38 protein-coding genes and 3 pseudogenes are annotated in these 44,109 nt (G+C 67.3%); 19 read left to right on the forward strand and 22 right to left on the reverse strand.

The genetic code is table 11. The features are described from left to right. Positions 1-364 precede the first annotated feature (364 nt). The 7 genes from CLG85_RS02180 to CLG85_RS02210 all read right to left on the reverse strand — a co-directional run bounded on the left by CLG85_RS02180 (position 365) and on the right by CLG85_RS02210 (position 6,128). Positions 365-1,342, reverse strand: coding sequence for a zinc-binding dehydrogenase (locus CLG85_RS02180; RefSeq protein WP_311734945.1), 978 nt, complete (start codon positions 1,340-1,342; stop codon positions 365-367). A 33-nt stretch (positions 1,343-1,375) separates the two neighbouring features. After that, on the reverse strand, positions 1,376-1,888 hold the full coding sequence (locus tag CLG85_RS02185; RefSeq protein ID WP_311734946.1) for a TetR/AcrR family transcriptional regulator: 513 nt from the start codon (positions 1,886-1,888) through the stop codon (positions 1,376-1,378). Positions 1,889-2,114: 226 nt separating this feature from the next. Continuing rightward, complete coding sequence (locus CLG85_RS02190) at positions 2,115-2,657, reverse strand: NADPH-dependent FMN reductase (protein ID WP_095881986.1); 543 nt, start codon at positions 2,655-2,657, stop codon at positions 2,115-2,117. A gap of 86 nt (positions 2,658-2,743) precedes the next feature. Beyond that, the gene (locus CLG85_RS02195) at positions 2,744-3,187 is read right to left on the reverse strand and encodes a MaoC family dehydratase (RefSeq protein ID WP_095881988.1); all 444 of its coding nucleotides are present in this window, start codon (positions 3,185-3,187) and stop codon (positions 2,744-2,746) included. 109 nt (positions 3,188-3,296) lie between these two features. Then, positions 3,297-4,169, reverse strand: coding sequence for a TIGR01459 family HAD-type hydrolase (locus CLG85_RS02200; RefSeq protein WP_095881987.1), 873 nt, complete (start codon positions 4,167-4,169; stop codon positions 3,297-3,299). Between the two features lie 79 nt (positions 4,170-4,248). Beyond that, complete coding sequence (locus tag CLG85_RS02205) at positions 4,249-5,115, reverse strand: aldose 1-epimerase family protein (RefSeq protein WP_260348366.1); 867 nt, start codon at positions 5,113-5,115, stop codon at positions 4,249-4,251. Between the two features lie 92 nt (positions 5,116-5,207). Further along, on the reverse strand, positions 5,208-6,128 hold the full coding sequence (locus tag CLG85_RS02210; RefSeq protein ID WP_095883404.1) for a manganese-dependent inorganic pyrophosphatase: 921 nt from the start codon (positions 6,126-6,128) through the stop codon (positions 5,208-5,210). A gap of 237 nt (positions 6,129-6,365) precedes the next feature. On the opposite strand from CLG85_RS02210, the gene CLG85_RS02215 reads away from it, so the two are divergent. After that, positions 6,366-6,578: a DUF3072 domain-containing protein gene (locus tag CLG85_RS02215; protein WP_095883403.1), complete on the forward strand. Its 213-nt coding sequence runs from the start codon at positions 6,366-6,368 to the stop codon at positions 6,576-6,578. A gap of 175 nt (positions 6,579-6,753) precedes the next feature. Further along, positions 6,754-9,033, forward strand: coding sequence for an NADP-dependent malic enzyme (locus CLG85_RS02220; RefSeq protein ID WP_095883402.1), 2,280 nt, complete (start codon positions 6,754-6,756; stop codon positions 9,031-9,033). A gap of 130 nt (positions 9,034-9,163) precedes the next feature. Here CLG85_RS02220 and CLG85_RS02225 read toward each other — a convergent pair whose 3' ends face one another. Further along, positions 9,164-9,400: a hypothetical protein gene (locus tag CLG85_RS02225; protein WP_260348367.1), complete on the reverse strand. Its 237-nt coding sequence runs from the start codon at positions 9,398-9,400 to the stop codon at positions 9,164-9,166. A gap of 110 nt (positions 9,401-9,510) precedes the next feature. On the opposite strand from CLG85_RS02225, the gene prpE reads away from it, so the two are divergent. Beyond that, positions 9,511-11,409 carry a propionate-CoA ligase PrpE gene (gene prpE, locus CLG85_RS02230; protein ID WP_095883217.1) on the forward strand — a complete coding sequence of 633 codons (1,899 nt, stop codon included), beginning with the start codon at positions 9,511-9,513 and terminating at the stop codon, positions 11,407-11,409. 103 nt (positions 11,410-11,512) lie between these two features. Next, a pseudogene (gene yghX, locus CLG85_RS02235) lies at positions 11,513-12,407 on the forward strand (YghX family hydrolase). An 18-nt stretch (positions 12,408-12,425) separates the two neighbouring features. Here the strand turns inward: yghX and CLG85_RS02240 are convergent. Beyond that, positions 12,426-13,454: a GlxA family transcriptional regulator gene (locus CLG85_RS02240; RefSeq protein WP_095883215.1), complete on the reverse strand. Its 1,029-nt coding sequence runs from the start codon at positions 13,452-13,454 to the stop codon at positions 12,426-12,428. A gap of 224 nt (positions 13,455-13,678) precedes the next feature. Here CLG85_RS02240 and CLG85_RS02245 point away from each other — a divergent pair, with 224 nt between their 5' ends. From CLG85_RS02245 to purU, 5 genes and pseudogenes are all read left to right on the forward strand, one after another. Continuing rightward, the gene (locus CLG85_RS02245) at positions 13,679-14,932 is read left to right on the forward strand and encodes a sarcosine oxidase subunit beta family protein (protein WP_260348371.1); all 1,254 of its coding nucleotides are present in this window, start codon (positions 13,679-13,681) and stop codon (positions 14,930-14,932) included. Between the two features lie 11 nt (positions 14,933-14,943). Next, positions 14,944-15,246, forward strand: coding sequence for a sarcosine oxidase subunit delta (locus tag CLG85_RS02250; RefSeq protein ID WP_095882167.1), 303 nt, complete (start codon positions 14,944-14,946; stop codon positions 15,244-15,246). Next, positions 15,243-18,232 (forward strand): annotated as a pseudogene (locus CLG85_RS02255) (sarcosine oxidase subunit alpha). Before CLG85_RS02250 ends, CLG85_RS02255 begins: the two are co-directional and overlap by 4 nt. A gap of 10 nt (positions 18,233-18,242) precedes the next feature. Then, on the forward strand, positions 18,243-18,788 hold the full coding sequence (locus tag CLG85_RS02260) for a sarcosine oxidase subunit gamma (RefSeq protein ID WP_095882169.1): 546 nt from the start codon (positions 18,243-18,245) through the stop codon (positions 18,786-18,788). A 55-nt stretch (positions 18,789-18,843) separates the two neighbouring features. Beyond that, positions 18,844-19,737 carry a formyltetrahydrofolate deformylase gene (purU, locus tag CLG85_RS02265; RefSeq protein ID WP_235865385.1) on the forward strand — a complete coding sequence of 298 codons (894 nt, stop codon included), beginning with the start codon at positions 18,844-18,846 and terminating at the stop codon, positions 19,735-19,737. 97 nt (positions 19,738-19,834) lie between these two features. On the opposite strand, the gene CLG85_RS02270 is transcribed toward purU, so the two are convergent. The 7 genes from CLG85_RS02270 to betI form a co-directional block, all read right to left on the reverse strand. Continuing rightward, entirely contained in the window at positions 19,835-20,611 is a 777-nt protein-coding gene (locus CLG85_RS02270; protein ID WP_095882171.1) for a MetQ/NlpA family ABC transporter substrate-binding protein, read from the reverse strand. 36 nt (positions 20,612-20,647) lie between these two features. Further along, the gene (locus CLG85_RS02275) at positions 20,648-21,322 is read right to left on the reverse strand and encodes a methionine ABC transporter permease (RefSeq protein WP_095882172.1); all 675 of its coding nucleotides are present in this window, start codon (positions 21,320-21,322) and stop codon (positions 20,648-20,650) included. Further along, on the reverse strand, positions 21,312-22,373 hold the full coding sequence (locus CLG85_RS02280) for a methionine ABC transporter ATP-binding protein (RefSeq protein WP_095882173.1): 1,062 nt from the start codon (positions 22,371-22,373) through the stop codon (positions 21,312-21,314). Before CLG85_RS02280 ends, CLG85_RS02275 begins: the two co-directional genes overlap by 11 nt. Positions 22,374-22,655: 282 nt before the next feature. Next, positions 22,656-23,507, reverse strand: a complete 852-nt coding sequence (locus CLG85_RS02285; protein ID WP_095882174.1) for a glycoside hydrolase family 25 protein — start codon at positions 23,505-23,507, stop codon at positions 22,656-22,658. Positions 23,508-23,636: 129 nt separating this feature from the next. Continuing rightward, entirely contained in the window at positions 23,637-25,295 is a 1,659-nt protein-coding gene (gene betA / locus CLG85_RS02290; protein WP_095882175.1) for a choline dehydrogenase, read from the reverse strand. Positions 25,296-25,306: 11 nt separating this feature from the next. Beyond that, positions 25,307-26,767 carry a betaine-aldehyde dehydrogenase gene (betB, locus tag CLG85_RS02295; RefSeq protein ID WP_095882176.1) on the reverse strand — a complete coding sequence of 487 codons (1,461 nt, stop codon included), beginning with the start codon at positions 26,765-26,767 and terminating at the stop codon, positions 25,307-25,309. 2 nt (positions 26,768-26,769) lie between these two features. After that, positions 26,770-27,447 carry a transcriptional regulator BetI gene (gene betI, locus CLG85_RS02300; protein ID WP_095882177.1) on the reverse strand — a complete coding sequence of 226 codons (678 nt, stop codon included), beginning with the start codon at positions 27,445-27,447 and terminating at the stop codon, positions 26,770-26,772. 106 nt (positions 27,448-27,553) lie between these two features. Between betI and choX the strand changes: the two genes are divergently transcribed. The 3 genes and pseudogenes from choX (at position 27,554) to choV (ending at position 30,415) form a co-directional block, all read left to right on the forward strand. Next, positions 27,554-28,474 (forward strand): choline ABC transporter substrate-binding protein, encoded by a 921-nt coding sequence (gene choX, locus CLG85_RS02305; protein WP_095882178.1) that lies wholly within the window; start codon positions 27,554-27,556, stop codon positions 28,472-28,474. A gap of 86 nt (positions 28,475-28,560) precedes the next feature. Continuing rightward, a complete protein-coding gene (choW, locus tag CLG85_RS02310) occupies positions 28,561-29,400 on the forward strand; it encodes a choline ABC transporter permease subunit (RefSeq protein ID WP_095882179.1) in 840 nt (279 codons plus the stop codon). Next, positions 29,397-30,415, forward strand: a pseudogene (gene choV, locus CLG85_RS02315) (choline ABC transporter ATP-binding protein). Before choW ends, choV begins: the two are co-directional and overlap by 4 nt. Positions 30,416-30,502: 87 nt before the next feature. On the opposite strand, the gene CLG85_RS02320 reads toward choV, so the two are convergent. The 5 genes from CLG85_RS02320 to CLG85_RS02340 all read right to left on the reverse strand — a co-directional run bounded on the left by CLG85_RS02320 (position 30,503) and on the right by CLG85_RS02340 (position 35,166). Next, positions 30,503-30,787 carry a hypothetical protein gene (locus tag CLG85_RS02320; RefSeq protein ID WP_095882181.1) on the reverse strand — a complete coding sequence of 95 codons (285 nt, stop codon included), beginning with the start codon at positions 30,785-30,787 and terminating at the stop codon, positions 30,503-30,505. Positions 30,788-30,901: 114 nt separating this feature from the next. Then, positions 30,902-31,516, reverse strand: a complete 615-nt coding sequence (locus CLG85_RS02325; RefSeq protein WP_095882182.1) for an ABC-type transport auxiliary lipoprotein family protein — start codon at positions 31,514-31,516, stop codon at positions 30,902-30,904. A gap of 4 nt (positions 31,517-31,520) precedes the next feature. After that, on the reverse strand, positions 31,521-33,239 hold the full coding sequence (locus tag CLG85_RS02330) for an MlaD family protein (RefSeq protein WP_260348372.1): 1,719 nt from the start codon (positions 33,237-33,239) through the stop codon (positions 31,521-31,523). A gap of 2 nt (positions 33,240-33,241) precedes the next feature. Continuing rightward, the gene (locus CLG85_RS02335) at positions 33,242-34,048 is read right to left on the reverse strand and encodes an ABC transporter ATP-binding protein (protein ID WP_224843632.1); all 807 of its coding nucleotides are present in this window, start codon (positions 34,046-34,048) and stop codon (positions 33,242-33,244) included. Next, entirely contained in the window at positions 34,045-35,166 is a 1,122-nt protein-coding gene (locus tag CLG85_RS02340) for an ABC transporter permease (protein ID WP_260348373.1), read from the reverse strand. Before CLG85_RS02340 ends, CLG85_RS02335 begins: the two co-directional genes overlap by 4 nt. A 294-nt stretch (positions 35,167-35,460) precedes the next feature. On the opposite strand from CLG85_RS02340, the gene CLG85_RS02345 reads away from it, so the two are divergent. The 7 genes from CLG85_RS02345 (at position 35,461) to CLG85_RS02375 (ending at position 42,924) form a co-directional block, all read left to right on the forward strand. After that, positions 35,461-36,447, forward strand: a complete 987-nt coding sequence (locus CLG85_RS02345; protein WP_260348374.1) for a LacI family DNA-binding transcriptional regulator — start codon at positions 35,461-35,463, stop codon at positions 36,445-36,447. Beyond that, complete coding sequence (locus CLG85_RS02350) at positions 36,444-37,460, forward strand: ABC transporter substrate-binding protein (RefSeq protein ID WP_095883547.1); 1,017 nt, start codon at positions 36,444-36,446, stop codon at positions 37,458-37,460. The genes CLG85_RS02345 and CLG85_RS02350 overlap by 4 nt, the downstream gene beginning before the upstream one ends. Positions 37,461-37,656: 196 nt before the next feature. Continuing rightward, positions 37,657-38,478 (forward strand): ABC transporter permease, encoded by an 822-nt coding sequence (locus tag CLG85_RS02355; protein ID WP_095883546.1) that lies wholly within the window; start codon positions 37,657-37,659, stop codon positions 38,476-38,478. 4 nt (positions 38,479-38,482) lie between these two features. Then, complete coding sequence (locus CLG85_RS02360) at positions 38,483-39,259, forward strand: ABC transporter permease (protein WP_095883545.1); 777 nt, start codon at positions 38,483-38,485, stop codon at positions 39,257-39,259. Further along, positions 39,252-40,265, forward strand: a complete 1,014-nt coding sequence (locus CLG85_RS02365; protein ID WP_095883544.1) for an ABC transporter ATP-binding protein — start codon at positions 39,252-39,254, stop codon at positions 40,263-40,265. Before CLG85_RS02360 ends, CLG85_RS02365 begins: the two co-directional genes overlap by 8 nt. Then, the gene (locus CLG85_RS02370; protein WP_095883543.1) at positions 40,262-41,149 is read left to right on the forward strand and encodes a nucleoside hydrolase; all 888 of its coding nucleotides are present in this window, start codon (positions 40,262-40,264) and stop codon (positions 41,147-41,149) included. The genes CLG85_RS02365 and CLG85_RS02370 overlap by 4 nt, the downstream gene beginning before the upstream one ends. Beyond that, entirely contained in the window at positions 41,146-42,924 is a 1,779-nt protein-coding gene (locus CLG85_RS02375) for an adenine deaminase (protein WP_260348375.1), read from the forward strand. The genes CLG85_RS02370 and CLG85_RS02375 overlap by 4 nt, the downstream gene beginning before the upstream one ends. Positions 42,925-43,087: 163 nt before the next feature. On the opposite strand, the gene CLG85_RS02380 is transcribed toward CLG85_RS02375, so the two are convergent. After that, on the reverse strand, positions 43,088-44,109 hold a 1,022-nt coding region (locus CLG85_RS02380; RefSeq protein ID WP_311734950.1), incomplete at its 5' end, for a peroxidase family protein.

Below are 44,109 nucleotides of genomic sequence, written 5' to 3' on the forward strand. Positions count from 1 at the left end.
CGCGGAGCACCGCACCTCGGAAGTCATCGCCCCGCTGCTCTCCAGCTGGGGCGCGGTGGCGCAGATGGGGTAGGGCGCGCCGGTCATCCTCAAGGCAATGGGGGCGCAAGGTGGCGTCCGAGGACTTTGGCTTCATGCTGAACAAGCTGCCCTGCGCATAGCTCTGGCTGGACTTCGCGCGCGCGGGCAAAATCCGGCGCTAAATTCGGCGAAGTTCGACTTCAGCGACGCGGTGCTGCCGATCGGCGCGGATTTCCGGCTGCTGCTCACCTGCCGCGCGATGCAGTGCTGAGGCGGCGCATCATGGGAAAAGACCCCCGCCATTCCGGGCGGGGGGGCCATGTCTTGGGGCGAGACTCGCGCGTCAGGCCCGCAGCATGATCTTGCCGCTGCGCGCCGGGGTCTGCGCCGCCTGCATCGCCTCGGTGACCTGCTCCAGATCGAAGATGCCGCCCACGTCGAGGACCAGCTTACCCTGCGCCGCAAGCGTCACCAGCTCGGTCAGCAGGCGCTTCTGCGTCTCACCATCCATCTCGCCGAACACGCGCGAGGCCCAGAAGCCGCGCACCGCGAGGTGCTTGGTGATCATCTCGCCGCTTGGCAGCTGCAGTGGCGCGCCGGTGGCGGTGCCGAAGACCACGTATTCCCCGTCCTTGCCCAGCAGCGCGGCCAGCGCCATGCCCAGCTCGGCGCCGACGGAGTCGATGGCCGAGACCGCGCCCGCCGGGCCGACGAGTGCCTTGGCGGCGTCGAGCCAGCCTTCGTCGGCAGTGCAGAGGACGTGCTCGGCGCCGAGCGCCTTCATCTCCTCGACCGCCTCGCCGCGGCGCACGAGGTTCAGCAGCTTGAGGCCGCGCGCCTTGGCAAGGCTCACCATGATCTTTCCGACGGCGCCATTGGCGGCGGTCTGCACCAGCCATTCACCTTCACCGACCTTCAGCGAGTCGAGCAGGGCGATTGCGCTGAACGGCATGGCGATGAGTTGGGCTGCGTCCTCGTCCTTGATGCTTTCCGGCAGCGGCACAATGGTTGCGGCCTTGGCGATGAAGAACTCTGCCCAGCTACCGTGGACACCGCCCACCGAGATGCGCTGGCCAAGCAGCGCCTTGTCAACGCCCTCGCCGAGGCCGGCGACCATGCCGACAGCCTCGGAGCCGCCGATTTCGCCGGGCAGCTCGGGAACGTAGCCGTATTGGCCGCGGATGGTCCAGAGGTCGTGGTTGTGGATCGGCGACAGGAGGGTCTTGATCAGCACCTCGCCCGGGCCGGGTTTGGGGGCTTCCATCTCACCAAAGAGCATCACCTCGGCGGGATCGCCAAAAAACGTCATGATATGCAGCACGCATGTCGGGGTCCTTCGTGTCAAAAAACGGGGTCAGTGGGTGTCGGGAAAGAGGCGGCGCGCGGTGTCGGCGCGGGCCTGCCGCAGCGGCAGATCGCTCTGCGAAAGCTTGGCCAGGATCGCCGCCCCGAGCCATTGGGCATAGAGGGCCGCTGCCGCACCCGCGGGGTCAGGCAGCGGGTGCAACGAGCCATCCTCGGCGCCCTCGGTCAGCAGCGCGGCGAGCCGTGCGACAAGGTCCGAAACGCCCTCGTCGAGCACCCGGCGCATGTCATCCGAGAGATCGGCGATCTCGGCGGCGAGCTTCACCACGAGGCAGCGGCCGGCGATGCCCTCCGAGGCATCCACGCCCAGCCAGCCGTCCCAATAGGCGGCAAGCCGATCTCCGGCGCTGCCCGAGGTCTCGGCAAGCGCATCGAAGCTTTCGAGGTACTCGGCAACGTAGTCCTCGAGCAGGGCGCAGCCGAAGGCCTCCTTGGACGAGAAGTAATAGTAGAACGATCCCTTGGGCACGCCGCTCTCCTTGAGGATCTGCGACAGGCCCACGCCGCTGAAGCCCCCCCCTCAGGACGAGGTCGCGCCCGGTGGTCAGAATCTTCTTGCGGGTGGCTTCGGATTTGCTCGGTTCGGTCATGCGGGGCTACATAGTTAAAATAGACCGGTCGTCTAGGTGTTGCGGCACGCATTTTCCGAATGACGTCGCGCAAGCAAGGGACCATGTATTCGCCAGAGGTCGGGCAGACAGGATCCCTCTGGGAAAGTCGTGCGGCGACTAGCCTAGGCTCGCGGCGAAGCCCGCGAGATAGGCCCGCAACTGCTCTCGCACCGCGCCGTCAGTCAGGGTGCCCTCGGCATCGAAGGATTTTCCCGCGCGCGAGACCATCAGCTTTGCGCCGAACCAAGGGTGCGCGCCAAGCGCCCGCAGCACGGGCAGCCAATGGGTCTGCGACAGTATCGTTCCGAACCCGCCAGGGGAGGCGCCGATGATCGCCACCGGCTTGCCCTTGAACGCCTTGCCGCCCTCGCCACGGGACATCCAGTCGATGGCGTTCTTGAAGACACCGGGGATGCCGCCGTTGTATTCGGGCGTGACCATGAGCACCCCGTCGGCTTCCGCCAACTGCGCCTGCAGGGTCTTCACTGCAACGGGCAACCCTTCGGCGGCCTCCGCATCGGCACTGAACAGCGGCACTTCGTGAATGGAGCCGGGCAGAACCGGGCAGCCTTCGGGCGCCAGCTCCATGGCAGCACGCAGCAGGCCGGCATTGTAGGAGGCGGCGCGCAAGCTGCCGCTGAGGCCGAGAATCCGGGGCATGGGCTCATCCTTACGCTAGGTTAGTCGCAGCATGGCCTGCGTCGCTGTCCCCGGCAAGACCTTGATAGGGCGGAAAAAGCGACCGGTCAGTCGAACTTGCGCGAAGGGGCGAGCACCTTGGCCTCGCCGACCAGCACCGGCTTTCCATCGACCGAGCACTTGCAGTCCAGCATGACCCGTCGTTTCGAGAAGTCGATCTCGGTGACGGTGACCTCGGCCAGCACCGTGTCGCCGGGGCGCACGGGGGCGATGAACTTCAGAGTCTGGCCGAGGTAGACCGTGCCGTGCCCGGGCAGCTGCTCGCCGATCACCGCCGAGATCAACCCGGCGGTGAGCATGCCGTGGGCAATCCGCCCCTCGAAGATCGTGTCCTGCGCATAGGCATCGTCGAGATGCACCGGGTTGTGGTCGGTCGAGACCTCGGCAAAAAGCGCGATGTCGCGGTCGGTCACCTCTTTGCGCAGGTGCCGCGACATGCCCATCTCGATGTCTTCGATGCAGATCGTCCCGCGGGGCAGGTTGTCGAGCATCTTCTCCTCCATGATCTGCGGCCCGGTAATAAAGAAACTACTGAATGGGATCAGTTGGTAATTTTATTACTTCGCGGCCGCAGAAAATCAAGAGGAGAATTTGTATCTTTCAGCGCAGGAAGCCGATCGAGTAGGTCGGCGCCATCTGCTGTTCGGCGAGGTAGCGCTCGAGCGCCTCGGCCTCGGGCTGTCCGGCGGTCTTCGTCTCCTTGGCCGCGAGCCCGCCGGTGATGAACAGCGAGTCGATGTCCTCGCCCACCGCGCCGAGGATGTCTGTGCGGATGCCATCGCCGATGCAGAGGATCGCGCTATCGGGCACGCTGCGGTCGATCTCGGCGAGCCGGCGGCGTGCCAGATCATAGACCGGCGGATGCGGCTTGCCGAAGTAGAGGCTCTCGCCGCCCATCTCGGTGTAGAGCTGCGCAACCGCACCGGCGCACCATTCGCGGGTCTCGCCGCGGTCCACCACGATGTCGGGGTTGGCGCAAAGCAGCTTCATGCCCTTCTGCTTGGCGTAGAGCAGCTGCGGGCGCAGCTCGGAGGGATCCTCATGGGGATCGAATGGGCCGCAGCAGACGATGCCCTCGGCCTCTTCCAGCGCCACGCGCTCGATCGGCAGCGGGTTCTCTAGCAGCTTGATCGGCTCGAAGAAGGGCTCATCGAAGGGCGTGCCCATGAAATAGACCTTCTGGCCCACCTCGCCGCGGAACATCGCGACGCGGGCGCTGTCGCCGGAGGTCGCGATATTGTCCCAGGCGTCCTCGGGCACCCCGAAGACCTCGAGCTGCTTGACCACCTCGTGACGCGAACGCGGGGCATTGGTCAGGAGCACCACGGTGCCGCCCTGCGCGCGGAAGCGGCGCAGTGCCTCGATGGCGGCGGGGAAGGCCGTCACGCCGTCATGCACGCAGCCCCAGAGGTCGACGAAGGCCGCCTCGTAATTCTGCGAGATCTCGGAAAGCGACTGGATGATGCGGGTCATGGGAAGCCTTTGTCGGACTTGAGTGAGAGGGGTGCGCCCTTGATAGGGCAGCGCGGGCGATGAGGCCAGCGCCGAGGGGTCAGAGATGCGGGGTGACGGTATAGCCGAAGCTTGCGCATGCGCCGGGGGCGAAGCTGAGCGCGCCGGGGCGTTCCGAGAACTGCGCCGAGGCGCCTTCGGGCGCGTGCATCCCGTGCCAGGGCTCGACGCAGAGGAAGGGCGCGCCGGGCTTTTGCCAGAGCGCGAGGAAGGGCAGGTTCCGGAAGGTGAAATCGAGCCGGGGACCGCTGTCCGTGCCGTAGCTGAGCGCCGTCCCTGCACCTTCCGGGAAGATCATCGCGTCGGCCTCGAACTGGTCGTGGGCAAGGGTGAGCCTGCCCCTGGCGAAGGGCGAGGGCAGGCGGGTCGCGGGGAGCCGGCCACCGTCGAGCCGGGCCAGCGCGGGCTCGGCCGCATCGGCGAGGGTCACCCCATGCGGCTGCCCCTCGGCACCCGGCAGCGGCCAGGCAAAGGCGGGGTGGAAGCCAAGGCAGAATGGCAGCGGTGCGTCGCCGGTGTTGGTGACCTCGGCGGCGACCTTGAGAGTGCCGTCCTCAAGCGCGTGGGTCAGCGCCAAACGGAAGGCGAAAGGATATTGAGCGCGCGTATCCTCGCTGTCGGTCAGCACGTGGCGGCAGGAGGTTGCGGACCGTTCTTCAAGGTCGAAGGCGCTACGCCGGGCAAAGCCGTGCTGACCCATCTCGGTCTCGAAATCGCCGATGCGGATCCGGCCCTCGGGCGCCGAGCCCACGATGGGAAAGAGGATCGGCGCGCGACCGGACCACCAGGCGGGATCGCCCTGCCAGAGCAGCTCCTTGCCGCCCTTGGTAAAGCTCTGCATCTCGGCACCGAGTGCAGCGATGGTGACGGTGAGGTCGGCGTCGGAGAGGGTGACGAGATCGGTCATGGGAAGGCTCCGGGCAGGCTGGTCGCAGGACGAAGGACATGAAAAAGGGCACCCACCGGGGTGCCCTTCGAAACAAGGCGCGGCGCGGCGGCTCAGACCTTCAGGTTGGGGATGATCTGCTTCTTGCGCGACATGATGCCCGGCAGCACGACGGTGTCGCCCTCGACGGTCGCGCCGAAGCTCTTCTCTGCCACGGCCTTCACCAGATCGTTGGGCACCAGCAGCGTCGCCTCTTCCTTGAGGATGTCCACAACGAAGAGCAGCACCTCGTCGACGCCATCCTCGGCGGCCACGGTCTTGAAGCTCTGCATCAGGCTGTCCTTGCGGCCGAGCGGGATCTCGGGCGCGGTGGTTTCCAGTACCGAGACGCGGAACTTGGTGCCGCCGACCTCGTATTCCTTGCTGTCCATGCGGATCAGCTCGGCGTCGGAGAAGTCCGACACGTCCGACTTGGCGGCGAACATTTCCACGGCGAAGTCGGGGATGTCGACGCCGAGATCGGCGGCCAGCGTTTCGGCGACCGCGCGGTCGTGCGGTGTGGTGGTCGGCGAGCGGAAGGCCAGCGTGTCCGACAGGATGCAGGTCAGCGCCGCGCCCTTGATCGCCTCGGGCATCTTGACGAAGTCCTTGCCCATCAGGTCGATCATGACGGTGGCGGTGCAGGCCAGCGGGCGAACGGTGATGTCGATCGGTCCCTTGGTTTCCAGCCCGCCGACCAGCTTGTGGTGATCGATGATGGCGCGGATGTCAGCGCTGTTGATCGAAGCCGGAAGCTCGGCGGGGTTGTTGGTGTCGACGATGACCACGGGCGCATCCGCTTCGACATCACCGATGATCTCGGGCTTTTCGAGGCCCCAGTGCTCGAGCATGAAGGCGGCCTCGGTGTTGGGCTCGCCCAGCAGCACGGGCTTGGCTGCCACGCCCTTCACCTCGGTAAGGTACCACGCCCAGATGATCGGGCTGCCGGTGGAGTCGGTGTCGGGGGACTTGTGGCCAAAAACCAGGGTGGTCATTCGGGAAACTCCTCGGGTCTCATAGGGAGGTGCATTGGGGGTACAGCGCGTTGCCTTGCGGCTTTCGCGTGGGCTTATAGGGATTTGGCCGAGGCTTGTCACGCCGCCAAATGCCGGCGCTGCAGGCGCATTTGCGCCAAGTCCGCCACGTTCCCGCAGTGTTTCCGCCACGTTTCCGCGGTGTCATGGAACCGCGCCCGCCTGATTGCGTTGAGTGCCCCATAAGGAGGAACCAGAATGAGTTTCATGACCAGCCCGCGCCCGATCGATGCCGCCATGGATGTGCCGCCCGATCCGCGCCAGCCAATGACTGCCGAACAGGCGCAGCGCCTGCGCGATCTTTCCGAGCGTGCCGGGGAGCCCTTCGACGCCGAACTGACGCTTTGGCAGGCCGAACGCCGCATCGCCGAACTCGACGATCTCGCTGGAACGACCCCGCCGGCGGCTTGAAACCAGCGCCGCCCGATCGCGGCGGGGCGGGCAGGACTCCGCCCTTCCAAACAGAGCCGTGATGCGCTGGCCGGTGTTTTTCGTTTACCGGCTTCGCAAATCCTGATACCCGGCCCCCAAGCCCGCATGGGCAGATTGTTCAACGTTGAACCATCTTCGTTGGGAGGCCTACGACATGACCGATACCGCTCAGGAAAGCCTGCGTCAGGCGGCGCTTTTCTACCATGAAAACCCCAAGCCCGGCAAACTCGAGATCCGCGCCACCAAGCCCTTGGCGAACGGACGGGATCTGAGCCGTGCCTATTCCCCCGGCGTTGCCGAGGCCTGCCTCGAGATCAAGGCGGACCCCGCCAACGCCGCGCGCTACACCTCGCGCGGCAACCTTGTCGCGGTGGTCTCCAACGGCACCGCGGTGCTTGGCCTCGGCAACATCGGCCCACTGGCGTCGAAGCCGGTGATGGAGGGCAAGGCGGTCCTTTTCAAGAAATTCGCCAACATCGACTGCTTCGATCTCGAGCTCAACGAGCCCGACCCCGAGAAGCTGGCCGAGATCGTCTGCGCGCTCGAGCCGACCTTCGGTGCGATCAACCTCGAGGACATCAAGGCCCCCGATTGCTTCATCGTCGAGAAGATCTGCCGCGAGCGGATGAACATTCCCGTTTTCCACGATGACCAGCATGGCACCGCCATCGTGGTGGGCGCCGCGGCGACCAACGCGCTGCACGTGGCGGGCAAGTCTTTCGAGGACATCAAGATCGTCTCGACCGGCGGCGGCGCGGCCGGCATCGCCTGCCTCAACATGCTGGTGAAGCTCGGCGTCAAGCGCGAGAACATCTGGCTCTGCGATATCCACGGTCTCGTCTACGAGGGCCGCGAGGAAGACATGAACCCGCAGAAGGCCGCCTTTGCCCAGGCCACCGACAAGCGCACACTGGACGATGTGATCGAGGGCGCGGACCTCTTCCTCGGCCTGTCGGGCCCTGGTGTCCTGAAGCCCGAGCAGGTGGCCAAGATGGCGGCGCGCCCGATCATCTTCGCGCTGGCCAACCCGACGCCCGAGATCATGCCCGACCTCGCGCGCAGCGTGGCGCCCGACGCGATCATCGCCACCGGCCGCAGCGACTTCCCGAACCAGGTCAACAACGTCCTGTGCTTCCCCTTCATCTTCCGGGGCGCGCTCGACGTCGGCGCGACCGAGATCAACGATGCCATGCAGGTCGCCTGCGTCGAGGGGATCGCGGCGCTGGCCCGCGCCACCACCTCGGCCGAGGCCGCCGCCGCCTACCATGGCGAGCAGCTGACCTTTGGCGCAGACTACCTGATCCCCAAGCCCTTCGACCCGCGGCTTTCCGCCGTGGTCTCGTCGGCCGTGGCCAAGGCGGCGATGGAGACCGGCGTGGCGCAGCGCCCGGTGGCGGATCTCAAGGCTTACAAGGACTCGCTCAACGCCTCGGTGTTCAAATCGGCGCTGCTGATGCGGCCGGTCTTCGATGCGGCAGCGACCGCCGCGCGCAAGATCGTCTTCGCCGAGGGCGAGGACGAGCGCGTGCTGCGCGCCGCGCAGGCAATCCTCGAGGAAACCACCGAGACCCCGATCCTCATCGGCCGTCCCGAAGTGCTGGAGATGCGCTGCGAGCGCCTCGGCCTCACCGTGCGCCCCGGCCGTGACTTCCACGTGGTGAACCCCGAGAACGACCCGCGCTACCGCGACTACTGGGAAACCTACCACGGCATCATGGCGCGCCGCGGCGTGACGCCCGATCTGGCGCGCGCGGTAATGCGCACCAACCTGACCGCCATCGGCGCTGTCATGGTGCATCGCGGCGAGGCCGACGCGCTGATCTGCGGCACCTTCGGCGAATACCGCTGGCACCTCAACTACGTCACGCAAGTGCTTGGCAGCGCACGGGCGCAGCCGCATGGCGCACTCTCGATGATGATCCTTGAAGACGGCCCGCTGTTCATTTCGGACACGCAGATCTGGATCGAGCCGACGCCCGAGCAGATCGCCCTGACCGCCATCGGTGCGGCGCGCCACGTGCGGCGCTTCGGGCTAGAGCCCAAGGTCGCGCTCTGCTCGCGCTCGCAGTTCGGCAATCAGGCCGACGGTTCGGGCCCGCGCATCCGCAAGGCGCTCGAGATCCTCGACAGCGCGCCGCGTGACTTCGTCTACGAGGGCGAGATGCATGTCGACAGCGCGCTCGATCCCGAGCTGCGCGAGCGCCTGCTGCCGAACGGTCGGATGAAGGGTGCGGCCAACGTGCTGGTCTTTGCCGAGGCCGACGCCGCCTCGGGCGTGCGCAACATCCTCAAGGTGAAGGCGGGCGGTCTGGAAGTCGGGCCGATCCTCATGGGTATGGGCAACCGCGCGCATATCGTGACCCCGTCGATCACCGCGCGCGGGCTCCTCAATATGGCCGCCGTCGCCGGCACGCCCGTCGCGCATTACGGCTGACGCCTCCGCTTTGCGGAATGCGGGCCGCGGCAGGGGGGGAGCCTTGCCGCGGCCCGGTCCGCCCGGCAGGGGATGCCGGGCGAGGGGGCGCAGCTGCTGGCACGCTGCCGAGTGCCCCTCCGATCGAGGTTCATCCGGAACGCGTGACGTCAGGGATGGTTCCCGCGGTGAAGGAAAATCTCGATCGCTCGCAGGAGCCGGTATAGCGGTACCTTCCGGCCAAGCTGTCTGCGGCCCAGCTGGCGGGGGCGACCACCGCCGGTAAAATCGCCAAGAGTTTGCAAAAAAACCACGCGATTTGCAGAAGAATTTGCATCACGCCGGGCTTTGCAAAGTTTTCCGCAAGATGCTTCGCAAAAAACAGCAAACTTCTGCGTCCTTCTGTCCCTGTGCGCGGTAACAGGCTTGCCGGGGGATGGCTCCGAGCCGTATCAAAATTGCGCACCGCTGTGGAGACGGGCGCAAGGAGGAGGCACCATGGGCTACAAGGACATCTACGCCGACTGGGCATCGAACCCCGAGGGATTCTGGATGCAGGCCGCCGAGGCGATCGACTGGGACAAGGCCCCCTCGAAGGCGCTCTTCGACAAGGGCGAAGGCATGTTCGAATGGTTCGCCGACGGGCTCACCAACACCTGCTGGAACGCCGTCGACCGCCATGTCGAGAACGGCCGGGGCGAGCAGGTGGCGATCATCTGGGACAGCCCGATCACCCACACCAAGCGCGAGATCACCTATGTCGAGCTGCGCAACCGCGTCGCCACGCTGGCCGGCGCGCTGCGCGCCAAGGGCGTCGAGAAGGGCGACCGGGTGATCATCTATATGCCGATGATCCCCGAGGCGCTCGAGGCGATGCTCGCCTGCGCCCGGCTCGGCGCGATCCACTCGGTGGTCTTCGGCGGCTTTGCCGCGCATGAGCTGGCGGTGCGCATCGACGATGCCAAGCCCAAGTGCATCATCGCCGCCTCCTGCGGGCTCGAGCCGAACCGCGTGGTGCACTACAAGCCGCTGCTCGACGGCGCCATCGACGCTGCAACCCACAAGCCCGACTTCTGCGTGATCTTCCAGCGCGAGCAGGAAGTGGCGACGCTGACCCCGGGCCGCGACGTGAACTGGCACGGCTTCCAGTACGGCGTCGAGCCGGCCGAATGCGTGCCGGTCGAGGGCAACCACCCGGCCTACATCCTCTACACCTCGGGCACCACCGGCCAGCCCAAGGGCGTCGTGCGCCACACCGGCGGGCACCTCGTGGCGCTGAACTGGACGATGAAGAACATCTACAATGTCGAGCCCGGCGACCGCTTCTGGGCCGCTTCGGACGTCGGCTGGGTCGTCGGTCACAGCTACATCTGCTATGCGCCGCTGATCCACGGCAACACCACCATCGTCTTCGAGGGCAAGCCTGTCGGGACCCCCGACGCGGGCACCTTCTGGCGGGTGATCTCCGAGCACAAGGTGAAGAGCTTCTTCACCGCGCCGACCGCTTTCAGGGCCGTGAAACGCGAGGATCCCAAGGGCGAGTGCGTTCGCAAATACGACCTGAGCTGCCTTCAGGCGGTCTACCTCGCCGGTGAGCGCGCCGATCCGGACACCATCCAGTGGGCGCAGACCCAGCTGGGCGTGCCGGTGATCGACCACTGGTGGCAGACCGAGACCGGCTTTGCCATCGCCGCCAACCCGCTGGGGATCGAGCAGCTGCCGGTCAAGCTGGGCAGCCCTTCGGTGCCGATGCCGGGCTACGACGTGCGCATCCTCGACGAGGGTGGCCACGAGGTGAAGGACGGCGAGCTGGGCGCCATCGCCATCAAGCTGCCGCTGCCGCCGGGCACGCTGCCGACGCTGTGGAATGCCGAGGACCGCTTCAAGTCGGCCTATCTCACCCATTTCCCCGGCTATTACGAGACCGGCGACGCGGGAATGAAGGACGCGGACGGCTATCTCTACATCATGTCCCGCACCGACGACGTGATCAATGTGGCCGGCCACCGTCTCTCGACCGGCGCGATGGAGGAGGTGCTGTCGAACCACCCCGATGTCGCCGAATGCGCGGTGATCGGGGTGAGCGACGCGCTCAAGGGGCAGCTGCCCATGGGGTTCCTGTGCCTCAACGCCGGCTGCGACCGCCCGCACGACGAGGTGGTCAGGGAGGCGGTGAAGCTGGTGCGCGACCAGATCGGCCCGGTGGCGGCCTTCAAGCTCTGCACCGTGGTCGACCGGCTGCCGAAGACCCGCTCGGGCAAGATCCTGCGCGCCACCATGGTCAAGATCGCCGATGGCGCCGAGTTCAAGACCCCCGCGACGATCGACGATCCCGCCATCCTCGGCGAGATCCGCGAGGCGGTGACGCCGCTGGGATACGCCAAGGAGAACGCCTGACCGGGCTGACCGGGCGCCACTTCGGTGCCCCGCGCACACGCCTGTGTGACCGCAGGCGTCTCTGGACGTGTTATCCTGCGGGCGTGAGCAGAGGAGGCCCCCGATGACCGAACAGACCCGGATGACCGCAACGGACTTCAGCCCGGAGCTGCTGGAGCTCTACGATTTCTACGCCCACGGCATGATCACCAAGCGCGAGTTTCTCGATCGCGCCGGCACGTTTGCCGTGGGCGGGCTGACCGCCGCCGCGATCCTGTCGATGATGAGCCCGGATTACGCGTTGGCCGAACAGGTCAGCTTCAACGATCCAAACATTCTCGCCGAGTGGATCACCTATCCCTCGCCCAACGGCCATGGCGAGATGCGCGCCTACCTCGTGCGCCCAACCGGACGCGGGGCCGCGCCGGGCGTCGTGGTGGTGCACGAGAACCGCGGCCTCAACCCCTATATCCAGGACGTCGCGCGGCGGCTCGCCAAGGCCGGGTTCATCGCCATGGCTCCGGACGGGCTGACGCCGCTGGGGGGGCTATCCCGGAAACGACGAGGAAGGCCGGGCGCTGCAACAGCAGGTCGATGGCGAGAAGCTGATGAACGATTTCTTCGCCGCCGTCGAATTCCTCATGGCCCATGACGCGGTGACCGGCAAGGTCGGCATCACCGGTTTCTGCTACGGCGGCGGCGTAGCCAATGCCGCGGCGGTGGCCTATCCCGAGCTGGGTGCCGCGGTGCCTTTCTACGGGCGCCAGCCCGACGCCGCCGACGTGCCACGGATTAGGGCGCCGATCCTGCTGCATTACGGCGCGCTCGACGAGCGGGTCAATGCCGGCTGGCCCGCCTACAAGGAGGCTCTGGAGGCCAACGGCAAGACCTTCGAGGCATATATCTACGAGGGTGCCAACCACGGCTTCCACAACGACTCCACGCCGCGCTACGACGCCGAGGCGGCGGAGCTTGCGTGGTCGCGCACCCTCGACTGGTTCAACAGGTATCTCGGCTGAGCGGGCCCGCGCGCCCGGCTAGTCGGATCGGGGCAGCAGCACCCCCACGGCAAGCTCCGGCTCGGCACCGCCGCCCTGCGCCTTGCGATATTCGGCGGGTGTGATGCCACGCTCGGCCTTCAGCGTGCGCGACAGGTGCGGCCCGTCGCAGAAGCCGCAGGCCAGCGCCACCTCGGTGACCGAGGCATCGGTGCCGCGCAGCCGGATCAGCGCCCGCTCGAGCCGCAGCTCCATGTAGGCCTTGAGCGGGGTCTGCTTGAGGTCCGCGAGGAAGCGCCGTTCCAGCGTCCGGCGCGAGGTGCCGAGCTCGCGGGCGATCTCGTCGATAGGCTTCGGCATCTCGATGTGCTGCTGCATCCGCAGCACTGCGCGTTTCACCAACTCGTCGCGGGCGCGGCGGGTGAGTGCCTGCCCGGGCTGCGCCTTCTCGCCGCTCATCGCCTCGTCGATCATCATGATGTTGAGACTCTTGATCGCCGCCGACTGGCCGATGTGGCGCTGCACGAGGAATGCCGCGAGATGCGCCGCGCCATGCCCGCCCGAACAGGTCAGCCGGTCGCGGTCGACCACGAAGATCTGGTCCGAGACGGGGGTTTCCGCTTCGAACCGATCTACGAAATCCTGATGGTGGAACCAGCTCACGCAGCAGCGGTAGCCCTTGAGCAGCCCCAGTTCCTGCAGGATGAACACACCGGTACAGAGGCCGACCACCGGCACACCGGCCGCCGCCTGCCGCTTGAGATAGGCGAGTTCGGCAGGACTCAGCGCCGCCTCGTCGCTGATCAGCCCACCCACGACCACCAGATAATCGTAGCTCCCGGCATTGCGCAGCCGGGTTTCGGGCTGCACCCGCACGCCGCAGCTCGAGCGGACCGGGCCGAGCGTGTCCGAGAGCACCGTCCACTCGCAGAGGATCGGGCGGGACATGTCGGCCTCGTCGGCGGCGAGCCGCAGCACATCGACGAAATTGGCGAAGGCCGAGAGGGTGAACCGCCCCGCGAGAAGAAAGGCGACACGCAGGCGCTTGTTGGGCTGGGCAGGGGGCATGGCGGGATTCTTCATGGTTTGGCGGAAACGTACAGGCGAAGATCGCACAGGGGAAGGGCTCATCGGTCCGCCAGCCCGCCCGCACCCTGCGCGGAGGTGCCAGAGCGCCGGAAAACGAGATTTGACGCTTCAGTTCATTTCAGATGGCGCATTTCTTCACATCCATGCCCGCCGTATAACTTAGCAAGGCCCCTCAGCACTCCCACCACAGCCGGGGCCCGCCAATGACGCGCTTCAACGCCTTTTCCCTCCTCAAGAACGCCGTGACCGGCCATAAGGGCTGGACCGAGCAATGGCCGGACAGCCAGCCGAAGGCCGAGTACGACGTGGTCGTCGTCGGTGCCGGCGGGCACGGGCTCGGCGCGGCCTATTACCTTGCCGCCCAGCACGGCATCACCAATATCGCGGTGATCGACAAGGGCTGGCTCGGCGGCGGCAACACCGGGCGCAACACCACGATCATCCGCTCGAACTACCTCTATGACGAGAGCGCGCGGCTGTTCGACCATTCGGTGGACCTGTGGCAGACCCTCAGCCAGGAGCTGAACTACAACGTCATGTACTCCAACCGCGGCGTGCTGATGCTGGCGCACACGGTGCATGACGTGCAGAGCTTCAAGCGGCACGTGCACGCCAACCGGCTCAACGGCGTCGACAACCGCTGGCTTACGCCGCAGGAGTGCAAGGAGTACTGCCCGCCGATCAACATCTCCAAGACCTCGCGCTACCCGGTGATGGGCGGCGCGCTGCAGGAGCGGGCGGGCACGGCGCGGCATGACGCGGTGGCCTGGGGCTATGCCCGGGGCGCGGCGGCGCGCGGCGTCGACATCATCCAGAACTGCGCGGTGACCGCGATCCGCCGCAACCCCGACGGCTCGGTCGCGGGCGTCGACACCGAGAAGGGCTTCATCAAGGCGAAGAAGGTCGCGGTCTCGGCCTCGGGCCACAACACGCAGGTGATGGCCACCGCCGATGTGCGCCTGCCGCTCGAGTCGATGCCGCTGCAGGCGCTGGTCTCCGAGCCGGTGAAGCCGATCTTCCCCTGCGTGGTCATGTCCAACGCCGTGCACGCCTATTGCAGCCAGTCCGACAAGGGCGAGCTGGTCATCGGCTCGGGCACCGACCAATACGTCAGCTATTCCCAGCGCGGCGGCCTGCCGCTGATCGAACATACCATCGCGGCGATCTCGGAGGTCTTCCCGATCTTCAACCGCATGCGGATGCTGCGCAAATGGGCGGGGATCACCGACAACACCCCGGACCGCTCGCCGATCATCGGCAAGACCCCGGTGAAGAACCTCTACGTCAACTGCGGCTGGGGGACGGGCGGCTTCAAGGCCACGCCGGGCTCGGCGCATGTCTTCGCCTGGACCATCGCCAAGGACGAGCCCCACCCGATCAACGCCCCCTTCACGCTCGACCGGTTCCGCACCGGCCGGCTGATCGACGAAGCCGCCGCGGCCGCAGTTGCGCATTAAGGACGACGCCCATGCTTCTGATTCATTGCCCCTATTGCGACGAGACGCTGCCCGAGGTCGAGTTCACCTATGCCGGCGAGGCGCACATTGCCCGCCCCGAGAACCCCTCGGAGATGAGCGACGACGCCTGGCAGCAGTTCCTCTTCATGCGTGACAACGTGAAGGGCGACCACTTCGAGCGCTGGCGCCACCTGCATGGCTGCGGACGCTTCTTCAACGCCGTGCGCAACACCGTCACCGACAAGTTCCTCACCACCTACAAGGCGGGCGCGCCCCGTCCCGATCTCGCCGCGCTGAAGGAGGGCCAGAAATGAGCAGCTACCGCGTTTCCGGCAAGGGCAGGGTCAACCAGACCCGCCCGGTGAACTTCACCTTCGACGGCAAGACCTACCAGGGCTTCGAGGGCGACACGGTTGCCTCGGCGCTCTTGGCCAATGGCGTGCACCTGATGGGCCGCTCGTTCAAGTACCACCGCCCGCGCGGGCCGGTGGCGGCGGGCTCCGAAGAGCCCAACGCGCTGATCGGCACCCGCCGCGGCCCGGCCGCTACGAGCCCAACACCCGCGCCACGGTGCAGGAGATCTGGGGCGGGCTCGAGACCACCTCGCAGAACAAGTTCCCGAGCCTGAAGTTCGACATCGGCGCAGTGAACGACGGCGCCTACATGCTGTTCTCGGCCGGGTTCTACTACAAGACCTTTATGTGGCCGCGCAGCTTCTGGGACAAGGTCTACGAGCCCTTCATCCGCGCCGCCGCCGGGCTCGGTGTCAGCCCGACCGAGGAGGACCCCGACAGCTACGCCTCGCGCAACCTGCATTGCGACGTGCTGATCGTCGGCGCCGGGCCGTCTGGTATTGCCGCCGCGCGCGTGGCGGCGGAGGCGGGCCTGAAGGTCGTGCTGGTCGACGAGAACGCGGAAGCGGGCGGCACGCTGCTGTCCGAGCCGCAGGCGCAGATCGACGGCGCTGCCGCGTGGGACTGGCTGGCCGCCGAGCTGGCCGCGCTGAAGGCGGCAGGCGTCAAGGTCATGACCCGTACCACCGCCATCGGATACTACCACCAGAACCTCATCGGCCTTTGCGAGCGGCTGACCGACCACCTGCCGAACCTGCCCGCCGACACCCCGCGCGAGCGGCTGTGGCGGGTACGCGCGAAGCAGGTGGTGCTGGCGCAGGGCGCGCTGGAAAAGCCGCTGGTGTTCCACGGCAACGACCGCCCCGGCGTGATGCTGGCGGGTTCGGCGCAGACCTATCTCAACCGCTACGGCGTGCTGGTGGGCCAGCGCCCCGTCGTGCTGACCTCGCATGACAGCGCCTGGTACGCCGCCTTCGATCTGTCGGACGCGGGTGCCAAGGTGCAGGCGATCGCCGACACCCGGGGCAGCGTCAACGAAGAGCTGCTGGCCGGGGCCCGCCAGCGCGGCATCCCGGTCAAGCTCGGGCGCACCGCCACCGCCACCAAGGGCCGCCTGCGGGTGAGCTCGATCCGGCTCAACCCGGTGTCAGGCGGCAAGGTCGGTTCGGGCGAGGACATCGCCTGCGACGCGGTGTTGATGTCGGGCGGCTGGACGCCCTCGCTGCACCTCTTCTCGCACACCAAGGGCACGCTGGCCTGGGACGACGACCGCACCACCTTCCTGCCCGAGCGCACGCCGGAGGATTGCGTCATCGCCGGCGCGAGCCGCGGTCTCTGGGGCATCGAGGCGGTGCTGAACGACGGCGCCGAGAAGGGCCGGGAGGTCGTGGCGGCGCTCGGCAAGTCTGCCGGAGCCCACGCATATGGCGTCGCGCAGGACCGTCCCGGCACCGGCGTGTCGCACAAGGAACTGCCGACCGACCGCTCGGCCGGCAAGGCCAAGGCCTTCGTCGACTACCAGAACGACGTGACCGCCAAGGACCTGCGCCTTGCGGTGCGCGAAGGGATGCGCTCGATCGAGCACGTCAAGCGCTACACCACCAACGGCATGGCCACCGACCAGGGCAAGATGTCCAATATCAATGGCCTCAACATCGCCGCGGATGCGCTTGGAAGGAAACAGCCTTCTGTCGGTCTGACCACTTTCCGCCCGCCCTATACGCCGACCAGCTTCGGCGCCTTCGCGGGCTATCATCGCGGTGGGCATTTCGAGGTGACCCGCAAGACCCAGATCGACCTCTGGGCCGAGGAACATGGCGCGGTCTTCGAGCCGGTCGGCCAGTGGCGCCGGGCGTGGTACTTCCCGCAGGCGGGCGAGGACATGGAGGCTGCCGTCTCGCGCGAGTGCAAGGCGACCCGCGCCAGCGTCGGCATCTTCGACGCCTCGACGCTGGGCAAGATCGAGGTCGTGGGCCCCGATGCGGTCGAGTTCATGAACCGCATGTACACCAACCCCTGGACCAAGCTCGCGCCGGGCCGCTGCCGCTATGGCCTGCTCTGCGGCGACGACGGCTTCATCCGCGACGACGGCGTCATCGGCCGCATGGGGCAGGACAAGTTCCACGTCACCACCACCACCGGTGGCGCGGCGCGGGTGCTGAACATGATGGAAGACTACCTGCAGACCGAGTGGCCCGACCTGAACGTCTGGCTGACCTCGACGACTGAGCAATGGTCCACCGTCGCGCTCAACGGCCCCAACGCTGCGAAGCTGCTGGCGCCGCTGGTCGAAGGCGTCGAGCTGACCGAGGAGGCCTTCCCGCACATGTCCTGCGTCGAGTGCAGCGTCGCCGGAATGCCGGCGCGGCTGTTCCGGGTCAGCTTCACCGGCGAGATCGGCTTCGAGGTCAACGTGCCCGCACCGATGGGCCGCAAGCTCTGGGAGGCGCTCTGGGAGGCAGGCCAAGAGTTCAACATCACCGCCTATGGCACGGAAACCATGCACGTTCTGCGTGCCGAGAAGGGCTACATCATCGTGGGGCAGGACACCGACGGCACGGTCACGCCCTATGACGCGGGCATGGGCTGGTCCGTGGGCAAGGCCAAGCCCGACTTCGTCGGCAAGCGGGGCCTCGCGCGGCCCGACCTCGTGGCCGAGGGCCGCAAGCAGCTGGTCGGCCTGCTGACCGAGGATGGCAGCAAGCTCGAGGAGGGGGCGCAGATCGTCTTCGACCCGAAGCAGGCGATCCCGATGACCATGGTCGGCCACGTGACGTCTTCCTACCACTCCGACGCGGCGGGCCGTCCCATCGCGCTGGCCCTGGTGCAGGGCGGCCACGGGCGGATGGGCGAGACCGTGCACATCCCGATGCCCGACCGCACCATCGCCGCCAAGATCACCTCGACGATCTTCGTCGATCCCGAAAACGCCCGCCTGAAGATCTGAGGAGGCTTTGATGAACGCTCCGCTTTCCGCCTTCCCGCCCGCCACGCTGGCCGAAACCTCGGCTGCCAAGGTGAGCTCGGTACTGCCAAAGGTGCGCTTCTCGCTGCGCGCCCGGGGCGAGCTGATCCCGCTCGAGCAGGCGCTCGGGGTCGCGCTGCCGCGCAAGATCGGCGAGACCGTCAAGGGCGCCGTCGAGGTGGCCTGCCTCGGTCCCGACGAGTGGCTGGTGCTGGCCGCCGAGGCCGCGCCTGTGGCAGGCGCCTGCGCCGAGGTCTACGCGGCTCTGCCGCACAGCCTCGTCGAGATCTCGGCCCGCGAGGTGACCTTCGTCATCGAGGGGACGAGGGCCGCCGAGCTGATGACCATCGGCTGCGCGCGTGACATCGATGCCCTCAAGGTGGGCTCGGCCCGACGCACGCTCTTCGATGGCGCCACCGTCACGCTCTGGCGCGATGCCGAGGACCGTTTCCGCATGGACGTGTGGAACAGCTTCGCCCCGCACCTGCTGCATCTTCTGCAGGTCGGCGCACGTGAACTTGCTGCAGAAAGTGTCTGATACCATGGGCGTTTTGACAGAGGTTGAGGCTCAAGCAGCGCCGGCCGCGGACAGCGTGTCCCAGAGCTCGACCTACCTGCTGACGGTGTCCTGCCCGGTGCGCACCGGCATCGTCGCGGCGATCTCGGGCTACCTTGCCGAACAGGGCTGCAACATCCACGACAGTGCGCAATTCTCGGACCTTGCCAATGACCGCTTCTTCATGCGCCTGAGCTTCAGCTCGGAAGCGGGCCGCAGCCGCGAGACGCTCGAGGCGGGCTTTGCCGGGATTGCGGAAGAGATGGAGATGGACTTCGCCTTCCATGACCCGAGCCGGAAGACCAAGGTCGCGATCATGGTGAGCCGTTTCGGGCACTGCCTGAACGACCTGCTCTACCGTTCGCGCATCGGCGCGCTGCCGGTGGAGATCGTCGCGGTCATCTCCAACCACCTCGATTACCAGAAGGTCGTGGTGAACCACGACATTCCCTACTACTGCGTCAAGGTCACCAAGGAGAACAAGCCCGAGGCCGAGGCCGAGCAGATGCGCATCCTGCGCGACAGCGGCGCCGAGCTGGTTGTGCTGGCGCGCTACATGCAGGTTCTGAGCGACGAGATGTGCACCGAGATGTCGGGGCGGATCATCAACATTCACCACTCGTTCCTGCCGAGCTTCAAGGGCGCCAATCCCTACAAGCAGGCCTACGAGCGCGGGGTGATGCTAATCGGGGCGACGGCGCATTACGTGACCGCCGATCTCGACGAGGGGCCGATCATCGAACAGGACGTGATCCGCGTGACCCATGCGCAGAGCGCCTCCGACTACGTCTCGCTGGGCCGCGACGTTGAGAGCCAGGTGCTGGCGCGGGCGATCCACGCGCATATCCACCGCCGGGTTTTCCTGAACGGAAACAAGACCGTGGTGTTTCCGGCAAGCCCCGGCGAATATGCCTCGGAGCGCATGGGCTGACGCCAGCGCCCAACGCCATGCAAAAGGCCCGCCGCGTTATCCGCGGCGGGCCTTCGCATTTCGTGGCGAGGCGGGCTGGGTGCCCGCCGACCGCGGCTTACCAGGAGGTCAGCACGGTGCCGTGGTACTTCTCTTCGATGAAGGCCTTGATCTCGGGGCTGTGGTAGGCGTCGATCAGCGGCTTCACCCAGGGCTGCTCCTCGTCGCCCTGACGCACGACGATGATGTTCACATAGGGGTTGTCGGCGCTTTCCATGGCGATCGAGTCTTCCTTGGGGCTCAGGCCCGAGGCGATCGCGTAGTTGGTGTTGATCAGCGCCGCGTCGAGGTCGGCCAGCGAGCGCGGCAGCTGCGCCGCGTCGAGCTCCTGGAAGCGCATGTCCTTGGGGTTCTCGACCACGTCCAGAACGGTCGGCACGAGGCCGGTGCCTTCGGCCAGCTTGATCAGCCCGAGCTGTTGCAGCACCAGAAGGGCGCGGCCGCCGTTGGTCGGATCGTTAGGGATTCCCATGGAGCCACCCTCGGGGAAGTCGTCCATCGAGGTGACCTTGTCCGAGTAGACGCCCATCGGGGTGGTGATGGTGGTCGCGATCGGCGCCAGCTCGAAGCCGCGGTCCTTCATTTGGTTGTCGAGGTAGGGCTCGTGCTGGAACGAGTTGGCCTCGATGTCGCCATCGGCCAGCGCCTGGTTCGGCACCACGTAGTCGGAGAATTCGACCACGTCGATGTTGAGACCCATGGGCGCGGCGACCTTGGCCACTTCTTCCATGATCTCGGCGTGCTCACCGGGCGAGACACCAACCTTGATGTCTTCGGCCATCGCGGTGCCGGCGATCAGGGCCAGCGCGGAGACGAGGGGGATCATACGCTTCATGGGAAATCTCCTTCCAATTGCGTTCTTATTGTTGGTTCAGCGGCCGCGATTGCGCGGCGCGCGCTTGTCGACCAGTCTGGCCAGCCCCTCGCCGAGGGACTGCACGAGCTGGACCAGCACGATGAGGATGACCACCACCGCCAGCATGACCTCGGGCATGAAGCGCTGGTAGCCGTAGCGGATGCCAAGATCGCCAAGGCCCTCGCCGCCGACCGCGCCGACCATGGCCGAGTAGCCGATGAGGCTGACCACGGCGAGCGTCAGGCCGAGGGTGATGCCGGGCAGGGCCTCGGGCACCAGCACCTTGCGGATGATCTGGAAAGGCGTGGCGCCCATCGCCCGGGCGGCCTCGATGAGGCCGCTGTCGACTTCTCGGATGGCGTTCTCGACCAGCCGCGCGATGAAGGGCACGGCGGCGATGGTCAGCGGCACGATGGCGGCGGTGGTGCCGATCGAGGTGCCCGCGATCATCCGGGTGAAGGGGATGATCGCCACCACGAGGATGATGAAGGGCACCGAGCGCGCCGCGTTGACGATGAGGCCGAGCACCTTGTTCACCCACGGGCTGGACAGCAGCTCGCCGCGTTGCGAGACGGCGAGGTAGACCCCGATGGGCAGGCCGAAAAGCGTGCCGAGGGCACCCGAGATGGCGACCATGTAAAGGGTCTGAAGCGTGGCTTCGATCAACAGGTTGATGAGGTTAGCCGACATAGCCCAGCACCTCCGTGAGCAGCTCGTGACGTTGAAGATAGGCGCGGGCCTCGGCGCCGCGGGTCGCGTCGACCGAGACCAGCAGGTTGCCGAAGGGGTGCGGGCCGATCTCTTCGATGGCACCGGCAAGGATATTGACCGGGATGCCCAGCTCCGAGGTGAGCTTGGCCAGCATCGGGTCGGTGGCATGCGTCCCGGCAAAGGTGATGCGGATCACCTCCTGGCTTTCGCCCTGCGGGCGCTCGGCCTGCAGCTTGCCGGCGATGAAGCTCGGCAAGGTGATCCCGGTGATGCCCGCGAGGAACGAGCGGGTGGTCGGGTGCTGCGGGGCGGCGAAGACGTCGTAGGTCTGGCCCGCCTCGACGATGCGGCCGCCGTCAATCACCGCCACGTGGCTGGCGATGTCGCGCACCACGGCCATCTCGTGGGTGATCAGCAGGATGGTCAGCCCGAGGTCGCGGTTGATGTCGGCCAGCAGCTTCAGCACCGTCTGCGTGGTCTCGGGGTCGAGCGCCGAGGTGGCCTCGTCCGAGAGCAGCACCTTGGGCTGGGTGGCGAGCGCGCGGGCGATGCCGACGCGCTGCTTCTGCCCGCCCGAAAGCTCTGCCGGGTAGCGGTTGCTGAATTGCTCGAGACCGACGCGGCCGATGAGGTCATCGACCCGTCGCTTGATCTCGGCGCCGGGCACGCCCGCGATCTCGAGCGGCAGGGCGACGTTGCCGTAGACCGTGCGCGAGCTCAGCAGGTTGAAGTGCTGGAAGATCATCCCGACGTCGCGGCGGATGCGGCGCAACTCGGCGGCACCGGCCCGGCCGACGTCATGCCCGGCGACGGTCACCGTGCCGGCGGTCGGCTGCTCGAGCCCGTTGACCATGCGCAGCAGCGTCGACTTGCCGGCGCCGGAGCGCCCAATGATCCCGGTGATCGTTCCGGGGGCGACGTCGAGGCTGATGTCCTCGAGCGCCATGACCTTGCCGGAGCCCTTCTTGTCGAAGGACTTTCCCAGCTTGTCGAAGGTGATCGCGGCACCTGATGTCTGTACGTCGGCCATCCGAGTCTCTCGTTTCCGTCCGGCCTCCTCCCGTGGCGCGATAGACCGGATATGGGCCGGGGACGCAAGCCCTGCCGGGCGCATGCGGGCGCAGGGGCGCTGTGCGGCAGAGTGTATCATGACGGAGGGGTGGGAGGGTGTTCCAGCTTGTGGCGGGTCGCGCGGGGGCTGTCCGCGACGCGGCGGGGCGGGCCGGACGATGTTCTTTTTGCGAGGAGACAGGGTCTTGCAAACTGAACCCGGAGCATGGTCAGCCCCGGGCAGATGTTGCGTAGGGCGCCGCTATCCCTGGCTGCGGGCCGCCAGCCAGGCCTGCCAGTTCGCCTCGCTGCCGGCGAAGGCGTTGAGATCCACCGGCCCGCGCACGCCCGGCACCAGCCCGGTGCCGGTGTACTGCCAGAAGCTCCAGCGCTCATCGAGGTAGCGCTCCGAGGGATGCGCGGTGACCGAGCGCAGCCAGAACTCCGAACCGCGCAGGCTGCCGAGGTCGTTGCGAGCGTAGAACTCGGGCGTGGTGTAGATCACCGGGGCGGTGCCGTAGTGCCGTTCGACGATGCGGGAGAACTCGCGGATGTTGGCGCGCACCTGCTCCGCCGGCGGGCGAATGCGGCAGGTGGGCGAGAGGTGGTTCCATTCCATGTCGAGGATCGGTGGCAGGTCGCCGCGCCGCTTGGGCACGTTGGCGATGAACCACGCGGCCTGCTCGCTGGCGGGTCGGCAGAAGTAGTAGAAGTGGTAGGCCCCCACCGGCACGCCTGCTGCCCGGGCACCCGCGGCGTTCTGCGCGAAGGCCGGGTCGATGTGATCGCCGCCCTCGGTGGCCTTGAGATAGCCGAAGCGGATGCCCGCGCCGCGCGCCGCGTGCCAGTCGATCATCCCTTGGTAGCGGGCCGCATCGAGACCATGAACCGGGTAGCGCGCGGGGCTGACTTGACCCCAGTCATGCGGATCGGTGTCGCCGAAGCGGTGAGGAATGCCGGAGGCGCGGTTCTCGCGGATGTAGAGCGCCTGTGTGTCGCTGGGGGAGAGGGTCGCGGTGGGTGGCGTCGAACCGCCGCAACCACTCAGGGTTGCCGCCAGTGCGACGATCATTGCGCCCGCCCTGACCCATGGTCGGGGGGATGGGGTGATCATCTTTTTTGTCCTGCTCTTGCCTCTGACAAGAGTAACGCCAAAAGTGAGTCGCGGCATCAGGGAGTTGTGCAACGCCGGGTCCTCTCCGGGTGGCATCCGCGCCGCCGGTGTGGCGGCGCGATAGAGGGATCAGCGCTGCGCCGTTTGCCAGTCGGGATGGATCCACGGCTGGGCATTGTCGCGGGGCAGGGGCTGCATTCCGAGGATATGGTCCGAGGCCTTCTCGCCGGTCATTATCGAGGGCGCGTTGAGATTGCCGTTGGTGATCTGCGGGAAGATCGAACTGTCGGCGACGCGCAGCCCCTCGACGCCGATCACGCGGCACTCGGGATCGACCACAGCCATGGGATCGGAGGCCGCGCCCATCCGGCAGGAGCCGCAGGGGTGGTAGGCGCTCTCGGCGTGCTCGCGGATGAAGTCGTTCAGGTCTTCGTCCGTCTGCACCGCGTCTCCGGGCTGGATCTCGTGGCCACGGTAGGGAGCGAAGGCCTCCTGCCCGAAGATCTCGCGGGTTAGGCGGATGCAGGTGCGGAAGTCGGCCCAGTCGTCTTCATGCGACATGTAGTTGAAGAAGATGGTGGGCGGGTCCTTCGGATCCGCCGACTTCAGCGTCACCGCGCCGCGCGACTTCGAGCGCATCGGGCCGACATGGGCCTGGAAGCCATGCCCCTCGGCCGCCGCCTTGCCGTCATAGCGCACGGCGATTGGCAGGAAGTGGTACTGGATGTCGGGGTATTCCACGCCCGGCTTCGAGCGCACGAAGGCGCAGCTCTCGAACTGGTTCGAGGCGCCGGGACCCTTGCGGGTGAACAGCCACTGCGCCCCGACATAGGCCTTGCCGAAGAGGTTCCAGTACTTGAACAGCGACACCGGCTGGGTCGCCGACTGCTGGATGTAGAGCTCGAGGTGGTCCTGCAGGTTCTGCCCGACGCCGGGACGGTCGGCGACGACCTCGATGCCATGTTCCTTCAGGTGTTCGGCGGGACCGACACCCGAGAGCAGCAGCAGCTTGGGCGAGTTGATCGAGGAGGCGGCGAGGATGACTTCCTTGCCCGCGCTGATCACCTCGACCTTGCCCTTGCGCTCGATCTCGAGGCCGGTGGCGCGGCCGTTCTCGATCACCACCTTGCGGGCGAAGCCGCGCACGACCTCGACGTTGCCGGTGGCAATGGCGGGCTTGAGGTAGGCCTTGTAGGCCGACCAGCGCTCGCCCTTGTGGATCGTGGCCTCGAAGGGGCCGAAGCCCTCCTGCTTCTCGCCGTTGTAATCGTCGGTGGCCTCGTAGCCCGCCTGCACCCCGGCCTCGACAAAGGCGCGGGTGAGCGGGTTGTCGCGCTTGCCCCGCGAGACGTGCAGCGGGCCAGATTTGCCGCGCCAGTCGGCGTCGCCACCGTGGCCATTCTCGTGCCAGCTTTCCATGCGCTTGTAGTAAGGCAGCACGTCGGCATAGGCCCAGCCCTGCGCGCCCATCTCTTCCCATGTGTCGAAGTCGCGGGCGTGGCCGCGCACATAGACCATGCCGTTGATCGAGGACGAGCCGCCCAGCACCTTGCCGCGCGGCGTGGCGAGGCGGCGGCCGCCAAGATGCGGCTCGGGTTCGGATTCGAATCCCCAGTCGTAGCGCTTCATGTTCATCGGGTACGACAGCGCGCCGGGCATCTGGATGAAGGGCCCGGCGTCGGTTCCGCCGAATTCCACCACGATGACCTTCTTGCCCGCCTCGGCGAGACGACAGGCGATGGCACAGCCCGCAGAGCCCGCGCCGACGATGACGTAATCTGCCTGCATCGGGGCCTCCTTCAGAACGGGGCTTCGGTCGGGTTCATGCCGACGTAGACCGATTTCACCTGGCTGTAGTGGGCGATGGCGGCCTTGGAGTTCTCGCGGCCGACGCCCGACATCTTGGAGCCGCCGAAGGGGGCCTCCACCGGCGTCAGGTTGTAGGCGTTGATGTAGCAAGTGCCCGCCTCGAAGCCCGCCGCCATGCGGTGCGCGCGGGTGAGATCGGCGGTGAAGACGCCGGCTGCGAGGCCGAACTCGGTGGCATTGGCGCGGGTCAGCGCCTCTTCCTCGGAGGCGAACTTCAGCACTGACATGACCGGGCCGAAGATCTCCTCGCGGGCGATGGTCATCTCGTCGGTGACATCGGCAAAGAGCGTCGGCTCGATGTAGAAACCGGCGCCGTCGAGGCTCTTGCCACCCTTCACGAGCCGCGCGCCTTCCTCGACGCCCTTGGCGATGTAGCCCTCGACTATCTCGCGCTGCCGGGCCGAGACCATCGGGCCGATGGTGGTGGCCTCGTCCATCGGATCGCCGATCTTCGCATTGTCCATGCGCTCGGCGACGCGGGCTACGAATTTGTCGTAAAGCCCCTCCTGCACGAAGACGCGGGTGCCGTTCGAGCAGATCTGGCCGGTGGAGTAGAAGTTGCCGTTGATCGCCGCCGAGACGGCGCTTTCGAGGTCGGCATCGTCAAAGACCACGATCGGGGACTTGCCGCCGAGTTCCATGGTGACATGCCGCATCCCCTCGGCGGCGGCGGCATAGACCTTGCGTCCCGTCGGCACCGAGCCGGTGAGCGAGACCTTGTCGACGCGCGGGTCGGTGATCAGCGCGGCACCCACCGCGCCGTAGCCCTGCACGACGTTGAACAGCCCTGCAGGCGCGCCCGCCTCGATCAGGATCTCGGCCAGCTTCAGCGCGGTCAGGGGTGTCATCTCGGAGGGCTTGAAGATCATCGCGTTGCCGCAGGCCAGCGCCGGGGCGGCCTTCCAGCTGGCGATCTGGATCGGGTAGTTCCACGCGCCGATGCCGACGCAGACGCCGAGCGGCTCGCGCCGGGTGTAGACGAAATCGCCGCCCGCCACCGGGATGTGCTCTCCGGTCAGCGTGCCCGCAAGACCGCCGAAGTATTCCAGCGCATCGGCGCCAGAGGCGGCGTCGGCGATCAGCGTCTCGGACATCGGCTTGCCGGTGTCATGGGTTTCGATCTCCGACAGCGCGCGGTTGCGTTCGCGCAGCAGGTCCGCCGCCTTGCGCAGCACGCGGCCGCGCTCCGTGCCCGAGAGCGCGCCCCACGCCTTCTGGGCAGCCTTGGCCGAGGCCAGCGCCTGTTCGATGATCGCCGGTGTGGCCGCGTGCAGGGTGGCAATCACCTCGCCGGTGTGCGGGTAGATCACTTCGAGTTTTTCGCCTGCGGTGTCATCGACATAGGCGCCGTTGATGAAGTGGCTGCCAGCGGGTTGGAAAGCAGTGGTCATGATTACTCCTGAGGTCCTGCGAGGGGGGCCATGGGCGCCGGGTCGGCGTCCGCCATGGAGATTTCGTCGTTTTCGTGAACTTCTGTGCATTCGGCGGCGATGGCGCGCAGCACGTGCTGCGCCCCCTCCGAGCCGTCGACCGCGCCGACCGCCTCTTCCGGCGGGCGCAGCGTGCGGGTGTCGAGCGCATAGCGCAGGTAAAGCCCGTCGATCAGCCCGCCGATCCGCCGCGCCACGTCGGGAGCGCGCTCGCGAATCTTCGGGCGAAGCGCGTGCACCAGATTGCTGTGCAGGCGGCGGTGGTAGAGCGACAGCAGCCGCCGCGCTTCTTCGGAGCGGAGCGCAAGTGCATAAAAATTCACCCAGGCCGAGATCGCTTCGCGGCGGAAGCTCGTCATGCCGAAACTGGCCTGCGCGATGGCGTGCAGCCGCTGGTCGGGCGTGCGGGTTCCGGCCAGCGCCTGCGTCACGTCGGCCCGATATTCCGTGAGAATTGAACGCATTGCCGCAAGGAACAACGTGTCCTTGTCGGTGAAGTAGTGAAAGGCCAGTCCCGGCGAAACACCGGCGCTCTTGGCGATCTGGCTGGTCGTCACGTTGAGCGTGCCCGAGGCACCGATCTCGCGGATCGTCGCAGCGATCAGATCCCTGCGTCTTTCTTCCTCGGATTTACGTGCCATGCGGGGCCCCCACAGATTTCTGGTTGCTTTTCTGGAATAGCCCGTCATTAATTGACTCGTCAATCAATAACTCAGATTCATCACGCTAACCTCAAAAGGGGACCCTATGAAACTCGTACTGACCACCTCCGCCATCGCTCTTTGCGCAAGCGCCGCCGCTGCAGATTGCTCCAAAGTCAGGTTCTCGGATGTGGGATGGACGGATATCACTGCCACCACGGCCGCGACCACGACCGTGCTGAAGGCGATGGGCTATGATACCGAGGTCAGCGTGCTGTCGGTGCCGGTCACCTACGTGTCTCTGGAAGAGGGCGACATGGATGTCTTCCTCGGCAACTGGATGCCCACGATGGAGGCAGACATCGCGCCCTACCGCGAGGCGGGCACCGTTGACACGGTGCGGGCCAACCTCGAGGGTGCCAAGTACACGCTGGCGACCAATGCCGCCGGTGCCGCGCTGGGGATCAAGGATTTCGCCGACATCGCCGCCCACGCGGATGAGCTGGACGAAACCATCTATGGCATCGAGCCCGGCAATGACGGCAACCGACTGATCATGGACATGATCGAGGCTGACGCCTTCGGGCTGAACGAGTTCGACGTCAAGGAAAGCTCCGAGCAGGGCATGCTGAGCCAGGTCGCGCGCCTGACCAAGAAGGACGATCCCATCGTCTTCCTCGGCTGGGAGCCGCATCCGATGAACGCCAACTTCGACCTCACCTACCTGTCTGGCGGCGACGAGTGGTTCGGGCCGGACTTCGGCGGCGCCACGGTCTACACCAACACCCGCGCGGGATATGTCGAGGAATGCCCCAACGTCGGCAAGCTGCTGACCAACCTCGAGTTCTCGCTGCAGATGGAAAACGAGATCATGGGCGCGATCCTCAACGACGGCGAAAAGGCGGATGACGCCGCCAAGGCCTGGCTGACCGCCAACCCCGAGGCGCTGGACGACTGGCTCGACGGCGTGACCACGCTCGACGGTCAGCCCGCGCTTGCGGCGGTGAAAACGGCCCTGGGTCTCTGATCCCGGCTGTCGCACTTTGGCTTCGCGTTCAGACGCGGAGCCAGACGGCATCCTTCTCCTGACTGCTCATCATAAGGAGCGCAGCCTTGGATTGGCTCACTTCATACAAGATTCCCGTCGGCGACTTCGCGGCCTTCATCTTCGAAGGCATCCGTGACCACGCCGAAGGTCTGCTGGATCTGCTCTCCGTCGTTCTCGAAACGATGATCGAGGGCATCCTCTGGGTTCTGCAGGAACCCAATCCGTTCATCATCATCGCTGTCTTCATGCTGGTCGCCTGGCTGTTGCACCGCAGCTGGAAGATCTGCGCCTTCGTTGCGCTCGGTTTCCTGTTCATCCTCAACCAGGGGTATTGGGAAGAAACCACGGAAAGCCTGACGCTGGTGCTCTCGGCCTGCGTCGTCTGCATGGCGATCGGCGTGCCGGTGGGGATCGCCGCCGCGCACCGGCCCCGGCTCTACGCCGTGCTGCGCCCGATCCTCGACCTGATGCAGACGCTGCCCACCTTCGTCTACCTGATCCCGGCGATCGTCTTCTTCGGCATCGGCATGGTGCCGGGGCTCATCGCTACGGTGATCTTCGTATTGCCCGCGCCGATCCGCCTGACGCAGCTCGGCATCTCCTCGACGCCGCAGCAGCTGACCGAGGCCGTCCGGGCCTTCGGCGGCACGAACCGTGACGTGCTGTTGAAGGCCGAACTTCCCTACGCGCTGCCGCAGATCATGGCCGGGCTCAACCAGACAATCATGCTGGCGCTGTCGATGGTGGTGATCGCCGCGCTGGTCGGCGCCGACGGGCTTGGCGTGCCGGTGGTGCGCGCGCTCAACCAGGTGAACACCTCGCTCGGCTTCGAGAGCGGCCTGGTAATCGTGGTCGTGGCCATCCTGCTCGACCGTCTGCTGAACTTCGGAGGCGACAAGAAATGACCACGGCCGTGAAGATCGACAATGTCTCCATTGTCTTCGGCGACGAGCCGGAAGAGGCGCTGCCGCTGATGGACGAGGGGCTGGACCGCGCGACGATCCAGAAAAGGACCGATCAGGTGCTCGGCGTGCACAATTGCTCGCTCGAGGTCGAGGAGGGCGAGATCCTTGTGCTCATGGGCCTCTCGGGCTCGGGCAAGTCGACGTTGCTGCGCGGGATCAACGGGCTCAACCCGGTGGTGCGCGGCGGCGTGCACGTCCGCGAAGGCGAGCGAATGGTCAATGTCACCGACGCCTCCTCGGCTGACCTGCGCGGATCCGGCGCGAGCGGGTGGCCATGGTGTTCCAGCAGTTCGGCCTGCTCCCGTGGCGCTCGGTCGCCGAGAACGTCGGGCTCGGGCTGGAGCTGGGCGGCATGGGCAAGGCGGCCCGCCGCGCCAAGGTGATGGAACAGCTCGAGCTGGTGGGCCTGTCGAACTGGGCCGACAACAAGGTGAGCGAGCTTTCGGGCGGCATGCAGCAGCGCGTCGGCCTGGCCCGTGCCTTTGCCACCGAGGCGCCGATCCTTCTGATGGACGAGCCCTTCTCGGCGCTCGACCCGCTGATCCGCAGCAAGCTGCAGGACGAGCTTCTGGAGCTGCAGGCCAAGCTCAAGCGGACGATCATCTTCGTCAGCCACGACCTCGACGAGGCCTTCAAGATCGGCAATCGCATCGCGATCATGGAAGGCGGGCGCATCGTGCAATGCGGCACTCCGAACCAGATCGCCAGCGACCCGGCGAACGACTACGTGGCCGAGTTCGTGGCGCATTCCAATCCGCTCAGCTTCCTGCGCGCCAAGGACGTGATGAAACCTTCGGAGGTGCCGGCCGAGGCGGAGGTCGACGAGGAGACGCCGGTGCTCGAGTTCGCCGCCGCAATGACCGAGCGCAACGCGCCGGTGGCGGTGACGCGCGGCGGCGTGCGGGTCGGCACAGTGACCCCCGCGACGCTGCTTGAGCGGCTGGTCGCGCAATAGGGGCGCATATGAACGATGCGAGAAGGCGCGGCTCTTGCTGCGCCTTTTTCGTGGCCCGGCGGCGTCGCCGTGGGTCGTACCGAGGGCTCAGCCCGCGTAGACCAGCAGCAGGTTCACCCGCGCCCGACCGCGCCGCGCCTCGCGCTCCATCAGCGCCTGCCGGCGGGCGAGCTGTAGCTTTTCAAGCGCCCTCTGCCGCGCGTTGTAAAGCTGGCGGACCTTTGAGCCACGGTTGCCGATCTGCACCGAAAGATGCGTCTCGCGGCCCGGGAAAAACCCGGCCACGTTGCTCTGCGCGGCGCGAAAGGCCGCGTCCGCCTCGATCCAGGCGCTGTAAGTTTTCAGTAGAAGGCGTCGTGATGCAGAAGCCATGCGTTCCTCCCCAGGATGAGCCTCGTTCTCGACAGACCCCAAGTATAGGCAGCGCGGTGCCACCTGTCAGCACCGCGAAATGACGCATGGGAAAGATGTGAACAGTCGCGAGGTTCAGCCCCCGGCACGCACTGCCCATGGCAGGATTTCCGAGATCATCCGCCGCGACGCCCGGTCGAAGGCGGCGACGACGGTTTCGGTCTCGTCGTCCGTCGCGGGCTCGCGCACCTCGAAGGTTCGGCTGGCGACCACCGCGGAGTCGCGCTCGCGCACCAGGCGCAGCATCAGCCGCAGGTGCACCGAGACCGGCGCCCCGGAACCGAGGCTCTCGGCCTGGAAATCGGTCAGCTCGCCCAGCAGCGCGTAATCGCCCTGCGCTCCGAGCGGCGCGCGGCCCACCGAGGCGAAGGCGCCGGTCTCGGCGAGGCTGCGGACCAGCAGGGTCTGCAGCATGGCGGGGGCCTCGTCGGACCAGCGCGCACCCGGCAGATACTGCGCCTGCAGCGGCGCGGGGCGGATCATGATGCGGTCGGTGCTCAGCGCACCGCTGGTGATCGGCGGCTCGACCACAAGCTCCGCCCATCCCCGCCGCGCCGCACCCTCGATGGCGGGCGTTTGCAGCTCGTAGACATCGAGCGTTTCCGAGGCGCTGTCGAGCGCCGAGATCGCGGCGCAGCCGGAGGTGCCGAGGGCAAGGGCGAGGGCGGGCAGGAGGAGTCTCGGGAACATGGGGCTACCTTCGGTATTCGGGGGCACGGTCGTCGAGGAAGAAGCGGGTCGGATCGCGCCGGAGCTGCGTTGTCAGCGCATCGAGATTGTCGATCAGCGCGCGCGCCTCGGCGGCGAGACGGCTGAACTGCGGCAGGGCGGTCGCGCTGAAATCGCGCAACGCCGGGCGGGTCTCGCCGACCGCGCCCTCGAGCCCACTGAAGGCCGCGGCGGCGGAGCGGCTGGCGGCGCGCAACTCGCTGGTGATCTCGGGGATGTCTCCCGAAACCGCGGCAATGGCGCTCTCCAGCTCGGTCAGAGTGCCGCGAAGCTGCGCTGCGATCGGGCCAAGCTCCTGGGTGATCGCCCGGTCAGCCCCGTCAAAGGCCCGCTCGGCGGCCGAGAGCGCGCGGTCGCCGGTCTCGAGCGTGCCGTTGATCGTCGAGAGTGTCACATTGGCCGCGGCGAAGGTCGAGCGCGCCGCCTCCAGCGTCTCAGAGGCGTCCCCGGCAAGCCCGTCGAGCTGCCCCGAGGCCGAGCTGAGATCGGCGCCCACGGTCTCGATTGTCTGCACCGCCGAGCGGGTGGCGGCGCGGATGTCCTCGAAAATGGCGGTCAGATCGGCGCCGGTGCTGTCGCCGAAGCCCTGGATCACCCCGGTCGCCTCGGCGGTGGCGGTGCGCAGCTCGGCAATCAGCGCGGCGCCGTCCCCGGCCAGAAGCCCGTCGAGCCGCTGCGCCGCCGCGTCGACGCTGCGCGATGTCTGCGACAGGTCGGCGATGAGCCCGTCGAGGCCCGCCAGCGTGCTCTGCGCCTCTGTCAGCCGGGCGGTGGCGGCGTCGCCGGTTTCGGTGAAGGTCTCGGCGAGAGTTTCGGCGCGGCTGCTCAGGCTGGCGAAGCGCGCCTCGATCTCGGCGACGCTGCCCTGCAGCTGCTCGGTCGCAGGGCCCAGCCGGTCGGTGATGTAGCTTTCTGCCGCCGCGGCGGTCCCGGTGCCCTGGGCGACGAGCGCCCGGGCCTCCTCGGAGAGGGTGGTGATCGCGCGCAGGGTGTCCCGCGCGTCGGTGAGAACGCCCGCCACGTCGTCGGTCATGCCCTCGACACTGGCGTTGAAGCGGTCCATCTGGTCGGTGAAGGTCGAGACCGCACCGGTCACGCTGGAGAGATCCTGCAGCGTCTGCGACAGCTCGGCCGAGGCCTGCTCGACATTGGTCAGGATGGTGACGACGCGCTGCTGGTTGTCGGAGCCGAGGAGGTCGCGCAGGCTGCGCACCAATTCAAGTGTCTCGTCGAGGATCTCGGGCGCGGATTCGGTCAGCGACTGCAGCGCCGACTGGCCAGCGGCGATGCGCGGCACCTCCTCGCCGGTCTGCTCGGACAGCAGCCGCGCGCCGGGACTGCCCGGGGCGATGCTGACATAGCTGACGCCGGTGACCCCCTGTGCCTCGATGGTGGCCGTGGAATTGCTGCGCACCGGGGTGCCGGCGGCAACCTCTACGCGGACCCGCACAGTGCCATTCTGCTCGGGCGAGAGTCCGAGGCCCACCACCTGTCCCACCGGCAGCCCGGCAAAGCGCACCTCGGAGGAGACCGACAGGCCCGAGACCGAGGAGAAATCTATGTCGTAATAGTCGAAGTGCTTGTCGAGCTCGACATTGGCGAACCACAGCAGGAAGCCGAGCAGCCCGAGGAAGCCCGCTATGGCGAAGGCTCCGACAAGCACGTAATTGGCGCGGGTTTCCATGGTCAGTCAGCCTCGGTGTTCGTGTCGGTCCGGATGGCGTCACGCGCAAGGCGCGCCCGCGGTCCGGTGAAATATTCCTGCACCCACGGGTGATCGACCTCCAGCATCTCGGGCAGCGTGCCGGTGACGAGCACCCGCTTTTCCGCCAGCACCGCGATACGGTCGCAGGTTGCATAGAGCGTGTCGAGATCGTGGGTGACAAGAAAGACGGTCAGCCCAAGCGCGTCGCTCAACGTGTTGATCAGCTCATCGAAGGCCGAGGCGCCGATCGGGTCGAGCCCGGCGGTGGGCTCGTCGAGGAAGACGATCTCGGGATCGAGGGCCAGCGCCCGCGCCAGCCCGGCGCGCTTTCGCATCCCACCCGAAAGCTCCGACGGGGCCGCGTCGCCGGCGCGGTAAGGCAGGCCGACGAGCGAAATCTTGAGATCCGCCAGGGCCCGCCGCAGCTCGGGCGTCAGCTCGGCAATCCGGCGCAGCGGCACCTCGACGTTCTCGCGCACGGTGAGCGAGGAGAAGAGCGCCCCGTCCTGGAACATCACTCCCCAGCGCTCGTCGAGGCGGTCACGCTCTTCGGGCGAGGCGGTCAGCACCTCGGTGCCGAAGGCCTCGATCCGGCCAGCCGCCGGGCGCTCGAGCCCCGTGATGGCGCGCAGGAGCACCGACTTGCCGGTGCCCGAGCCGCCGACCACGCCCAGGACCTCGCCCCGGTAGACGTCGAGGTCGAGCCCGTCGTGGACCACGTGGGTGCCGAATTGGGTGCGCAGCCCGCGGACCCGGATGAGCACCTCTTTGTCGTCTTCCGGGCTCACAGCCCCACCTCGGCGAAGAAGATGGAGAAGAGCGCGTCGGCGACGATGACGGCGAAGATCGCGGTGACCACGGCGCTCGAAGTTTGCCGCCCGAGAGATTCCGCGTCGCCCTTGACCTGCATCCCGGCGTGGCAGCCGACCACGCCGATGATCACCGCGAAGACCGGCGCCTTGATGAGCCCGACGATGACATTGCTGATGTCGGTGTCGGCGACCAGCCGGGTGCGGAACATCGAGGGCGAGATGCCGAGCTCGATCCAGGACATCAGCGCACCGCCAAAGAGACCCGTGAGATCGGCGATCAGCCCGAGGATCGGCAGCATCAGCAGCAGCGCCAGTATGCGCGGCACGAAGAGCACCGTGACCGGATCGAGCCCGAGCGTGCGCATCGCATCGATCTCCTGTCGCATCTTCATCGAGCCGATGGCGGCGCAAAAGGCCGAGGCGGTGCGGCCCGCGACGATGATCGCGGTGAGCAGGATCCCCAGCTCGCGCAGCACCGAGATGGCAATGAGATCGACCACGAAGACCTCGGCGCCGAACTGCCGCAGCTGCGTCGCGCCCTGGAAGGCGAGCACGACCCCGATCAGGAAGGCCATGAGCGAGACGATCGGCACCGCGCGCAGCCCGACGTCATCGCAATGGGCGACCAGCGCGGTGACGCGGAATTCGCGCGGGTGGATCATCACCCGGAAGAGCCCGGCGAGGAACATGCCGAGGAATTCCAGCAATCCGCGCAGAAAACGCAGCCCGCCGACCACCCTCCGACCGGTGGCCTCGAAAAGCGCCGTCAGGCCCGTGGCGGCGACGGGTGCGGGTTCGGGCACCGGCAGGGCGCGGCGCACGGTGGCCAGGAGCAGCTCGGCCGCCTCGCTGGCGCCGCGATAGCGCAGCGCGCCGCCCTGCGCCGCGACCCGCTGTTCATAGTCGGCGAGCGCCCAAGCGCCGGCGGTGTCGATCCGGGTGACCCCCGAGAGGTCGATGACCGGGTTGCGCGGCACGGCGGTCAGCTCCGTCTGCAGTCTTGCAAGCTCGCGCACTGTCAGCGGGCCGGAGAGGCTGATGACCTGACCGGAGAGTGATTCTTCGTGCTCGACCTGCAACCCGCCGGTGTTCATGGATGCGTGGGCTCCCCGCGTATCTTTCTCATTTTGAAAGGTTTTGCGCCGCTTCACCAGAAGAATTCGCGCGAATGGGCAGGGCGCTTTGACGCAACCGGCGCGGTTTCCGGCAGCAAGGACTGCTGTCCGGTAAGAGAGCATCCAGTGAGCGCACTTCCCCCATGAAGGGTGTTGGCGCTTGATTTTTGAGCAGCGCGGCGCCCGAAGCGCTTCGAGTTTGATTAAACGTTTAATTCATAGTTGACCGGCGGAAAGGCCACTGATTAATCGTTTCACCAAAGAGGGAACGACATGGCCAGCATCAAGCAGATCGCACAGGACATCGGGGTTTCGGCAGCCACGGTCTCGAACGCGCTCACCGGCAAGGGACGGGTTTCGAAAGAGCTGGCGGAGCGGATTCAGGCCCGTGCCGAGGCGCTTGGTTACCGCCCGAGCAGTGCCGCCCGCGCGTTGAAGACCGGGCAGAGCGGCATCCTCGGACTCGTGATGCCGGATCTCACCAATCCGCTCTTCCCACGCATCGCGCAGAACCTGTCGATCGCCGCCGAGGCGCGCGGGCTCGGCATCCTCATCGCCGACTCGCGCGGCAGCGAGGCGCGCCAGACCGAGGCACTGCAGCAGCTCGTGGGGCGCGGAGTCGATGGCGTGGTGATCGTGCCGCAGAAGGGCACCTCGCCCGAGGCGCCCGGCCTGCCCATGGTGACGATCAACACGGCGCGCGACCCGCGCAACACCGTCTCGGCCGATCACATCGGCGGCGGCGCGCTGATCGGCGCGCATGTCCGCGGGCTTGGCCACGGCCACGTGGTGCTGCTCGGCGGCGACCGGGTCTCGGACGTGCAGCAGGACCGCATGCGCGGCATGGCGGAGGGGCTCGGCCCGAGCGTCCTTATCGAGACGGTCTGGGGCGACGCCGGGCTCGCCGCGCTGCCGAAACACGTGGGGCAGGGCGCGACGGCGATCCTTGCCACCTCGGATCTGCTGGCGCTCGCCGCCCTGTCTGAACTCGCGCGCGGCGGGATCTCGGTGCCCGGGGACGTGAGCCTCACTGGCTTCGACGATTTGCCCTTCGCCACCGCCATGCACCCGGCGCTGACCACCACCGCGCAGGATGTGAGCGCCATCGCCGAGCATGCGCTCAAGGTGCTGACCGGCCTGATTGCCGGCGCCGCCCGACCCGAGAGCCACGCAGTGCCCATGCGGCTGGTACCGCGCGCCTCCACCACGGCCCCCCCGATAACCACCCAGACCCCGACCAACACGGAGAGACTGCCATGAAGACCACCCTATCGCTCCTCGCGCTCGCCAGCGCCTTCGGTACCGCGGCCCATGCCGAAGACAAGACCCTGACCATCTCGGTCTATTCCTTCGCGCAGGATGAATACAAAGAAGCGCTCTACGATCCCTTCGAGGCGATCTGCGGCTGCGATCTGGTCGTCGAGACCGGCAACAGCGTCGAGCGCATGGCCAAGATCGAGGCCAATGCCGCCGACCCGGTGATCGACATGGCGGTGATTTCCACGCAGGACGCGCTGGCGCTGGCCCGCAAGGGGCTGATCCAGCCGCTCGACGGCGCCAAGCTGAGCAACTTCGACAAGCTCTACGACAGCGCCAAGGATCCGATCGGCGATCACATGGCGGTCGGCTACACCTTCTACGCAAGCTCCATCGTCTACCGCTCCGACCTCGTGGACATCCAGAGCTGGGGCGATCTGCTGGGCGAGGACCTCGCCGGCCAGGTGGCGCTGCCCAACATCACCACCACGCAGGGCCCGCTCACGCTGATGATGCTCGGCAAGGCCGAGGGCGTCGAAGGTGACCTCTCGCCGGTGATCTCCGAGATCGGCGCGCATTCCGATGACATCGTGACCTTCTTCTCGCGCTCGTCCGAGCTGGTGCAGCTGATGAACCAGCAGGAAGTCATCGCCGCCCCCGTGGGCCGCTTCGCCTGGGGCAGCTTCAGGGACGCGGGCCTGCCCTTCGCCTGGGCCGAACCCGAGGAAGGACAGGCCGGCGGCATGAACGTGATGGTCATGACCAAGGGCAACGGCAACGAGGAGCTGGCCTACCAGTTCATGGACTACTGGCTCTCAACCGAGGTCCAGACCAAGATCGGCGAGATGCTGATCGACAGCCCGGCCAACAAGGAGGTCGAACTGAGCGCGGAGGCCGCCGAGAACCTCACCTATGGCGCGGATGTCATTGAATCGCTGAACATCATGCCGGCCGCCGAGGTGCTCGACAAGCGCGAGGGCTGGGTCGAGCAGTGGAACGCCGAGGTGATCCAGTAACCGTATCGCAGGGGGCTGTCTCCATCCCCAACAGTCTCCGCGTTCGGCCATGGGCGCCGCCTTCTTCCCGGCGCCCATGGCCCCCGAACACTCCTGATCGCAGGTCGCTCCCCGGCGAGCCGCTGCGATCCGCGCAATGCGCCCCGCAGGCCGAGCGCGTTCCGACACCCGCCCCAGACAGAGGGGAACACGCATCATGTTTCGCAACACCCGAGAGGGGCTGGCACTCGCCCTTCCGGCCGCCATCTTCTCGACGCTGCTCTTCCTCGTGCCGGTGGGCATCCTGCTCTCCGAGGCCTTCCGCTCCGGCGGAAGCTGGTCGCTGCAGGGCTACATCGACTTCTTTTCCACGCCGCTCAACCGCACGGTCTTCCTGCGCACGCTGAAGCTGGGCGTTCTGGTGGCCGGGACGGCGGCGGTGATCGGCTATGCCGCCGCCTTCTGCATCGTCAACCTCGGCCCAAAGTCACGCGGCAAGGTCTTCGGCATGGTGGTCCTGCCGCTGATGATCTCGCCCGTCGCCCGCACCTATGCCTGGATCGTCATCCTGGGCCGCACCGGCATCGTCAACGAGGCGATCACCGGGCTGGGCCTGTCGGACACGCCGCTGCGCCTGCTGTTCACCGAGACCGCCGTCTTCCTCGGCCTCTTGCAGCTGTTCCTGCCGCTGATGATCATCTCGCTGGTCTCCGCGATGGAGAACATCCCGCGCGACGTGATCCCTGCCGCCCGCGTGCTCGGGGCAAGCTGGATCGCCGTCTTCTTCAAGGTGATCCTGCCGCTGACCAAGGAAGGGCTCGTCATCGGCGGCACGCTGGTCTTCACCGGCGCGCTCACCGCCTACATCACCCCGGCGATCCTCGGCGGCTCGAAGGTGCTGATGCTGGAAACGCTGCTCTACCAGCGGGTCAACGTGTCGAACGATTTCGTCTCGGCCAGCGTCATCGCCATGATCCTCATCGTCATGTCCTTCTCGGCGAACCTGCTGCTGAAGCGCATCGCCACCGCCCGGAGCTGACCTCATGCGCCATCTTGCGACCTGGTCCATCCTGGGCCTCACGCTGACCTTCCTGATCGGGCCGTTCCTGATCATCATCCTCGCCGGGGCCTCGGCCACGGACTATCTGGCCTTCCCGCCCGAGGGGCTGACCCTGAAGTGGTATCTCAAGGTCTTCACCGTCGAGAGCTTCCGTGCCTCCTTTGCGCTGTCGATGGCGCTGGCAATCTTCGGCACGTTCATGGCGCTGCTGCTGGGGGTGCCCGCGGCCTATGCGCTCAACCGCTACGACCTGCCGGGCGCCGAGACGCTGCGCACCATCGTCGCAGCGCCGATCATCGTGCCGGGGATCATCGTCGGCCTCGCGCTCTTGCGCTACATGGTGGTGCCGACGGGTGTCACCGTCACGCTGGCGCTCTTCATGGCACACACCGCGCTGGTGCTGCCCTATGCGGTGCGCGTCGTCTCCTCTTCGATGACTAACCTGAGGGCCGACATGGAAGAGGCCGCCGTTCTCCTGGGATGCTCGCGGCTTCAGGCCTTCACCAAGGTGGTGCTTCCGAACATCCGGGGCGGGGTGCTCGCCGCCTTCATCCTCGGCTTCGTCACCTCCTTCAACCAGGTGCCGGTCTCGCTGTTCCTCTCGGGTCCCGGGGTCCGCACCCTGCCCATCGACATGCTCGCCTACATGGAGATCACCTTCGACCCTTCGGTCGCCGCGCTTTCGGCGCTCCTTGCCTTCATGTCGCTCGCCATCGTCTTCACCGCCGAACGCCTGCTGGGATTCTCTCGCTATGTCTGACGCCTTCGTCCAACTCTCCGACCTCACCCTCAGCTACGGCAAGTCGGTCGCCGTGCCGAACCTCGACCTGTCGATCCGCGAAGGCGAGCTGATCGCGCTGCTCGGCCCGTCCGGCTGCGGCAAGACCACCACCATGCGCTCGATCGCCGGGCTGCTCGCGCCCACCGGCGGGACGATCACCATCGACGGCCGCGACGTGACCCGCGTGCCCGCCAACAAGCGGGGCATCGGGCTGGTGTTCCAGAGCTACGCGCTCTTCCCGCATCTCACCGCCTTCGAGAACGTCGCCTTCGGCCTGCGCCTGCAGAAGCTGCCCGAAGCCGAGATCAAGGCGCGCACCGAGGAAGGTCTGGCCACCGTCGGCCTCACCGGCTTCGAGAAGCGCAAGCCCGCCGAGATGTCGGGCGGCCAGCAGCAGCGCGTGGCGCTGGCGCGGTCGCTTGTCATGCGGCCCAAGGTGCTGCTGCTCGACGAGCCGCTGTCGAACCTCGACGCGCGGCTACGCCTCGAAATGCGCACCGAGCTGCAGCGTGTGCAGAAGGAGACAGGTATCACCATGGTCTTCGTCACCCACGACCAGGCCGAGGCGCTGGCGCTCGCCGACCGCATCGTGCTGATGAAGGACGGCAAGATCGAGCAGCTCGGCACGCCGTCGGATCTCTACGCCCGCCCCGCCACTGCCTTTGCCGCCGAGTTCATGGGCTTCGAGAACATCTTCAGGGTGGAGGGCACCGAGGTGGTGACCGCCAAGGGCCGCCTTCCGCTCGAAGCCCGCCCCGAAAGCCCGATCCTTGCATGGCGCCCGGACGCGGTGACCGTGGGCAGCGGCCCGCACGAGGGCCGCGTCGCTGCCTGCAGCTTCGCCGGGGCGCACCGCGAATACGTCATCGACAGCGCGCTCGGCCCGATCAAGGCCGATGCCGCCATCGCGCTGCCCGAGGTGGCTCTGGGAGAGACCATCCGCTTCGACCTGCCGCTTTCGACCGCGCGGGGCCTTGCGGCATGAGGCTCTGGGTCGACACCGACTACGGCTTCGACGACCTCTGGGCGCTGCTGCTCTTGCGCCGCTACGGGGCGACGGCCGAGGGCATCTCGCTGGTTGCGGGCAACACGCCGCTGCCGCAGGTCATCGCCAACGCGCTCGGCGCGGCAGTGGCCTACGGTCTCGATGCCCCGCTGCACGCCGGAGCGCAGAAGGCGCTGGTCCGCGAAGTCGAGACCGCGCAGGAGATTCTCGGCGAAAAGGGCATGGACAGCCGTGGCCGTTTTCTGCCCGATGTCGACGGCCCGCAGCCGCCCGCCGATGCCGTGGAGGCGCTGGCGGACTGGCTGACGCAGGAGGGCCCGCGCCCGGTGCTGGCGCTGGGGCCGCTGACCAATATCGCGCTGCTGGTGCAGCGCTACCCCGAGGCCGCCGCCCGCATTACCCGCCTTGTCTGGATGGGCGGCAGTAACGGGCCGGGAAACCATTCGCCGCTGGCCGAGTTCAACGCGCTCTGCGATCCCGAGGCGGCGGCCATCGTTGCTGACGCGGGTCTGCCGCTCGAGGTGGTCGACCTGATGATCTGCCGTCAGGCCACCTTCGGCCCCGAGGACATGCCGCCGACCGATCCACTCACCGACGAACTGCTCGGCGGCTACCTCGACATCGGCCTCAAGCGCGGACGCGCCGGCATGGCAATCTACGATCCCGTCGCCGCGCTGGCCATGGTCCGGCCCGAAGCCTTTGCCTTCGAGCGCCATAGCCTGTCCGTCTCCACCGCGCGGGACGAGACCTATGGCGCCACCCGTTTCACCGCCGATCCCGAGGGGCTGACCTGGCTGCCGACAGCGCCGCTCGAAGACATCGCGCGGCTCTGCCTCGATGCGCTGACAGGAGCGGACGCATGACCTTCCCGAGCGATCTCAACGACCCCGCGCTGCGCGCCCGTGCGGTGCAAGCCGCGCGCGGCGAGGCGCCCTTCGATCTGCTGATCGAGGGTGGCACTGTGCTCGACATGATCACCGGGCGCGAGCGCAAGGTCGACGTCGGCATCATCGGCCCGCTCATCGCCAGCGTTCACGCGCCCGACCCGGCATGCCCGGCGAAAGCGCGCATCGGCGCGCGCGGGCTGACCCTCGTGCCGGGCTTCATCGACAGCCACATGCACGTCGAAAGCTCGATGATCACCGCCGCCGAATATGCCGCCGCCGTGGTGCCGCGCGGGGTGACGACGGCGCTCTGGGACCCGCACGAGCTGGCCAATGTCTCGGGCGAGGCGGGGCTCGGCTACGCCTGCGACGCTGCGAAGGACCTGCCGCTGCGCCTGCTGCCGCTGGTTCCGACATGCGTGCCTTCGGCGCCGGGCTTCGAGGCTTCGGGCGGGGATTTCACCGCCGGTACCGTCGCCCGCTGGCTGGCCCGGGACGACACCCATGGCGCTGCCGAGCTGATGACCATGCGCCCGCTGCTCGAGGGCGATGCGCGCGTTGCCGGGATCGTGCAGGCTGGGCTCGACGCGGGCAAGCGGGTCTGCGGACACGCGCGAGGGCTCACCGGCGGCGATCTCGCGGGGTTTGCCGCCGCCGGGGTCGAGACCGACCACGAGCTCACCAGTGCTGCGGACCTGATGGCCAAGCTCGAGGCGGGCTTCACCATCGAGCTGCGCGGCTCGCATGAGCACCTGCTGCCCGAGTTCGCCGAGGCGCTCACCGGGCTGGGCGAGCTGCCGCAGACTGTCACCCTCTGCACCGACGACATCTTCCCCGACGATCTGCTCCGTAAAGGCGGGCTCGATGGGGTGATCCGGCTGCTGATCGACGTCGGCCTGCCGCCGCTCTGGGCCTATCGCGCCGCCACGCTCAACGCCGCAAGCCGGATCGGACGGCCGGATCTGGGTCTCGTCGCGCCGGGTCGCCGCGCCGATCTTGTGCTGCTCTCGGACCTCGAGGCGGTGCGGGCCGAGATGGTGATCACGAACGGGAAGCTGGCGGCAGAGGCCGGACGGCTGACGACCCGCCCGGATCCCGCGCCGGTGCCGCCTGCGCTGCGCGAGACGATGCGGCTCGCGCCCGTGACACCCGGCGACTTCGAGATCCCCGCCAAGGGCCCGCGCGCGCGTATCGCCACGCTCGCCAAGCCGCGCTTCCCGGTCTGGGGCGAGCGCAGGGTCGCGGTCGAGGACGGCCGGCTGGTGCTGCCCGAGGACATGATCCGCATGGGCATCGTCAACCGCCACGGCGCGGGCACACCGATGCGGGTCGCCTTCCTCGAGAGCTGGGGCGACTGGCGCTGTGCCTTTGCCACGACGGTCTCGCACGACAGCCACAACCTGACGGTCTTCGGGCGCCGGCCGGAGGACATGGCCGCCGCCGCCAATGCTCTGCGGGACTGTGGTGGCGGGGTCGCGGTGGCCTCGCGCGGCAAGGTGCTGCACTGCCTGCCGCTGCCGATCGCCGGGCTTATCAGCGCCGCGCCCCTGGCGCAGGTCGCGGAGAGCTTCGCCGCGCTGCGCGCGACGCTCGATGGGCTGGTCGGCTGGCAGCCGCCGTACCTCGTGTTCAAGGCGCTCTTCGGGGCCTCCCTGGTCTGCAACCCGGGGCCGCGGCTGAGTGACATGGGGCTGGTCGATCCCTTCGAGGGCAGGCTCCTCGAGAGCTGTGTTCTGGAGGACGGGCTGGCCTGAGCGCGTATCGGAGGCGCGCTCCCGAAGAGGGGGCTCTGCCCCCCGGCCTGCGGCCGTCCCCCGGGATATTTGAACCTAGAAGAACGGGGGCGCGCGGCGCTCAATGAAAAAGGCCCGCACCTCGGGGAGAGGTGCGGGCCGGTCTGTCAGGCTGGTTGCCGGATCACTTCAGGTCGAAGCGATCGGCGTTCATCACCTTGGTCCAGGCGTTCACGAAGGCCGCGAGGAAGGTCTCGGTGCCGTCGTCCTGGGCGTAGATCTCGGCATAGGCGCGCAGGACCGAGTTCGAGCCGAACACCAGGTCGACGCGGGTCGCGGTCCACTTCACTTCGCCGGTCTTGCGGTCGCGGATCTCGTAGAGATCCTTGCCCGCCGGAACCCAGGTGTAGGCCATGTCCGTCAGGTTGACGAAATAGTCCGTGGTCAGAGCACCGGCGCGATCGGTGAAGACGCCATGCTTGGTGCCGCCGTGGTTGGTGTCCATGGCGCGCATGCCGCCCAGCAGAACGGTCATCTCGTTCGCCGTGAGGCCCAGCAGCTGTGCCCGGTCGAGGAGCATCTCTTCCGAGGAAACCGCGTAGTCCTTCTTCTTCCAGTTGCGGAAGCCGTCGGCCAGCGGCTCGAGCGGATCGAAGCTCGCCGCGTCGGTCATCTCGTCGGTGGCGTCACCGCGGCCCGGAGCGAAGGGCACCGTGATGTCGTGGCCAGCTGCCTTGGCCGCCAGTTCCACGCCGACGTTGCCGGCCAGCACGATGGTATCCGCAAGGCTTGCACCGGCGGCATTCGCCAGCGGCTCGAGCACGTTCAGCACCTTGGTGAGGCGTGCGGGCTCGTTGCCTTCCCAGTCCTTCTGCGGGGCAAGACGGATCCGTGCACCGTTGGCACCGCCGCGCATGTCCGAGCCGCGGAAGGTGCGGGCGCTGTCCCAGGCAGTCGACACGAGGTCCGAGACGCTCAGGCCCGAGGCCGCGATCTTCGCCTTGAGGCCGCCGATGTCGTAGCCGGTGGTACCGGCGGGGATCGGATCCTGCCAGATCAGGTCCTCGGCGGGAACGTCGGGGCCGACGTAGCGCACCTTCGGGCCCATGTCGCGGTGGGTCAGCTTGAACCAGGCGCGGGCGAAGACCTCCGAGAAATACGCGGGATCGGCCATGAACTTCTGGCAGATCGCATTGTAGATCGGGT

The sequence above is a fragment of the Alloyangia mangrovi genome, assembly GCF_002300555.2.
GTDB lineage: Bacteria > Pseudomonadota > Alphaproteobacteria > Rhodobacterales > Rhodobacteraceae > Salipiger > Salipiger mangrovi.

Coding starts and splice junctions, on each gene's coding strand:
- CLG85_RS02190 (WP_095881986.1), bottom strand. CDS start 2,657: ATGCCCCGGATTCTCGGCCTCAGCGGCAGCTTGCGCGCCGCCTCCTAC.
- CLG85_RS02195 (WP_095881988.1), bottom strand. CDS start 3,187: ATGCTCGACAACCTGCCCCGCGGGACGATCTGCATCGAAGACATCGAG.
- CLG85_RS02200 (WP_095881987.1), bottom strand. CDS start 4,169: ATGACCCGCATCATCCAGTCGCTTTCCGAGATCTCGCAGAATTACGAG.
- CLG85_RS02205 (WP_260348366.1), bottom strand. CDS start 5,115: ATGACCGATCTCGTCACCCTCTCCGACGCCGACCTCACCGTCACCATC.
- CLG85_RS02210 (WP_095883404.1), bottom strand. CDS start 6,128: ATGACCACCCTGGTTTTTGGCCACAAGTCCCCCGACACCGACTCCACC.
- CLG85_RS02215 (WP_095883403.1), top strand. CDS start 6,366: ATGAGTTTCATGACCAGCCCGCGCCCGATCGATGCCGCCATGGATGTG.
- CLG85_RS02220 (WP_095883402.1), top strand. CDS start 6,754: ATGACCGATACCGCTCAGGAAAGCCTGCGTCAGGCGGCGCTTTTCTAC.
- prpE (WP_095883217.1), top strand. CDS start 9,511: ATGGGCTACAAGGACATCTACGCCGACTGGGCATCGAACCCCGAGGGA.
- CLG85_RS02240 (WP_095883215.1), bottom strand. CDS start 13,454: ATGCCCCCTGCCCAGCCCAACAAGCGCCTGCGTGTCGCCTTTCTTCTC.
- CLG85_RS02245 (WP_260348371.1), top strand. CDS start 13,679: ATGACGCGCTTCAACGCCTTTTCCCTCCTCAAGAACGCCGTGACCGGC.
- CLG85_RS02250 (WP_095882167.1), top strand. CDS start 14,944: ATGCTTCTGATTCATTGCCCCTATTGCGACGAGACGCTGCCCGAGGTC.
- CLG85_RS02260 (WP_095882169.1), top strand. CDS start 18,243: ATGAACGCTCCGCTTTCCGCCTTCCCGCCCGCCACGCTGGCCGAAACC.
- CLG85_RS02270 (WP_095882171.1), bottom strand. CDS start 20,611: ATGAAGCGTATGATCCCCCTCGTCTCCGCGCTGGCCCTGATCGCCGGC.
- CLG85_RS02275 (WP_095882172.1), bottom strand. CDS start 21,322: ATGTCGGCTAACCTCATCAACCTGTTGATCGAAGCCACGCTTCAGACC.
- CLG85_RS02280 (WP_095882173.1), bottom strand. CDS start 22,373: ATGGCCGACGTACAGACATCAGGTGCCGCGATCACCTTCGACAAGCTG.
- CLG85_RS02285 (WP_095882174.1), bottom strand. CDS start 23,507: ATGATCACCCCATCCCCCCGACCATGGGTCAGGGCGGGCGCAATGATC.
- betA (WP_095882175.1), bottom strand. CDS start 25,295: ATGCAGGCAGATTACGTCATCGTCGGCGCGGGCTCTGCGGGCTGTGCC.
- betB (WP_095882176.1), bottom strand. CDS start 26,767: ATGACCACTGCTTTCCAACCCGCTGGCAGCCACTTCATCAACGGCGCC.
- betI (WP_095882177.1), bottom strand. CDS start 27,447: ATGGCACGTAAATCCGAGGAAGAAAGACGCAGGGATCTGATCGCTGCG.
- choX (WP_095882178.1), top strand. CDS start 27,554: ATGAAACTCGTACTGACCACCTCCGCCATCGCTCTTTGCGCAAGCGCC.
- CLG85_RS02320 (WP_095882181.1), bottom strand. CDS start 30,787: ATGGCTTCTGCATCACGACGCCTTCTACTGAAAACTTACAGCGCCTGG.
- CLG85_RS02325 (WP_095882182.1), bottom strand. CDS start 31,516: ATGTTCCCGAGACTCCTCCTGCCCGCCCTCGCCCTTGCCCTCGGCACC.
- CLG85_RS02330 (WP_260348372.1), bottom strand. CDS start 33,239: ATGGAAACCCGCGCCAATTACGTGCTTGTCGGAGCCTTCGCCATAGCG.
- CLG85_RS02340 (WP_260348373.1), bottom strand. CDS start 35,166: ATGAACACCGGCGGGTTGCAGGTCGAGCACGAAGAATCACTCTCCGGT.
- CLG85_RS02345 (WP_260348374.1), top strand. CDS start 35,461: ATGGCCAGCATCAAGCAGATCGCACAGGACATCGGGGTTTCGGCAGCC.
- CLG85_RS02350 (WP_095883547.1), top strand. CDS start 36,444: ATGAAGACCACCCTATCGCTCCTCGCGCTCGCCAGCGCCTTCGGTACC.
- CLG85_RS02355 (WP_095883546.1), top strand. CDS start 37,657: ATGTTTCGCAACACCCGAGAGGGGCTGGCACTCGCCCTTCCGGCCGCC.
- CLG85_RS02360 (WP_095883545.1), top strand. CDS start 38,483: ATGCGCCATCTTGCGACCTGGTCCATCCTGGGCCTCACGCTGACCTTC.
- CLG85_RS02365 (WP_095883544.1), top strand. CDS start 39,252: ATGTCTGACGCCTTCGTCCAACTCTCCGACCTCACCCTCAGCTACGGC.
- CLG85_RS02370 (WP_095883543.1), top strand. CDS start 40,262: ATGAGGCTCTGGGTCGACACCGACTACGGCTTCGACGACCTCTGGGCG.
- CLG85_RS02375 (WP_260348375.1), top strand. CDS start 41,146: ATGACCTTCCCGAGCGATCTCAACGACCCCGCGCTGCGCGCCCGTGCG.